This is a genomic window from Bradyrhizobium sp., from assembly GCF_052389815.1.
In the GTDB taxonomy this organism is placed as follows: domain Bacteria; phylum Pseudomonadota; class Alphaproteobacteria; order Rhizobiales; family Xanthobacteraceae; genus Bradyrhizobium.
This window is the reverse complement of the sequence record NZ_JBQTHN010000102.1, coordinates 1-57,671: the sequence shown is the minus strand read 5'-3', so window position 1 is coordinate 57,671 and position 57,671 is coordinate 1. Positions and strand designations below refer to the sequence as shown.

Here is a 57,671-nt window from a genome sequence, read left to right as displayed (position 1 = left end):
CGATAGAGCCCGTCATGGCCGGTCCCACTTTGATCCCCGCAGGCGACTTCCGCTCCACTTACGCGGAGGACACCACGATCTTCCCGACCACAACCAGCCGCAATATGGCGATCCTGGGTGTGGTGCTGATCTGCTTTGCGCCTTACGTGTTCAGCGGCTATTGGCTGAGCATCCTGATCCAGATCGGCATCTTCTCGATCGCCGCGCTAGGCCTCAACATCCTGGTCGGCTTCACCGGCCAGATCTCGATCGGTCATGCCGCCTTCTTCCTGTTCGGCGCCTTCACCTCGGCCTACATCAACAACAACTTCCATATCCCGGTTTTCTTCGCCATTCCGCTCGCCGGCGTCGTCACCGCCATGGTCGGACTGATCTTCGGCGTGCCGGCCGCGCGGCTGAAGGGACTTTATCTCGTCATCGCGACGCTCGCGGCGCAGTACATCCTGCTCGACTTCTTCTCTCGCGCGGAATGGTTCTCCGGCGGCACGGTGCCGGCGAGCGCCAATCCGTTCTCGATCTTCGGCTACACGCTGCACGGCGACCGGCAATACTTCTACGTGGTGCTTGCCTATGTCGTGGTCAGCTTCGTTCTGGTGACCAACCTGATGCGCACGCGCGACGGCCGTGCGCTGGTCGCCGTGCGCGACCATTATCTGTCCGCGGAGATCATGGGCATCAACCTCACCAAATACCGCACGCTGTCGTTCGGGCTTGCCGCCTTCTTCGCCGGTGTCGCCGGCGCGCTCTATGCACATTACCAGCTCGTGGTCTCGCAGGAAGGTTTCGGCATCGAGCGCTCGGTGCTGTTCCTCGCCATGGTCATCATCGGCGGGACCGGCTCCGTGATGGGCACGCTGATGGGGACAGCCTTCGTCGTACTGGTGCCGGAATCGATGGAATGGCTCAGCCACTGGCTGAAAGGCGGCGCGATCGACAAGGCGCTGTCACTCAACACCAACATCACATTCCTGCGCGAGATCGCGATCGGCCTGATCATTATCGGCTTTCTGATGTTCGAGCCGGACGGGCTGGCGCATCGCTGGCGGCAGGTGAAGGCGTACTGGAAACTCTACCCGTTCTCGCATTGAGAGCGGACGCAACTACAACCGGGTGTCAAACAAACAACAGGAGGAAACCACAAATGACGATTAAATCGCTCTTGAGCACGGTGTCACTGGCGCTGCTGGTCGGCGGCGTTTCGGCCAACGCCCAGGCCCAGATCGCGGTCGGACAACTCGCCGACTATTCCGGCCCGACGTCCGACGTCGGAACATCTTATGGGCAGGCGGTGGCCGACACCTTTGCCTGGATCAACAAGAACAGCGGCGTCGGCGGCAAGCAGGTCGCCCTCGACACCAACGACTACGGCTATCAAGTGCCGCGCGCGATCGCGCTCTACAAGAAATGGTCGGCGCCGGACGGCAAGGTCGCCGCCATTATGGGCTGGGGCACCGCCGACACCGAAGCGCTGACCGGCTTCGTCGCCAATGACAAGATCCCCTACATCTCGGCTTCCTACGCGGCAGCGCTGACCGATCCGGGCGGCGCAAGCGGCAAAGCGAAGCCGGCGCCCTACAATTTCTTCTACGGCCCGAGCTACTCCGACGCGATGCGCGCCCTGGTCACGTGGGCCGCAGAGGACTGGAAAGCCAAGGGCAAGAGCGGCAAGCCAAAATTCGTCCATATGGGCGCCAATCATCCCTACCCGAACGCACCGAAGGCGGCAGGAGAGGCGCTGGCCACCGAGCTCGGCTTCGAGGTGCTGCCGCCGATCGTGTTCGCGCTCACGCCCGGCGACTACTCGGCGCAGTGCCTCAGCCTGAAGAGCTCCGGCGCCAACTACGCCTATCTCGGCAATACTGCCGCCTCCAACATCTCGGTGCTGAAGGCCTGCAAGGCAGCCGGCGTCGACGTACAGTTCCTCGGCAATGTCTGGGGCATGGACGAGAACGCTGCCAAGACCGCGGCGGACGCGGCCAATGGCGTGGTGTTCCCGCTGCGCACCTCGGTGACCTGGGGCGGCAATGCGCCGGGCATGAAGACGGTGATGGAAATCTCGAAGATGTCCGATCCGAGCGGAAAGGCGTATCGCGCCGTGCACTACATCGCCGGCGTCTGCAGTGCGCTATACACCAGAGAAGCGCTCGACTGGGCCGCCAAGAACGGCGGCGCCACCGGCGCGAACGTCGCCAAAGGCTTCTACCAGAAGAAGGACTGGGTACCCGCCGGAATGGAGGGGGTCTGCAATGCCTCGACCTGGACCGACAAGGACCACCGCGGCACGCTCAAGGTCGATCTCTACCGCCTGAGGGTGGCGGCCGCGACCGACGGCGATCTCAGCGACCTCATGAGCAAGGGCACCATCAAGCTCGAAAAGGTCAAGACCATCGACCTGCCGCGCAAGCCGGAATGGCTCGGCTGGTGAGCTGACGGGTTGCTGCCTAGCGGCAGCCCCGCAGGAAAATGTCATCCCCCGCGAAAAGCGGGGGATCCAGTGCGCCGCGGCCTCCCGGTTGGGCTCTGTCGTCTCTGGAATACTGGTCACCCGCATCCGCGGGTGACGACAGCTTGGTGAAACAACATGACCCAAACCGTCGAAGCCATCCGCCCTGCTCCCGCCGCTGCTGCGGCCGCCCCTTTGCTGTCCGTGAACAACATCGAGGTGGTCTATGACGACGTGATCCTGGTGCTGCGCGGCCTCAGCCTCGAGGTACCCAAGGGCGCTATCGTGGCGCTGCTGGGCGCCAACGGCGCGGGCAAGTCGACAACGCTGAAGGCGATCTCCGGCCTGCTCAAGACTGAGGACGGCGAGGTCACCCGCGGCGACATCCTGTTCGACGGTGAGCGCATCAACGGCATCGATCCCGACAAGATCGTTCGCCGCGGCATTTTCCAGGTGATGGAGGGCCGGCGCATCATCGCCGACATGACCTCGCTTGAGAATCTGCGTCTCGGCGCCTTCACCCGCAGCGACCGCGAGGTCGATGCCGACATCGACATGGTATTCAAATATTTCCCGCGCCTGAAGGAGCGAACCGGGCTGGCCGGCTATCTCTCCGGCGGCGAGCAGCAGATGCTGGCGATCGGCCGTGCGCTGATGGCGCGGCCGAAGATGATCCTGATGGACGAGCCGTCGATGGGCCTATCGCCGCTACTGGTGAAGGAGGTGTTCTCCATCATCCGCGACATCAACCGCGATCTCGGTGTCACCATCCTCCTGGTGGAGCAGAACGCCCGCGCCGCGCTGTCGGTGGCGAGCCATGGCTATATCATGGAACAGGGCAAGGTGGTGCTGGACGGCTCCGCGGACGAGCTGCGCGACAACGAAGACGTCAAGGAATTCTACCTCGGCGGCGCAGGCGACCAGCGCAAGAGTTTCAAGAACCTGAAGAGCTTCAAGCGACGCAAGCGCTGGCTGTGAGTTCAACCCAGCACTTGTTCCGCCTCCGTCACGGCGCAGAGCACATGATAGAACGAAGACGCCGGAAGGGTTGCGACCAGCGAGGTGCCGTCGCGGTCGAATTGATCGTACCATCCGCCCGCGACGGGATGGCGGAGGTAATGCCGTTCGAGCCGCGCCAGCGCCGCGCGAGCCTTGTCGGCGGCGCCCTCTTCGCCCGACTCGGCCTGCGCGATCCACGCCTTGGCGATTTCGGTTTGCGGCCACAGCCGGCGCGTATGTTGCGTGATGTTGCCAGCGGTATCGCCCAAGTCCGCCAGGCAGCCGGTCGCCGCCTCCTGATAGCGCAGCGCGGTGGCGAGCAACTCGCCGCGCGGACGTCCCGTTGGACAGCCGGTGATGCGCTCGAAGCCTTTCAGCAGCCACGCCCACTCGGCCTGGTGCCCGGGCTCCACCACCACCGGCTCGATCTTCGACCAGTCTTCCTCAAAGTACTCGCCGAGCATCTGCCGCTGCTTGTCGTAGAGATTGGCCATGAACAGGCCGAAGAATTCGCCGGCGCGCTGCTGGAAGGAGAGATCGTGCGTGGCGTCGAACAGTGCGATCATCGCCTCGAACAAATGCATCTGCGGATTCTGCCGCCGAGGCAGCGTCGCCGGAAACCCCTCCGCAAAACCGCCATGCGGCGAGCGCAGCCGAGTGTCGACAAATGACAGCACCGCATCGATTTCCGAACGCACCTGCGCGTCGCGGTCGAGAGAATAGACCGTCGCCAGCGCCAGCAGCACGAAGGCATGATCGTAGGTATCGCGTCTGGGATCGAGCACGGCGCCATCTGCATCGAGCCGATGAACGAAGCCTGGTCGGCCATCGGGCGACTTGGCCTTGCGCAGCAGATGATCGAGCCCTCTCAGCGCGATTTCTTTTCCGTCGGCGTACCAGCCCATCTGGGCGGCCTTGGCGAAGCAATAGATCTGGCGAGCCTGCACCATTGTTCGCCGCGGCGCGAGCCGGTCGGCGCGACCCTCGGCATCCAGGCGATCGACAAAGCCGCCCGTCGTACGGTCCCAGCCTTCTCCCGACCACAGCGGCAGGGAGCGCTCGATGATGAAGGATTTCAGCTCGGCGACGATGTCGCCGGCATCTGCGGCCGCGGACGGACTACCCATTGCTATTCCCGACACCACCCCCGGCACCACTGAGGTCCGTGTGATACCATGCCAACGCCGAACCGCAATCGGCCGGAGCCTGCCATGACCGAGCATTACGACACCCTGGAAACCCGCGATCCCGCCAGCCGCGAGGCGGACCTGTTCGCCCGGCTGCCGGGCGTCCTGCGCAAGGCCATGGAGGCGCCCGCCTATGCCGGGCGGCTCGGGGATATCGACCCCGCCCAAATCGACAACCGGGCCGCCCTGGCGCGCCTGCCGGTACTGCGCAAGTCGGACCTCCCCGCCCTGCATAGGGCTACCCCGCCCTTTGGCGGCTTCGTGCCGGCCTCGCCTGGCTCGTTTGCCCGGTTGTTCACCTCGCCCGGCCCGATCTTCGAGCCGGAGGGCGCCCAGGCCGATCCCTGGCGCGGCGCCCGGGCCCTGCATGCCGTAGGTTTCCGCCCCGGCGATATCGTGCTCAACACCTTCAGCTATCATCTCACCCCCGGCGGCTTCATCTTCGATGCTTCCGCGCGGGCGCTGGGCTGCGCCGTGATCCCCGCCGGCCCCGGCAATACCGAAGCGCAGTTCGAACTGATCGAAGCCTATCGGCCGGTCGGCTACAGCGGCACGCCGGACTTCCTGAAGATCCTGCTTGACGCCGCCTCAAGCGCCGGCCGCGACGTCTCATCGATCAAGCGCGCGCTGGTCTCCGGCGCGGCATTCCCGAAATCGTTGCAGGGGGAGATCAAGTCGCGAGGCGTGGACGCCTACCAGGCCTTCGGCACCGCCGACCTCGGCCTGATCGCCTTCGAGACGCCGGCCCGCGAGGGCATGACGGTCAACGAAGGCCTCATCATGGAAATCGTGAAACCCGGCACCGGCGATCCCGTTGCCGAGGGCGACGTCGGCGAGATCGTCGTCACCTCGCTCGATCCGCATCACCCATGGATCAGGCTCGCGATCGGCGACCTCACCGCCGCGCTGCCGGGCAAGAGCCCATGCGGCCGCACCAACATGCGCATCAGGGGCTGGATGGGCCGCGCCGACCAGACGACGAAGGTCAAGGGCATGTTCGTCCGGCCCGAGCAGGTCGCCGAAATCGCCAAGCGCCATCCCGAGCTCGGGCGACTGCGCCTCGTCGTCAGCCGCGCCGGCGAGAGCGACGTGATGACGCTGCGGGCGGAATGCGCCTCCCCCAGCGACGCGCTGCGCGATCAGCTCACTTCGACGCTGCGCACGATCGCCAAGCTCGGCGGCAATGTCGAACTGGTGAGCGCGGGCTCGCTGCCGAACGACGGCAAGGTCATCGCGGACGAGCGCTAACTTGGAACGCAGGCGAGCGGAAATCAGAAAGGCCGCTCGCAGCTCTCCGCCGAGGGATCAGGCGTTCCGCGAGAGGCCGGCAGCCGATTGATCGCACCGACAGCCAGTACAAATGCACATTACGTGCATGGCGCTGAACTGCGTTGCAAAGCCCGGCGATTCCGGCCATAAGCCGGAACACGCACGAGATTTGCATGCTGTTGCTGCTTGGATGTGCTACTGGACAGACTAGCCTGGATGCTGGCATAGATGCGGCAATCCCAGGTTGCCACTTCTCAGAGAATACATGACGGCTAACACATCCCACGAGTCGAGCGATCTTGAGTGGCTGTTTCAGAAGGTCGAGATCGTTCGATCCGCTTGGAAGCTGGTTCTTGTCAGCTTCCTGACGTTGAGCATTCTTGGCTGCGGAGCGCTATTTGTCACAATGCGGCCGGCCTACACCTCGCAAATGGTGCTGCCTTTAACGCCACACCTGCAGGCGCTCATCTACACCGATGCGATACAGGGTCCTGTTGTTCGGAAAATCCGTTCAACTGGCGAGACCGACATGACCGAAGAACGTCAGCGGCTTGCAGCGCGGCTGGTCGTTTCTGAGCTCACGAAGGGATCAGGCTTGTTCTCGATCTCGGTGAAGGATCCTTCGCCGCAAGGCGCGCAGGCAATTCTGGATCATATCCTCGCCCAGATCGTAGACGTATCGAAACCTTCTGGAACGAACCTTGCGAATGCCCAGCAACAGTTGGAGTCTTACAAGCGCGCCTTGATCGAGATGAAAGGGCTCGCGGCCACCCTTAAAGAAAATGCCTCCCGGGCCAAGGGCGGCAGCGAAGGCGAGTCGTATGCCCGATCATTCGCGCTCCTGGTCTCCGATATTGCGGCCAAGGAACAAAGAATCTTTGAGCTTCAAAGCTATCTGGCAGGGTTCAGGATCGAAGATGTCGCAGTTCCGCCGACTCTTGTGTCTCGGACATCGATCTGGCCTTCTCGTGAACTTGCAGTGATCTTGCTGGCCAGCCTGGTTCTGCCGATATCATTCGTTTTGTTGTCCGATCGCTGGCGTAAGCGGCTCAGATCGAAAGACAGTGCTTCGAATTTACCGCGCTCCGCTTAGCGCATACCGAAGACGAACGGCGGCGTGCTCCACCCGCGCTCGAACGAACCTCTGTTCAAGCTCTCACTATGTTCGGCGCACCTTCGGCGAACCTTCCCCTGCAATCAACCAACAACCGGGCGTTCGTTCTTATCAGGTCGTAGTCGAACCGGTCGTGATCTGTCGCAAGCACGACGCAGTCGAAAGACGAAATGGACTCTTCCGTGAGCGCTACGCTTGACAGCGAAAAGCGATGTGCGCGCATTACCGGAAATGCGGGTATGTGTGGATCGGCATATGAAATCTGCGCTCCAAGGTCTCGAAGCCGCTCCATGATCACCACTGAAGGCGATTCACGCGAGTCATCTACATTCTTCTTGTAAGCGAGACCAAGGATCAGGATCCGGCTGCCACTGACTGCTTTCTTGCGTGAGTTCAGGCCGTCCACAATCTTCGAGACGACGTAATCAGGCATGGACGAATTGACCTCACCGGCGAGTTCGATGAACCGGGTGTGTACACCGAACTCGCGGGCCTTCCAGGTCAGGTAGAATGGGTCGATCGGAATGCAATGTCCGCCGATCCCCGGACCGGGATAATAGGGGACGAAGCCAAACGGCTTCGTGGCGGCCGCGCGTATGACTTCGTGAAGGTCGATATTCATCCGATCAGCGACCACCTTCATCTCATTGACGAGCCCAATGTTAACGGCCCGATGAATATTCTCCAAAAGCTTTGTAAGTTCAGCCGCCCGGGTGGAGCTTACTGGGACGATTGTGTCGACGACCTTGTCGTAGAGGGCGATCCCTGCCTGCAAACATTCCTTGGTGCAGCCACCGCAGACCTTCGGAATGGTCTGCGTCGAGAACATCGGATTTCCAGGATCCTCGCGCTCAGGAGAAAACACGAGAAAGATGTCCTTTCCCACAACGAACCCGAGGGCTTCGATACGCGGCTTCAACTCCTCGTCTGTCGTTCCAGGATATGTCGTGCTCTCCAGGGACAGCACCATTCCCGGGTGCAAATACGGTGCGACGGACTCAATGGTACCTACAACAAAACTCAGATCAGGTTCGCGATGCCTGCCCAATGGTGTTGGGACGCAGAAAATGAGCGCGTCGACCTCCTTGACGCGGGAAAGATCGCTAGTCGGCTGCAGACTGCTGCCTACAAACCTCGCGATCTTATCGGACCCGATATGTTCAATGTACGATTTCCCTTCCAGAAGAGCGGATACCTTCGACTGATCGACGTCAAACCCGATAACGCGATACCCGACCTCGCAATACCGAAGCACCAGCGGAAGACCAACGTAACCAAGGCCGACAATTCCAATGGTTGCCGTCTTGTTGGATAGTTTATCGATGAGCTTCGATTGCGTGATGGTCACTTCAACCTTCCCTGGTCCTTCATTCTGCAAAGCTTGAACGTTGCACGCTTTTCGTGGATATCGGACGGCAACCAGCCCGAATCTTCGTGTAGGGGTTTGACGATCCGAACCGAAATCGCGGCTGCCTAGTTGCAGCCGGGGTGAACAGTACTTTGCCGGTGACGATCTCCGGCCAGCTCCGCCAGCTCCTGCTCCAGTCTTGAGACAAGTCGATCCCGGTTGAACTCTCGCGCGGCGTATGCTCGTCCGCGCGCGCCCATAGCAGCACGTTCCGACAGCGGAGTATTCAGCAAGCGCACCACTTGACTCGCCAGTGCGCTTCCATCGCCCGCCGGCGAGGTGAATCCGGCTTCGGCCTCGGCGATGACCCGAGCACCCTCGCCGTCCAGCATCGCAAGAATTGGCACTCCTGCCGCAAGATAGCTTTGCACTTTTCCTGGGATGGTCTTGCTGAAGATGGCATCCGGCTTGAGCGAGACCAGGAGCGCATCGGCCGCACTGAACAGCGGCGGCATCAATTCGATCGGACGCCGCTCCAGCAAGGTAACCACTGCTCCTAGCCCTCGCGCCATGACCTCTTTCTCGACAAACGGCTTCGCTCGCCCGTCGCCGACGATGATCCAGCGAATATCCGTCCTGTCGCGCAGGGTTTGGATGGCCGACAAGATGGAAGGAAAATCCTGCGCCTCGCCAATGTTGCCCGCAAACAGAATCTTGAACTTGCCGTCCTTTGAACCCGCCCCAGGTACAGAAGGCGATGGGTCGACCGGACTGTCAAATACCTGTTCTGCCCAACCAGGAAAGTAGCCCACTTTGGCCGGGTCCCCACCATGTCGAAGGACATCGGAAATGAATGCCTGCGACTGAACGAGAATTCGATCGGATCGCTTGTAGATGAACGATACCAATCGGCCAACCCAACCAAGGATCAGCTTCGAACGAACTGCGCCGACAGCCGACAACGTGTCCGGCCACAGATCGAGTATCCAGAGGGCCACGGGAGCGTTCTTCAAACGACCGATCAGGAGCGCGGGCAGGGCTGCTGTTATCGGCGAAACCAGGAACACAAAAATCGCATCGACTTTCGCATTGCGCAGCTTCCATGGCCCGACGATTGAACCGAGCAAGACGAAACTCAGATAGTTGAGCGCAAGCTGCAGGCGGCTGCGTCCTCGGGAGAGGATCGGAACGCGAACGATCGTGGCGCCTCCATGATCCAGGAAGGCTCGCGGATCTTGCCGGTATTCCGGAAATACCTCACCCGCTGGGTAGTTAGGCACGCCGGTGAGAACCGTCACCTCATGACCGCGAGCCAACAGATCGGTGGCAAGCTCGTTGATGCGAAAATTCTCTGGCCAGAAATACTGGCTAATTATCAGGATGCGCAAGAGCCGGCCTCAGTCGTACTTGCGCCACACTACGCGATTGACGTAGTCGGTGTAGCTGTGAACAATCCGGACGACCTTTTCCGAAACATTCGGAACCGAATAGTCGCCGACCAGATTCAGAGCCCTGACGGACCCTCGCGGCTGCCGGTCCAGCACCGCCAACGCCTGTCGAACCCGTTCAACGTCAAGACCGACCATCATCACCGCGGCCTCTTCCATGCCTTCGGGCCTCTCATGGGCCTCGCGCAGATTGAGAGCAGGAAAATTCAGGATCGACGATTCTTCACTGATCGTGCCACTATCCGAAACCACCGCACGCGCCGAGATCTGCAGTTTCACGTAGTCGCTGAAACCGAGAGGCTTGAGCAGCCTAACCTGAGCGTGAAATCTCGTGCCGTCCTCTTCGATACGCTTGCGCGTGCGCGGATGGGCCGACACGATCACCGGCTGATTACTGTCCTCTGCGATGCAGTTCAACACGGCCACCAGTTTCGCAAACGTGCGCGGCGCCTCTATGTTCTCCTCCCGATGGGCGCTGACGACGAAGAACGCCTCCGGCGTCAGCCCCAACCGCGAAACGATATCAGATGCATCGATTTTCGGGCGGTAGTGGGCAAGCACCTCGAACATCGGGCTGCCCGTCTTGATTATCATGTCCGGGGGGAGTCCCTCCCGGAGAAGGTACTCGCGCGCAATCGAGCTGTAGGTCAGGTTTATATCGGCCGTATGATCCACGATGCGCCGGTTTATTTCCTCAGGGACCCGCTGGTCGAAGCAACGGTTGCCTGCCTCCATGTGGAATGTCGGGATCTTGCGCCGCTTGGCGGGAATCACGGCAAGGCAACTATTGGTGTCGCCGAGCACCAGGAGCGCATCGGGCCGTACCTCCTCAAACAGGCGATCGACCTTTGCGATTACATTTCCGATCGTCTGCGCCGGCCCCTCGCCCGCGCAGTCCAGGAACCGGTCCGGACGTCGAATGGACAGATCCTCGAAAAAGATGGCATTCAGCTCGTAATCATAGTTCTGGCCGGTATGAGCAAGGACATGATCGCAATGCTGATCCAGCCGCGCGATCACACGCGACAGGCGGATGATCTCGGGCCGCGTTCCGACGACCGTGACGACCTTCAATTTCTTCACGGTACCACCTTCATGGCGATCGTATCCGGTCGCGCGCGATCGAATACCTCGTTCGCCCACAGCATGACGATCAGCTCGTCGCTGCCGATATTGGAGATGTCATGCGCCCAACCCGGAACGGTCTCGACAATAGTCGCCTCACCGCCACGAACCTCGATGTCATGAAGTTCGCCGGTTTCGATATGCCTGAACCGAAACCGTGCGGTACCTTGAATGACGACGAACTTTTCGGTCTTGCTGTGATGATAGTGTTCGCCGCGGGTGATGCCGGGCCCTGCGGTAAGATACGAAAACTGGCCACAGTCCGGCGTCTTCAAGACTTCCACAAAGCTGCCGCGCGGATCGCGGAACTGCGGCACGTTGTACGAGAAAGCTGACACCGGCAAGTAGCTGACATATGTCGCGTAAAGCGCTCTGCCGAGCCCGACGCCAGCGACCGGACAGAGCAACGTCGACCTGCTTTCGAAGAAGCTGCGAATCGTATCCGCAACCTCGCCGACCGTCGTTTCATAGACGGGCCCGGCCTCGGCGTAACCTGACGCGGGAGAGGCCGCGGTCAAACAGCGCAGGAAGGCGTCGGCCACGTCATCAATATGGATCAGGCGGAGCTTCGCCGCCGCGTCGTTGATAGTGATGGGCAAGCCGCGAGCGACGTTATGGCAGAACGTTGCGACCACCGAGTTGTAGTTGGGTCGGGCCCATTTCCCGAAGACATTGCTGAGACGAAAGATGAAGAGCGATGCACCCGTCGCTTGACCGTACCGCAATAACGCCGCCTCTGCGGCCAATTTGCTCTGACCGTAGGGATTGTCCTCGGTCGCCTGGATCGACGAGGCAAATGCCACCGGCGTTCGGCGGCCGGAGGCAACAAGTGCCGCGCAAAGACGCTCGGTAAAATTGCGGTTGCCCTCGATCAATTCGTCGCTTGTCTTGGGCCGATTGATGCCCGCCAGGTGAAAGACAAAATCGGCATCGGCAAGGCCGGCGCTGAGATCGGAGGGCGACGATGCGCGAGTAATGCAGACAATGTCCTGATGGCCGGCTTCACGCAAACGCACTCGCAGATTCGCACCTAAGAAGCCGTTCGCTCCGGTAATCAGGATGCGCATGGGACCTAATCGTCCAGGATCGCTGGTTCACCGCGAACAATACGCTGCATGAATTCCAGTCGCAGCAACAAGTTCTTCATCGCGGGCACATCGAGCTGCTGCGTGCTTTCGGAATTGTAGTCGTGGCCGGTACTGATCCGCCGCTCCCCCTCGTCAACAAACTTCGAGTAATTGAGGTCGCGGCCATCCGGAGGAATCCGATAGTAGCTGCCCCGGTCTTCGGCATGGCTCATTTCTTCACGGCTAAGCAGCGTTTCGTACAGCTTTTCACCATGCCGAGTGCCGATCTCGAGAACTGGATGATCGGGTCGCCCCATGATTTCAAGTAATGCCCGCGCCAGAACCGATACAGTCGCGGCCGGCGCCTTCTGCACGAAGATGTCTCCGTTGTTCCCGTGTGTGAACGCGTACAACACAAGCTCTACCGACTCATCTAGCGTCATCATGAAGCGGGTCATCGCAGGATCGGTGATGGTGATCGGTTTGCCTGCGGCGACCTGCTCCACAAAAAGCGGGATAACCGATCCGCGCGAAGCCATCACGTTGCCGTAGCGCGTTCCGCAGATCACGGTGCCCGAAAGATTGCGGGACACCGCGACCATGACCTTCTCCATCATCGCCTTGGACATGCCCATGGCATTGACAGGATAGACAGCCTTGTCGGTACTCAAGCAGACAATCCGCCTGACGTTGGCGGCAACCGCAGCCTCCAGCACATTCTCCGTCCCGAGAACATTGGTACGGACCGCTTCCATCGGATAGAATTCGCAGGAAGGCACCTGCTTCAGTGCGGCGGCATGAAAGCAGTAGTCCACTCCGCGCATGGCCGCGGCGACGCTGCGCGGCTCGCGCACATCGCCGATGTAGAACTTCAGCTTCGGATCCGTATAGACCTTGCGCAAATCATCTTGTTTTTTTTCGTCGCGGCTGAAAATCCTTATCTCGCGCAGGTCGGACGTGAGAAATCGCTTCAGCACCGCCTTTCCGAAAGAGCCGGTTCCCCCCGTTATCAAAAGAACGCGGTCGTCAAACATGAAGATTTCCGAATACCCTGTACATCTGGCTGCTCCATACTCGCTTTCAGCGCCGCCGACCGGCCCATCTACGCGAGTCTATCAGCTATTTCCTAGCTCAAGCGGACAAAAACAGCTCGTCCTTTTTTTGGGGGGCAGGATAGTTAATCAAGACCGCCCGGTAGGCCCCCTTGAAAACGAAAAGGCTGCCAACCGCCGCACCGACGACGCCGCATGAATCTACCAGGGCCTTGATGTCCGCAAGCGAGCCGGCGCCTCCGAGCAGCGTTATCGGAAGCCCGACTGCCTGCCGCACGGTCTTGGCCAATGCCAGATCGTACCCCCTCATCATGCCGTCTCGGTCGATGGAGTTGACGACGATTTCACCGGCCCCCAGCGCTTCGGCCTGTTGGGCAACATCGATCACCGTACGGCCGGAGGTACGCGTGCCATTGTGGGTCCACGCCATACTCTGACCGGTTCTAGGGTCCAGCCGCGCATCAACTACCACGACGACGCTCTGTCCCCCGATTTCCCGAGCCGATTGCGAAATCAGATCAGGCGTTTCAATGGCCGCAGAGCTGATCGCAACCTTCTCGACGCCGAGACCGACGATTCGTCGCGCCTGCTCTGCTGTCTTGACACCTCCACCGTAGCAGAGCGGCATTCGACATTCGGCCGCCAGGCGCGCGACCATCTTGAAGTCCGGTTCGGCGTTATGAGTGGTCGCATCGATATCGAACACGGCAAGCTCGTCCGCCTCCTTTTCATTGAATATCCTGACGGCGTTGATTGGGTCGCCGACATATTTTGGGTCCTTGAATGCGACGGTCTTCACCAGGCCACCGTTCTGAACAAGGAGGCAGGGTATGACGCGCGGGCGGAGCATCTTCAGAGTCCTGCAAAGTTTCTCAACAGGCGATCGCCAAAACGATGGCTCTTTTCGGGATGGAATTGCACGCCGTAGATATTGGAGGATTGCACCGCGCATGCAAAGTCAGAGCCGTAGTTGCAAACGGCAAGCACATCCTCCTTGCGATCGCAACTCATGAAATACGAATGGAGAAAATAGAACCGCGCATCGGCCTCAAGTTCGGCGAATAGCGGGTTCGGTGACAATGGCTTGACGTCGTTCCAGCCCATGTGGGGCACCGACATGCTCTTGGTACCCTCGTGCGACTTGAACGACCGGACTTCCGCATCGATCCAACCCAGTCCCGGCAGTTCTCCCTCCTCGCTCGAGCGGGCCAGCATCTGCATGCCAACGCAAACTCCGATCAGCGGCACCTTGTCCTGAAGCACCATTTCATCAAGAGCCTCGCGCATTCTGGATTGCTGCAAAAGGCGCATGGCGTGATCGAAATGTCCTACCCCCGGGAGAATCAGCTTCGATGCCTGCTTCAAGTCATCGACGGTCTTGGCAATCGATACCTTGATATTGGCCTTGCCGTAGACGGTCGCAAACGCCGCGATGTTGCCGAGGCCGTAGTCGACGATCGTAATCATCGCACGATCATTTTTTGTACACCCAGCCCGCGCAGAACCCGGGTTCCGAGTTCAATCAGCGGCATGCTGGATTTGTAGTCTCGATAACTCTTGTTCGGTCCCTTCATCAACTCCTGCAACTCCGCGACCGCCAGATCAAGTTTGGTCGCAACATACTCGAACTCGTGCGCCACCGTGTCTGCATCGTACGCAGGCTTGGCAATCCGCAGCAACGCATCATCGCGTGTCATTTGACCGGTAAGTACCAGACTTGAAAAATGTGCGCGGCGCTTGTCGTAACCGAATTTAACCGGAAGCCAATAGCCTTCATAGAAGCGCGTAAACCGCGACTCGTAGTGCTTGTGAGCGTATCTTTGCCAGCCGAATCGATCAGCCAGCTCCTGCATCGCCGCTTCCTTGAAGTAAGGAAAGTTGTTGAGCGGCTTGATAATCCGCATTCCCTTCACCAAACGATAGTAGAGCTTGTGAGTGAAAATGTCGGTCAGCGGGAAGGTCTTGAGAGCGCGGGTTCCGAACTGGCGGTGAATGTCCTTCAGCTGCCGCAAATCCGTGGCGTGATAGTGCCATTCTAGCGGCTCCCGCACGCATTCGGTCGAATAGTTTGCGCCGGTAATGACGTACTTGAATCCGCTTCTTGCGGCGAAATTATATAGTCCGGCAAAGAAGGCGTGGTCCTGCGGTGTATCCAGGTGAGGCACCTGGGCCTTGAAGAACGCGAGCTGAAGATCCCGCATCTCCCGCCAGTCGATGACTTCGGTGTGCAGGTCAAGTCCGAGGCTGTCCACCAACTTCTCAATGTTGTTGACCGACTGCTGCGAATTCCAGCCCGCATCGACGTGAAAGATCAGAGGGCGCAAGCCCAGCTTCTCCTTCGCCAGCAAGGCGACATACGAGCTGTCGATGCCACCGCTGACACCGATAATGCAGTCGTGATCGCGGTGCTTGCCCTCCTTGCGGATCATCTCGGCAACCGCCTGGATTTCGCGCTGGCCGCGCTCATCCGTATGCCAGTTCGGGAGGATGTTTTGATGATAGTTGTTGCAGTAGTCGCACCAGCCGCGGCCATCGAAGGTGATGTTCGAGTCCGACGTATCCATGATGCAGTTCGTGCAAATCTGATACGCACGCTTCGAAGTATTTTTCATATTCAGCCGATTTCGATCAATCGAGGACAAGGGTGCTCTCAGGAGCGAGTGTGGTTGTCTTGAACGACGCGTTTGTAAATCGCCAGCAGCTTCCTGGCGTTCGTATCGGGGCAGAAGTTCCGTTCGGCGAGTTCTCGTGCGTTGGCTCCCATCCGACGCACGTCGTCGGGGTGGTCGGCAAAGTGCATGATCGCCTCGGCCAGCTTTTGCGGATTGCGCCCGGGAATGGCGAGGCCGGTCTCACCGTGGACCAGTGTGTCGGGGAGCGGATTTTCGACTGCGACAATGGAAGGGACGGAGAAGAATGCGGCTTCGAATACCGGCCGCCCGGGCGCGTCGTAATGTGACGGGAAGGCGATTACGTCAATACGCTCATAGACGCGCTGAATGTCGATGGTTGGGCCCATCAGATGGAAGATGTCGGCTAATCCCTCTTCGCCCACCCGCTTACCGAGTTCCTCCTGCACGTTCTGCGCAAGTCCGGCCGCCGCAAGGATTCTGGCCTTGAGGCCTCGATCCACGATCGTGACTCCACCGACAACCACATACTCAACATCGCGGCCGGCAGCACGAACCAGCTTCGCGGCTTCCAGAAGATCAAACAGCCCCTTCGAATGATGAAGGTTGCCGACAAAGCCAATCTTCAGCGACTTCGGTCTCAGTGCGTCCAACTTCGATTGCATCCCCAGGTCCGGCCGCGCGGATTTCGCTGGCGTGAAGGAGTTTTGAATGACGTCTACATTCAACGATGGCGGCAATGTCGCCCTGGTGGTTTCGTTGATTGCGATGACCGCCGCTGCGTATTTCTTCAGCAGTTGAGTCAGCCAGCGGCACCTTGCAGATCGTTCATCCATCCGCGCAGGCGACCGAACGTGCACGACAAGCGCAACGCCAAACAGCCAACGTGCGATCAAGCCGGGAATGATGCACAATACTTCATTGATGTGAATGACATCGATAGCCTTCCAGCGCATTCGCGCGCGCAGCAACGCGACGATGGTGAAAGGCAGATAGAAGATCTCCCTGATCAAGATCAGCCAACGGACGCCTCGATAGTAGCTGTAGCGCGTATTGTCGAACTTGGTCAGCCCACGCGTTACGATTATGTCCCTGGCGACCTGAGAATAGAAGCCGAGCGCCGTGCCCTGCACCGCAACGAAGTACGGATCGATTTCGCCTGCAGACAAAGGTCGCACTACCTCGAAAAGGCTGCGCGACGCGCCGCCGAGCGGGCCATCACTATCTAGATACAATACTCGCATGGCTTTCACATTTGGCTTTCCACATCATCGGGCCGACAGACGGCCCGATGGATTGGCTCAGTTTCCGGAGACCTGCGGTCGCTCCAGCTTCTTGCCTGGAATGTATTGCAGCATGTCCACGAGTCCCGCTCGCCGGGAAAGGTCAGCCCCGTTCAGGACGTAGACGTCTCCGGTATGTGGGCATTGCCATTCGCCGGATCCGGACAGCGGGAGATCCACCCTATCCCCGAAGGCGCTGACCCATCCCACGTGGCGGGTGCGAGAAATGCCAGATCGAGCTGTACGCACCAATCCTGGCGCCGGTGTCGACTACAGCGCTGGGATGGACGAAGATCGTCGAGTTTTCCATTGTCATTTGTGCCTACGACATCCAAAGGTATTGTGCGCAGCTCGCTTTCACATAGCTTTGGTATATCGCCGGATCGGCGGCGTCGAGGAAACGACGACCGCTGCTCCGGCGCGGATGAAGGCGGTGGATTGCACCATTCTTGCCTTGCTCCCTGCTCCGCGTCATTCGTCATTTGCCCGCGAAACCGGCTGAACCCCTGGTCACCATTAGCAGCAACAAAACAAACATGCCGTCGGTCGAATGAAAGATGCCGCCCCAGTTCACCATGAGAAAGAATACGGCGGGAAAGCAGGCGCAAGCCCAGCGATCGTCCTTTCGAGCGGATGCTCGCAACAGGCGCACCAAATAGAGGGTAAAGAGCACGCCGGGAATGCCATAACTCGCCAGCAGCCTCGTCGGCAGCGATTCCGATCCTGTCGTAGTCTGCGGGGGACCCATGGCCTCGAGTACGGACTGATAAAATTCGGCTGAGCCCCACCCCATCCATGCCGGACTCGAAAGGAAAAGCTGCAAATGTGTGGCCCATAGCCAAGGTCTGTATAACTGGAACAATATATCGTCTATGGACAGATTGGTCTTCCCACGAAGAAAGAGAATCGACACTACGCGGTTATCTTGCAGTGCACCGAGCAGGTCTGCGGACCAAAAGACAGCGAGAGGAACGCCAAATGCAACGATGAGGGCGATCCAGAACACCTGGTTGGGCCGCACTTCCTGATCCCTGCAAAAATAGCGGTACAGTGCCGCATAGATCAGCAAAGCAACAAGCGCGCCTCGCACGAGCGAGAACGCGAGGAAATAACTCGCAATCGCAAAAACGATTGGATGCTGACGGAAGCCGGCCTTGGTGCGGGTAAGCACGAGCACCATGACGAGAGAAAGTGCTCCCGTATACGCGATATTCGGAAAGAAGGATATGCGCCAGAGCCCATAGCCGGGATCGGAGAAACCAGGGACAATTCCGTATCGATTGAATTCCGTAAAAAGCGAAACCAGCAGACCAACAGAAACCAGGACCAGATAGAGGCGTGTTAGATCGTGGACACTTATCCGCGCGCGAGGCGAGGAAATCCAGGCCATCCCCAAAACGAGCGCGCAGAGCTGGGCTGTCGCCCGGGCATCACCCATGAAAAAATGCCAGCCACCCGCCAAAAGCAAAAACCACAGCAGCAGGCTCGCCCGCCCCAACAAGGTGGCGACAATCGCCCTTAGATCGAGCAAGGGAAGCAGTACGGCAGGCGCGACGACTAGCCAGTACTGCAACGACCCGTGCTGAAAGCTGTCGAGTTGCCCGAGTGACATCGTGACGAGAAGCGAAAGCGCCACGAAGCCAATCATTGCAGTATGCCGCTGCGAGCCCTGATTGGCAGCGATCTCGGCCGCGGCAACGGCCTGCTGGCTTATGAGCGAACTTTCAGTGATGGACACTACGTAAGTTCCGCTTCAGCAAGCGTTGACAAGGTGCTCGGCAGCAACGCCGCAAGGTTATCAACATAACCGGGAGAAGAAAACCGGTTGGCCCGTGCGAGATCGGGCGCATCGGGACTTGCTGCGATCTCCCACACTTTTGACTGAGTGCAAGCGAGGAAAAACATCTTGTCGTCGACTGTGTTAGTCAGCAGCTCGTGGCCAGCAAGCGGGATAATCATGCTTCTAACGCCGATCGAGGCAGCATCGAAATGACAAGCGGACGCTATGGTCAAATGCAAATCGCCGTCGGCCAGCAGTTCGAATATGTTCGGCTGCTCTGCGCCGGATATGACCCTGATCCGCGCATGCTTTTTCAAACGTTCAAACTCGTGCGGGTTGCGATCGTAGACCGGGTGAAGCTTGATCGACAACCGCCATTCGAGCGAAGCAGGCGCGCACCTTGCAAGTTCGTCGATCCAATCGACAAGCCTTGACGTATCCAGCCCCTGCGACGTCAACACCAGATGAACCCCGCTCCGCTCACGCGCGCTATTGCGCCTGGCTCGCGCCCAATCGATCATTGCATCGCCGACCGCGACGACGTGGTCTCGTCCCTGGCGGGTCGATGCCAATTGTTCGCTCCAGTAGACACCTCGCGTTGCCAACACATCCGGAAGGACTAGTTCGACCGTAGATCCCTCAACCCACAGCGGGATGGCGTCAGGTTGACTGGCGTCGAACACACCGTGCTGAAGTTCGATGAACCGAATACCTCGGCGGTGAGCTGCCAAACAAAGTCCGTATTCCCCGGTGTCAGAGACCAGAATCGCATTTGGCTTGCTTCGGGCCAACAGCATGTCATATAGGCGCGCCTGCCAGACCACCGTCGATATACGCATCAATAGCCAGCTTGGAGATACGGCGACCTGCAGTTCGGCCTGAAGCAGCTCTGCAACACGCCTGCAGAATGACATCGCATCGGCTGGAAACAATCGGCCAAGCACACGCCCCCAGAATGTAAATACGACCGGATCGAGATCGGCGGGTCTCCAGGCAGCAGTGGCCTGCGCCTCAAAATCAGGGCTGTTGATCTCCACGAGCTTGAGGGAGGAATAACCCCTCCGGAGCAAGCGATCGAAATACACGTCCTCGTATTGAGTACCTCGCGCCACCCTAAGCCCGGAACGGCACGTTTTGACCAACAGGTCTCTCCGGCTTTCAAAGACGATAAGTCTCGCAAGGTCGAGGGTGCCTCGCACCGCCTCAAGGAGGCGAACGTAGGCCGGCCTGCTCGGCTTCGACAGTGGCAGTTCGGCGACGAGCCAGTAGATCGGATTCCGCAAGACCCGCCAAGCCGACCAGCCGTCTATCCTGAACGAGAAGAGATCATGCTTGCGCTCAAGCTCAAACAGCTTCTCAAGCCTTCTAGACCGTTCTTCGCCGCTGATCATGAGACGGGCGCAAGTCCGTAAATCTTGGCGCAGAGCTCCATTGAGCGCATTGCATCATCGAGTGTTGCAAGACCGGCCTTGCGCCCTTCGAGAACTGCAATCAGCTGTTCCGCCTGATACCGCAATCCGGGCTTGTACTCCGTATCCGCCGACTCCAGTTCAATTTCCGTAAGACGTCGCTCGCCCTGCCTTTGGATCGCGAGCCTTTCAACCGGACGCATTTCGAGACGAACCTTGCGATTGGTTACGGTCACTGACCATGGTCCAGGCGCGTTCCAGACAGCCTGGTAGACTCCTACGTCGCCGCTTGAGAATCGAATCGTAGCTGCAACGAAACGCGGCGACTCCGGCGTCCAGGGAGCGCCGTGCTCGATCGATACGATGTCGCCACGGGCCATGAAGCTGAAGTAATCGATAAGGTGGATGGAATTGGCGTACATCCAGTTGCGAACAACTTCTTCCGGTTGCCCGGCTGCACGCGCGGCGTCCTGATCCTCCTGATCGAGCACGGAAATCAGCCGGGGGCCATCATCAGCCGTCAGCTCCCGGAGGGCCTGCCTTGCGGCCGAATACGATCGGCGATTGAGAGCAACGAACGCGCGAGTACCGGCGCGACGGCTTTCCTGCAAGATCTGCCTGGCGACTTGCAAATTCACGCCGACCGGCTTTTCAAGCAAGCAGACCCATGGAAACCTGAAGCTTTCCGTACATACGTCCGGCATTGAGAGTTCATTGACAGTGACGACAACCGCGTCGGCCTGCGTATCCGCAAACATCTCCGAAATGCTTTGATAGACAGGCATGCCGTGGGCGTGAGCCAACACATCGGCGCGCTGGCGCGTCCGCCCGCAGACCCCTACGAGTTCAACGCCGTCGATAGAACTTAGCGCCTTGGCATGTTCCTGCGCCATATAGCCGGCGCCAACGATCGCGACCTTCCACTTCTTCATTTTCGACACGTGATTTCCGTTGCTTAGGCCCATTTGAATTGATGGGTGCTTGGCAAGCTCTGATCATCGACGCGGACTGCGTTGCCCCCATTTTCATGCGAAACGTGGGCCGCCACGCAGCAGGCCAGGGCGTGAAGCCCCGCTTCCCCATCAGGGTAAGACTGACCGTCAAGAAGCGCCGACCAAAGCGCTTTGGTCGGTCCAACCACATCCGCCGGCGCAATATTCTCGACATAGATGTTCGACGGCATGCCGTACCGGGTCGTCGGAAGGTCGCGAAACTCGGCCTTGCGGGAGACGACCCGCATTGCTCCGTTCAATTCGTCGACAAAGATTTGGCCATTGCGGCATGTATAGATCACGCTGACCCCGCTGCCGGCATTGACGGAAAAGTCGAGATACATCGACACGCCGTCAGCGGTACGTGCGAGAATTCTTCCCGAACGATCTTCAAACTGTGCCCCGCGCGGATTTGCGAGCTTCGTATCTTCAAACCACGCGTTGACCGCGTGGACGGAGAGCCCGCTGACATAACGGAACATCTCGAAATAGTGACTACCATTCATCGCCAGACCGAAGTTCGAGGCGGCGACGAGCACGCTCGCAAGCGGTCCAAGCGCTTCGGAGCCAATCAGCGACTTAACACGCGTATACTGCTCCATGAATCGCATCTGATGATTGATCGCGAGGACCGCGCCGGCGCGCCTGCATGTCTCCAGCATTTCCTGGGCGTCGCGCAACGATGTTGCCATCGGTTTCTCGCAAAGGATATAGCGAACGCCTGCCTCGGCAGCGGCAAGAACCAGCGGCGCGTGTGATGGAGCCGTCGTGGCGATCACCAGCGCCTCCGGGCGCACGCTGCGCAACATCTCCACACCATCGGAAAAGCACGCCGAAGCACCAATGCCATGGCCGTCCTGTGCGGCAGCTCGAGCTTTCTGGTCGGTATCCGCCGCGCCAACAACGATCATCCCGAGGCTGGTTACGGCCTCCAAATGCCGCGTGCCCATGCGGCCAAGCCCAATGACGGCGGCACGCAGGCCGGCCGGAGAATTTGCAGTCATACCGCAGGCGATCCTATGGGTTGAGCGGGTTGAGACGCGTTGAACGATGGGCACTCTGCAGCAGAGTACCGACGGCCTTGCGAATCTCGGACCAGGGCAGATCAAAACTATTGAAAGCGGTAACCGCCACGAATAAGGCGAGCAACCCTTGCATCACGGCAAAACCGATCGCGGCCCCCTGAACGCCAAGAAGAGTGACCAGCAACCAGACCGCTAGCGCTCCCACTGCCGCCGCTCCCGAGGTGCACGATGCAAGCAGGCCGGTCCGACCGGCGAAGAAGTAAATGCTGGACATGCAGAAGTACACACCACTCAGGGTTCCGCCTAACACGAACCACGGAATCACAGTCGCTGCGTCCGCATAGCGGGACCCGAGAAATATGCCGCTTGTCCAGTGCAGGATCAGCCCGACGATCGCGCCGACGCAGACAAAGGCAGGCCAAGCAACATACACGGCGCCTACTACGCGGTATTTGCCATTCGCATCGGCGGATCCAAGTTGGGCATAGAGCCACGGATTATAGGCTTTCACGAAGGCGTCTGCCAGGATTGTCATCACCATTCCCAGCTGAGCTCCCGCACCGTAGATCCCGAGCGCTTCTGCGCCGAGTTGCGTCGATACCATCCAGCGATCGACGGTGCCAAGAAATGCACCGGCCAGCACATGAGGAATCAGCGGCACCCCATAGCGAACCTGCTCCGCCAGATATTTTGACCGGAACGACCAGGCCGCGTCACGCGAAAGTGTGAACACGGCGACAGCAACGCTCGCCATGGCGATTGCAGACACCGCAATTCCGCCATTGCGACCCGCAGATTCCCATCCGAAGGACACCACAGCAAGAAGCGACAGACCAACGTTCAGGAGGCTGGCAGACACCTGCAGGATCGCGTTCTTTAGCGGTTGGCTCTGGCTTTGCCAGAGCACCAACCGGCATTGCAGCAAGACGTTGGCCCCCGCCGTCAACGCCGCAACTGCTCCCCAAACCGGCGGCAGGTCGGCTACAAGCGACGGCATCAATTTGACAACGAAGGCAATGATCGGCGCCACAATGGCCGTCGTGACGACGATCAGGCCCAGTGCCATGCCATTGAAGGCCGGGATTTCGTCGCGGGGCTTGTTGAACCACGCAACGCCTACGGCCGAATGCACGCTCAGCCCAGCAAACGGCATGCAGAGAGTAACCAGCAGCGCGAACGCCACGATATGCCCGTAGTCGGCGGGGGTAAGTACCCGTGTGAGCAACGGCAACAGCAAGAACGGCACAGCTGCGGACGCGACGTTAGCTGCCGCATAAATCGCACCAGCGTGGAGAAATCTCATCGATGTTCGCGCATGCCCTATAGCCGAAGAAACGCCGCAAGCATCTGCAGCCCTGCCTTGCCGCTCTTTTCGGGATGAAACTGGGCGCCGAAGATGTTGCCCGACCGTACGGCGGCCGTGATGTGGTGACCGCCATAGTTGCAGTTCGCCAGCAGATCGGCGGGATCATGCGGGACCAGATGAAATGAATGCACCAGATAGACCGGCGTGGCTTCAGGGGTATCCTCGAGAATTGTCGCCGCCCAGTTCTCGCCCGAGACCGGGAATAGCTCACTCCAGCCGATGTGCGGAATCTTATGCAGCCTACCTTCAACCGTTGTGTCCGGAACCTTGATGACCCGGCCGGGTATCAAGCCCAAACCCTCATGCTCGCCGAACTCCTCGCTGGACGTCGCCAGCATTTGCATGCCGAGACAGATGCCCAAAATCGGACGGCCCGTGGCCGCGAACCGAGAAACGACATCGATGAGACCCCGATCGCGCAGCCCCTTCATTCCATCGGCAAATGCACCGACACCCGGCAGAACGATGCGATCGGCGGCCGCGATTTCAGTCTCCGTCGATGACAGCTGAACGTCCGCACCGCAATGCTCCAGCGCACGCCGCACGCTGAAAATATTGCCAATGCCATAATCGATGACGGTGACGCCGGCCTTGCTCACGCTTGTCTCACCTTGAGGCCTTGAGCCCGGGCCGCTTCCCGCAACTGCGGGATCGTCGTGCGGCCATAGTGCAATGCGTCGGCAAATGCCACCGCATCCGCTCCCTGAGACACGACCTCCGCGAGATGGCGTGTCTCCCCGTATCCACCGCTTGCGATGACGGGAACGGATACCGCAGAAGCGATTGCCTTCACCAGCGGCAGATCGAAGCCCTTTCGCGTGCCTTCTCTATCGATCGACGTGATCAATATCTCGCCGGCGCCGAGCTCGACGCCCCGGCGGGCCCAGTCGACGACATCCAGGCCGGAACGTTCCCGCCCGCAATCGGTGTACGCCTCCCAAGTACCCTGCCCCTGAGACTTAGCCTCGATCGACAGCACCATGCACTGCGATCCGAAACGACGCGAAACCTCGGTCACGAGCTCCGGCCGCTTCACGGCCGCCGTGTTGATCGCGACCTTGTCGGCGCCGGCGCGCAGGAGATCGCGCACATCCTCCAAACTCCGGATGCCGCCGCCGACCGTCATTGGCACGAAGACATCATGCGCAGCGCGCCGGACGATCTCGGTCAGATTGTTTCGCCCGTAGAGGCTGGCGACAATGTCGATATAGATGAGTTCGTCCGCTCCCTGCTCATAGTAGCGCCGCGCGTACTCCTGGGGATCGCCCATGACCCGCAATCCCTCGAGGTGAACGGCCTTGACCAGATTGGGCCCTTTGACGTCAAGCCGGGCAAAGAGCCTTACGTTGCTCATCAGCCGGCCATTTGTGCGTCGTCATGCCAGACAGCGTGACGAAGATTCCATACGCCGTTTTCGTGCTTCCACAAATGCGGCGACCGGAACTTGTCCACCGTCGCATGAAACTCGCCCTCACCGAGCGAGATATATTCCAGGAAGTCGTGGAAATACTTCCTGGGAAATTCCTGGTCGAACTTTCGCACCAGCTGCACGCCTTCGTCGCGGGTGATCTTCCCGTTGCGAATTTCCTGCGCAGCATCATACGTCGCCCGGCCGATGCCGAATTTGGCCAGCGTCGTATAATAGTGAAACATGTCGATGCGATCATCGATGCTGCTGTACTTGGAGTAGGTCCCCTCGGTGCGCTCGCTGTTGGCTTGAAATCCGGTGTGCTCGGTGGCGTAATAGTAGCATTCCTGTGGATCCCACTTCAGGTAGTAGCCGAGATAGTGCACCTCGACATTCTTCGCCTCCAGCTCCTCCGCCTTCGGCGGAATGTAGGGCGCGAAGTCATTCAATCTGAACTTCTGTTCCGCGATGATCTCGTTGATCGTCTTTCCGCCAATCACCATCGCGGCCGGATCATCGGCCGAAAAGAATTTGCGATCCATGGACGGCTTGAAGTTTTCATCCCGGCTATTGCCGTACTCCGCCTGGTTCTCGCCATACATCACAAGCGGGACGCCGAACCGAAGCGCCATGAGCGGTCCGATGATCCGTTGTCCGACGATGAAAGGCTGAAACGGGTGAAGCAGGTTCAGGAACGCCTGCTGCGTGAGGTAACGATGCAACCGCCCGTTCGGCGTGAACAGAATGTTGTCGAGACCGCCGGCGTGGATCCAGTTCTCGAAATTCTTCCAGCCGATCTCGGTGTAGCGATGCGGCGCCCATGTCACCGTCAGCGGATTCATCCCGTACTTGTATTTGAGGATATGCGAGGTGTAGGCGCTGTCCTTGCCTCCGCTCCCCGGCACGATGATGTCGTAGCCGCCATCGATCCTGCGGTGCTTGTCGAGCAGGGCGACCAGCTGCGCCTCACGTTTTTCCCAATTGATCTCGTCCGCTTTCGTGTCCTGGTAGCGGCAGGCATCGCAAATGCCGTCACTGTCAAACGAGATCGTATCCTGAACGGACTCGGCGGTCTTTTTGTATTCGACGGTCGAGCTTGGCCGCTGGTTCGAGATGACGCAGCGACGACAGAACATGACGCGCTTTGGCAGCCCGTAGAGCGCCTCGGCATCGCTCCTATCCGGATCGAAGCGGGCCAGGAATTCCGACCTTGAATTCATGTTTCTTTCTCGTCAGCTTTTCTTGGCGGGATTGCGGGCACGCTCGAGGTCCTCGACGCGACCGACATCAAGCCAGGGTTCATGTATGGGATAGACAATGGTGCGCAGGCCGCGCGCTTTTAGGCGGCTGAACAGCGTCGGCATGTCGCAATGATCTCCAGGGGAAAGAGCATCCAGCGCTTCCGGCTCAAGCACGTAGACGCCGGCATTGACGTAGCTGCGGAGAACCGGCTTTTCCTCGAACCCGACGATTTCCATGCCGTTCGTCTCGACAACACCGAACGGGTGTTGCCATTCGTAGCGCTGTACTGCCATCGTCGCCGTGGCAGCATGTCGATAATGAAAATCAAGCAGCTCGCCGTAGCGAATGTCCGTGAGAACGTCGCCATTGGATACCACGAAGGCAGCTTCGGGACGCCCACCAAGAAGACCGATCGCGCCGGCGGTTCCAAGCGGCGACTCCTCGCGCAAATACTCGATCTGGGCATCGAAGCGGCTTCCATCGCCGAAGTGCTCTTCTATCATGTGCCCGAGATAGTGGACCGCCAGCACGAAGCGGCCAAAACCCTCGGCCTTCGCACGCTCGATGATGTGTTCGAGTATCGGCTTGCCGTGGACCTGCAACAGGGGCTTGGGGCAATTCTGGGTCAGGGGATGCAATCGTTCGCCCTTTCCGCCCACCATGAGGACCATGAGGTTTGGTCGCTCTGCCGGGACCATGAGCTCGTCCCAGACGTGCAAGCCGACAACCCGCCTGTTCTCATCCACGACGGGCATCTGGTTCTTCTTGTTGGCTTGCATGATCTGAAGCACGGTTTCGCGAGCCAGATCGCGCGGCGCGACCAACGGAGAACGATAGATAAGCGACTCGACCGGGCTGTTCAGGTCCAGATTGCGCAGCAGCCCGCGGCGGATGTCACCATCGGTCAGTGTACCCAGCAGCGAGCCTTCCTCCGACACGACCAGAGCAATTTGCAAACCGGACTGCTCCAAATTCCGGATGACTTCGACAATTGTGCTGTTCGCCGGCACAAGCGTCTTCTTCCACTGATCGGACGGATTGGTCGGGGGAACTGTCACGTCAGGCCCTTGCCTTGAGCGATTCAGCGATACCAGCCATCGTGAACTTCGCCTTTCAACGTCATCGATTTCCTAAGAAGCTTCTGACCGAGCGGCACGGTTGCGAGTGCCGCCGCGATCTTCTTGCCGGCTCCGCCCAAGTAGTAGGGGTTTTCCGTTTTGTGCGCTATCGCACGGAAGGTCTCGTCATGGAGGCAACGCTGGATAGCGCCGGCCACGGCATCCGTATCATAGCCGGCATCTATCACGTTGGCCCCGCGCAAACGGCCATCCTGGCGTGATCCGATATTGACGGTCGGGCAACCAAAGGCCGGAGTTTCCTTGATGCCGGAGGACGAATTGCCGACGCACGCAACGCGGATCTTCCTGTCGCGCGCCAGCGCCAGCACACCGTGATACATTGATCGGCCGAGCGAAGTGTGAAACTGCAGGTCGGGAAGATTCCTGTTCTTCAGCTCGACCAATGCCTTGATGATGGAACGGCCGCCCGCATCGTTGTTGGGATAGGTCGCAATAACCTGAACACCCCGCTCCGCCAGTTGCGCGAGCGCCTGCAGCGAGGGGCGAACCTGCTGGACCGCCAATTCAAACTCGGTCGTGACCGAGTGCTGCGTGAACAATACGATCGGTTTGGTGATGTCGAGCCCCAGGCGCGCCACGACCTGATCGACGGAGGCAAAGCGCCCCTCGGAGATCAGGTCAATCGCGGGAAATCCAACTGTATGAATGCGCCACGCCTCCTCGCCCATCCCCAGTATCCTGTTGCTGGCCTGTTGGTTCGTGGTGAAGTGCAGGTGGGATAGCTTGGTCATGGCGTGCCGTACCGAATCGTCGAGCGCGCCGCCCTCCGTGAGATCGCCGCCCTCGACGTGCGCCGTCGGAATATTCATCTGGGTCGCGGCGATAACAGCCGCAAAGCCCTCGAAGCGGTCGGCATAAACAACGAACAGATCGGGTGAGAATCTTTGCAGCGCCGTGCTTACCGCCGACACGCCGGAGCCGATCGCCTGTGCGGTCGCGATACGCAGGTCGCCCTTCATGTCGATCTTGACTTCGGCATCGATCCGAAAGCCGTCGGCCTGGATTTCGTCCAGCGTGCGCCCAAAGTTGGAATCAAGGTGCGCACCCGAGACGAGCAGTTGATATTCCAGCTCCGGATGTTCGCTGATCGCCTTGAGGATGGGAAACTGCAGACCATATTCCGCCCGGTTTCCCGTGAACACGGCGATTTTGCGCTTATTCTTTGACAATCTTCACCTCGAAAGAACCTGCAGGAAATAATCCCGCAACGAGCGGGTGCTGGACCAGCCGAGACGCCGCAACGTCTCGGACACCTCCAGAACGTTGACCGATGGCTTTCCGCTGGGGCTGGTTGCGACGATTTCGCGACGCGGCTGGCCGGCCACTTCGAGCGCCAGCTTCGCCACTTGCCCGATCGAGTGGCCTTTACCGGTACCGATGTTGAGGATTCCGCGGACGGTGGCCTTGGTGGCAAGCGCAAAAGCCCGCGCGGCATCGGTCACCGCAAGAAAGTCCCTCACTGGCCTGTCGTCCCTGATGCGCAGCGCCCCATCGCCGGGAATCTGTCTTGCTATGTCCGAAATCACGTTGTTGGGCGACATGCCCGCGCCGTAGAGGTTGGCCAGTCGAAGCACGGTACCGCCGGCATCGAGCACAACCCGCTCATTGGCGATCTTCAAGCGGCTGTACAGGTCATAACCGTGCACCGGATGATCCGTCGCGAACGGCGCGCGACCGTTGTCGCCATACACCACGCCTGAGGATGCATAGATGATTTTGCCAGCCCGGGCGCTCAACCGGCGGATGACGTCGGATTGATCGCAAGACGCCGCATCGACACGGTTCGCAACGGCTCGATCCGGCTCCTCCGCCAGGTGGATCAGCACATCAGCCGAGGGCGTATCGCGATAATCGGCGACCCGATGCATTCCGTTCAAGGCTCTCCTGCAGACACCCATGGCCGGCAGCCCCCCGTGGCTCAGCTCAGCCATGAGGGCGCGGCCCAGGAAACCGCTCGCTCCGGTTACGACGATCTCTCGCAAGTGATCGTCACCAGCGAACGTCGCTCGACGCAAGATGGGTGTCCGCAGCCAGGTCACGCTCGGCGACCTTGCCCAGAATGTCTTCGTACCGTTCGGCCAGCAACTCCCCGGTGCCCGGCCGTTTCACCCAGATATTGTCCTTCGTGTAGGCTTCGCCGGCCCGAATTGGGGCGATCGTCACGACGGTAGCGAAGGCAAAGTCAATCGTCGGCTGTTCTTCCTTGACCGGTCCCTTCGTGCCCCCGCGCTCCACCGCGATGATGCGGCTGCCCTTGATCAGCTCGCTGCACGCCTGCGGGTCCATCGAGCAGGCTATGTCGGGCCCCTTGCGATCCATGCTGTCGGTGAAGTGCCGCTCCAGGACAGACGCACCCAGCGCCACGGCACCAAAACAAGCCAGATTGTCGGTCGTGTGGTCCGACAGTCCAACCACGGACCCGGGAAACGCGTTGGCAAGCTCGACCATCGCTCCAAGGCGCACCAGATGCGGTGGCGTCGGATACAGGTTCGTTGTGTGCATCAGGACGTAAGGTATCCGTGCGGCCTCGAAGATATCGACCGCCTTGGCCACACTCTCGATCGTATTCATTCCCGTACTGAGGACGATGGGCTTGCCGAACCCGGCGATATGCTTGAGCAGCGGATAATTGTTGCATTCGCCCGAGCCGATTTTGAACGCGCAGACATCCATCCGCTGAAGACGGTCCGCCGCGGCGCGCGAAAAGGGCGTGCTCAGGAAGATCATGCCCTTCGATTCGACATATTTCTTGAGCGCTATTTCGTCGTTCTCGCTCAGGGCGCAGCCCGCCATGATTTCATAGATCGACTCCCTGGCATTGCCGGGAATGACATGTTTGGCGGCATGGCTCATCTCGTCATCGACGACATGGGTCTGATGCTTGACCATCTCCACGCCGGCCTTCGCCGCTGCGTCCACCATCTCAAATGCGGTTTTCAGGCTACCACCGTGATTGATGCCGATTTCCGCGATCACCAGCGGCGGGTGTTCAAGGCCGACCTTGCGGCCACCGAGGTTTACGTCTTGCATGATGACCTCCAAGAGATGCCAGGAGTGCCGGTCAGATATTGTAGAGATCAGATTTGTAGCGCGACAGGTTGGCGTCGTTGGCGAACCAGGCTATCGTTTCACCCAACCCCCGGTGCAGACCATCCAGCCCGCCATATTTCGGCTGCCATCCGAGAAGCGCCGCTGCCTTGTCATTGCTGCCCCACAGCCGCTCGACCTCGCTCTTTTCGGGACGCAGCCGCTGCTCCTCCGTTACGATATTGATCTTCGCCCCCATCAGCTCGGCAATGGCCGACGCTATGTCGCCAATCGAAATCTCGAAATTGCTGGCGAGGTTGATGGTTTCGCCGATTGCCTGCTCGGAATTCAGCGCTGCGATGAACCCGGCGACCGTATCGCCGACATAGTTGAAATCGCGGGTGGGACTTGTCGCTCCAAGGGCTATGCTCCGCTTGCCATTGGCAATCTGAGTGATGATCGTTGGGATCACGGCGCGCGCGGATTGCCGGGGCCCATAGGTATTGAAGGGACGAACCACGGCAACCGGCGTCCCAAACGACAGATAGAACGACATTGCGATCTGGTCGGCGCCGATCTTGCTTGCGGAGTAAGGCGACTGACCTTGCAAGGGATGATCTTCCGTGATCGGGACAAACCTTGCGGTGCCGTAGACTTCGCTTGTCGAGGTGTGAACGACCTTCGCTGTCTCCAACTCGCGCGCGGCCTGAATGACGTTCAGCGTACCCTTGATGTTGGTATCCACATACGTGTCGGGCGAGTGATATGAATACGGAATCGCGATGAGCGCCGCGAGGTGGAGCACGGCGTCGCAACCCTGCATCGCGGTCCTGACGCCATGGGGATCACGGATATCGCCGGCAAAGACCTCGAAATGGCCTTTGATGTCGGGCGCGCAATTGTCCAGCCAGCCATAGGAGTTGAAGGAGTTGTAGAGAACGAAGGCCCGAACATCCTTGCCCGCGCGCACCAGCGCTTCGGTCAGGTGGGATCCGATGAAGCCGTCCGCTCCTGTAACTAGTACCTTGCTCACGCCCCTTCCTTCAACAAAAGCTCGGCCAACTTCCAATCGAGCGGAGAGTCCAGGTCGACGGATCGTTCGACCGGCATCACGTATCCGACCGTATCCGCTGCAATAAATGTACGTCGGCTCTGCAGCCATTCTCTCCTTGCAAAGTACAATGCGCCATTGGCGGCATAGACCACCGGAAGATCCTGACGGCACGTAACATGTTTGGTAGCGACGAACGGCTGCAGGTGCTGTTCTGGATCGAGACGGTACATCCAGTAAGGATGCTGGATGGGCTCGGAAACCGATACGACACAGCCCGCCTCTACCCGTTCGGCAAGGCGGATGCAGCCTTCGATATCCTCGACGGTGCGAAGCGGCGAGGTTGGCTGCATCAACAAAACGGCGTCGAATTCGGGAAGGGCTTCGAGTGCGTGCAGTACAGGATCGACCCCGGGGGTATCGTCGCGCGCCAGCTCCGAGGGGCGCACGAAGGGAATCTGCGCGCCATGGCGGCGGGCCACCTCACCGATTTCCTGATCGTCCGTGCTGACCACCACGGATGCCAGAAGCGATGATTTGAGTGCAGTCTCAATGGTCCACGCGATCAGGGGCTTGCCGGCCATGAGCTTGATATTCTTGCGCGGAATGCCTTTCGACCCACCGCGAGCAGGAATCAATCCAAGCACCTTCATACCGTAACCAAACCGCCTCTCAGGCCGTCGTACGCTCATACGAATTTTTCCATGCTACCGCAGTCCGGGTGAATCGGAGATCGCGCTCCCCTCACCCGGCCGTCTCGCGCATGGCGGATCGAAGCGGAACTAGGCCGCTTCGATCACGTTGATATTCATGACCGCCCGGACCTTGCGGCCGAGCAGATCCAGAAGCACGGCGACGCGCTCGCCGTCGCCCATGGAATCGAACATACCGAAGTGATCGGCGAACGCGCCACCGACAACGCGAACTCGCGCTCCCGGCCTGAAGGCGCTGCCCAGCCGTATCAGCCCACGCTCGTCCTCCCGGCTTCGCAGCTCGGCAATGATCTCCTCGGCAAGCGGTGCCGGCCGGTCACCATAACACACCAGCTGCGCAACGCCGAATGTCGAGCGGATCGATCGCCATGGCTGGCTGTCGAGATCGAGCGCAATGAACAGATAGCGTGGGAACAGCGGCGCTGCGACCATATCGACCTTGCCGGCATGGCTGCGCCGCTTGCTGTAGACCGGGAAGTACACCTCAAAGCCTTGGCGGATCAAGTTCGCCATCGCCCTGCGTTCTGAATTCGGTCGGGTTTGAACCACGACCCAGTGACGGGAGACGCGCTTCATGATGGCTTGCCTTGCACGTCCTTCGTGACTCCCAGAAGACGCGGAATGAGAACGCGCTCTTCGCCGAACCGGGCTCTGGCGCGATCCCAGCTGCCGTGGGCATCCTCGAGGTCGGTGATAACAACCGCGTCGAATTTCTTCGCGACCGCGTCGAACGAAGCTGCGACAGGCACGCCGAGAAAATGACCCGGCGCCGATTTGGGATCGACGAGCGCCACGATCTCGATCTGGCTTTCGATCCCGCAGATCAACGCAATTTCGGCAAGGTCCGTGCGCCCGACCAGCACCACGGACTTGAAACCAAGCAGGCGGCCGGTCTCGAACGTGACCAGACAATCGGCCTTCGCCTCGCGAAAGAAGCTGAACGAGGAAGTCAGATAGTCGACCGTGAGACGGGACTTTTCCGCAAAGCCCTGCGGGGTCAAATAATAGGCGTAACGCCGCGCGGGAACGTTTTGGACCTTGACCAGCCCCTTGCTGATACAGCGCTTGAGGTAGGCGTTAACGAGACCGAGGGCGATACCGAGTTCGGCCGCCAGGCGGCGCTGCGACCGCCCGCCATCCTGCTCCACAGACTTCAGTAGCCCGAGGATGATCCCGCTATCCGCCTCCCGATCCTGCAGAGTGTCCGGCACCCGATTAGCCCACCTTAAAGTGCGGTTGGATTACCGCGTTCACACCGTGAACGTCAAGAGTTTTATGTTCATGGGATGAACGACGGGCCGAAAAAGGACGGATAAGCGGCTGTTAATCCGGCATTAACTGACTCGTCGCTGGCAACGGAGGCATGTAGAGGTTTGCATACCGGACAACCGGGGTGAGTTTGGCAGTATGTCACGGGAAATACTGTATCGATTCGGGCAAACTGACACTGCGGCGGGAGCAGCGCGAGGCGGCATCGCCTTGGAGCCAGAGATCGACCGACTCTGCGCGCTCGGCGCCCGGGATACTTCGATCGGCTGGAACTCCAGCCTCACGGTCCTGGACACGGCCCTGAGGTCCGGCCGCGGCAGTGACCCTGTATCCCGGATGCTTGCAACAGGTCGGCTGATAGGCCTCAGCGGCTTCAGCCCGTCATTTCCTTCGCAAGATTACCGAGATGTAAACCGGGGGCCTTCTCTCAGCGAGGACGATATCGTTCGTTCTGAGGATTACTACGCGCGTACTTCAATCACGCAGCAACGCAATCGCACCTCGCATAGGGCCCGCCAAACGTGACGCATCGACGTCGGCTCCTCGACTACTCAATCGCAGCCCTGCTTGCCGCCCTTATGATGTATTCGGGGCTGATCGTGCGCCTGTCCATCGACGACGGTTACAGGGCCGGCGTCCCGCTGGCCAGTTCCAGAACCGATGCGAGCGACAACTATGCCTACTTCGCCTTACTAAAGAGGGGCATCAGGTCTTGCCGTCATCAAGCGGAAGCTGTGACTGAACCCCTGCAGGGCAACCAGATCGCCTGCACATATCTCGGTGGCCTCGCACTCGGAAATGTTCTCTGGACCGTTTCGCAATGGTTGACCCCGTCGAAACGCGTCGCGGTTTCTATTCTGCTCATCCTAAACGCAGCCGCGATGTCACTCGCCTTCCTATGGGCACTCGACGCAATTCTTCGGCGGACATTCTCATTCATCATCGCAACGATACTCGCTGTCACAATACTCCATACGCTCGACAACTTTGCGCTGAGCTTCTATGCGCAGACATTAACTCTGGATTTTCATTCGATCCTTTTGCTTGAGCCAGGGTTCGCGCGGCTGGTTAATCCAAGTCTTTTCTGGGCGCTGGGATTCACGACTATTGCGTTGCTCCTTCATCAGATGCAACGAACGACCGCAACTGGATTCGCAGTTCTTTTCGCCATCGCCGTTGTATGCGGAACGGCCGGTCTCGCCGTCAGCGCGTGCATCCTCATGGGCTTCGGCTTGTTCGTTGGAGCGGACCTGCTGATGACGCGGCGCATCAACTGGCCGGTAATCGGATCGTCAGCCGGACTCGCGATAGGGCTGGCGTTTTCGTATTGGCAGCTACGTCAGTTCTATGCCACCGATTTAGGCAAAGCTTTGCAGCACGGTCAGACCCTCGATCTTCGTCTCAATTGGGCGATGCTGTGGCTGGCCGCCCCAATCGCATTCGGAAAAATCGTTCCCGACGACCCTGCGCGCAACCTCCTGGCCAAGTGCCTGCTGGTCGCGGCTGCGATCATCGGCCTGGTCTGTGAGTCATTCGAACTGGGGAACCGGTTGTGGCTGCGCGGGTCTGCGGCAATCGCGTTTCTTGCCTGCGTTGCGTGGCTTTGGAGGAGAGCAGAGATGCTCTTCCGGAATTGCCCGAATATCGTAGCGGACGTCTCGCTATTTCTTCAGCAACGACCTTGGACCAGAGTATTGGCCTCGATTGTTGTCCTGGCCCTTTTGTCTGCCATGACAGCAATTGCCCGGCCTCCGCAATTGGATAAGGCACGCTGGTTTATCGATCGCGACAAGCTCGAAGCTCTGTCTTGGCTCGCCGAGCAGACCAGGCATGACACGCTGGTCGCATCAACCAGCATCGAGGACAGCTTTCTGATCGAATTCTACACAAGTGGAGCGCCATTTGTACCACTTTACGGGCTCACCATTCTGCCGCGCGAGATGCAACTGCGTCGCTATTTCCACGTCCTCGACCTCATTCGGGAAGGCGCCGACGTCGTTGAAAGACTCGGTTCGGTCCGGAAGAGCGCACTCGATGAGTACAATCAGAGGCTCAAGATCGGGTTTGTCACACCACCGGACCACAGCACTTACGAGTCGCTGGCCTTTTATCATATGCTCCTCTATTACCCCTACAGCCGGGATATACCGGGGATATTCAAGGCGGATGGGGTGGATCCCAATTTCCTCAAACGGCTCGGTGAAATCGACGCCGCGTCCCGATCGCAGGTTGGAGCATTCGATTATTTGATCTTGCGCTCCGACGAGCACCTGAAGGAAATGGCTCCCTTCGAGGTGGCATTTCGGAATGCCAGTTACGTCATCATGCGTTCTCGTCGTTGAGCTGAGTGACAGCCGGCGGCGAGAGCACCAATGAAATCAGGGGCTGCCTTGAAATTTGCTGACAATTTTCTCCGCCGCTACCTGGAAATTGCTCCGGCCGCGCTTGCGCTTGAGCGCGCGATTGAATGTGAAATGCACGTCCGCAATGAATGGCCGGGGCCGATCCTCGACATCGGGTGCGGCGACGGCATTTTCGCTTCAATCCTGTGCTCGGAGCAGATCGACACTGGCATCGATCCGGATAAGGCGGAGTTGGACGCCGCACGCGAAACCCTGGCCTACAGGGAGTTGATCGCATGCCTCGGAAACGACATTCCGAAGCCCGACAAGAGCTTCGCTACAATTATTTCCAACAGCGTGCTCGAGCACATTCCCGACCTCGTTCCGGTTCTCAAGGAAGCCAATCGGCTGCTCGCGGACGATGGGCATTTCCATATAACGATCCCGTCTGACCGGCTCGAACTCGCGACGGCGCCGGCGCGGATGCTTTCCGCGCTTGGCATGCCCTCGTTCGCGAAGCGCTACGGCCGCTTCTACAACCGCTTCTGGAACCATTATCACGCATATGACGACAAGACATGGCGCGCCATGTTCGCGGAAGCCGGTTTCGAAGTCGTTTCGCATCACGCCTATGTTCCGCGCGACCTCTCGACGTTCTATGATGTTCTGACGGTAATCGCGCTGCCGGCCTTCGTGTCGAAGAAGCTTTGTAACCGCTGGGCCATGTGGCCGGCGGCACGGCGACTCTATTCCGGACTAATCACAAGGACCATCCGCGGGCTGATGTCGCACCTGAACCACGGCGAAGGCTGCCTTTTCTTCTACTCCCTGAAAAAGCGAATGCCGTGATGAAAGAAGCACGAAGGCTACGAGGATGACTCACTACGTTCTGTTCAACCGCCAGATCAACAGACGCAGTTTGATGGCCGCCACACTATAGGTCCGGACCATCCTGAACCAGTTGGACTTGCTTTTCCCTGTGCCGCGCAACAAATACGAACTCGGTATCTCGACGATGGAATGGCCCGCATGCTGGGCGAAATGCAGCAGGCGGAAATAATACTCGCCGTAGCCGTAGAATATCTCGTCAACTGGCAGCTTCATGATAAGGTCGCGGCGCGCAGTGAAATAGCCGCCAAGATTGTCCTGCACCTGCGTGCCAATCAGTAACCGCAGGCTCCAGTTGAACAGCATACTGGCGAGATAGTGGTACATGTCCACCATCCGGCCGCCGGCACAGAAACGCGATCCGCTGACGATGTCGTAGACTTCTCCAACATGCAGTAGGCGCGGAATCTCGAGCGGATCGTGCGTGAGATCGCTGTCCATCACGATGATACGAGCCGAATCCGCTTGCTCGATACCGTGGCGGATTGATTTGGCAAATCCGCGATCGTCCGTTCTCAGGATCGCCCTCACATTCGAGTCGCGTTCGGCACGCTTGCGCACGACATCGTAAGTGCCATCCGGACTGCTGTCGTCGACCACGAGAATTCGATAGCGCCAACCTTCAGGAACAGCCGCTTCGATCCGGTCGACAAGCGTCAGTATGTTCCCTGCTTCGTTATAAGTAGGCAGGATGATCGAGACGTCCTTTTCCGCCGCAGCGCTACATGGATTACTCTGATTCATGCGTCATGCGTGCGCTAGGGTGGACAACTGCCGACAGACGTGCTCGATCTCGCTGTTTTGCAGAGTAGCGAAGGTCGGCAAGCTGAGAACCCACCGACCGAGCTCGTCAGCCACCGGGTACGGCTTTTCCTTGAAGTAGGCTATCTCCGATGGCGGCTGAAAGCCGGGGCGCGTTTCTATGCCTTTTTCCGCGAGCGCCAAAGACACTCGGTCTCGGCCCTGCGGGAAGACATCCGGCTTCAAAAGCACGCCCACCGCCCAGATGAGCGGATCGGATTGCAGCGCTTTCTGCTGCATCGCCATGCCAGGTATGCCGCCAAGACGGAGTTCGTACTCAGAAAATACGCGTCGGCGTTCCCGCGTGATCGCGTCGACATGTTCGAACTGCGCGCATCCGAGAGCCGCCTGCAAGTTCGTCATGCGGAAGTTATGGCCAGGTACTTCGTGCCAGTAGTGGCGTTGGCGGCGCAGCCCATGGCTGCGATAGAGCCGCGCGGTTTCAGCGAGCGCGTCGTCATTCGTTGCGACGAGTCCGCCCTCGCCCGTTGTGATCGTCTTCGTAGCGTGAAAGCTGAAGGTATTGATCGCACCGAGCGTCCCCGCCAGTACGCCCGAAATACGCGATCCCAGCGCTTCAGCGGCGTCCTCGATCACCGGGATGCCGCGCTCGCGCCCCAAGGCGATGATCGGTTCCATCTCACAAACATTGCCGTAGCTGTGCACGGCAACAATAGCCCGCGTCTTTGGTGAAAGTACCGCCTTGACATCATCTGCACGCATGCACCAAGTCCGCGGATCAACGTCGCAAAAGACCGGACGTATGCCGAGCTGCAAGGCAATGTTCGCCGCGGCCATAAAGCCGAAGGCCGGCGTCACGATTTCATCCCCTGACTTCAGTCCCAAGGCGAGAAAAGCGAGATGCAGCGCTGCCGTTCCATTGGCAACCGCCAGGACATGCTTGCAGGCTAGATATTCGGCAAGATCGCGCTCGAAGCGCTCAACGAACGGGCCGCCTGAAATCCAGCTTGATCGCAGGGCATCGAGAACATACTGCTCCTCCTTGCCCCAGAAGGTCGGCTTGGCCCACGGAATATCGTGGCTCTGGCAGCTGCTAGGCAAGTGAAAGTTTCCTCTCCAGCATCTGGATCATTTCCCCGACATTCTTGAGATCGGCAATGTCGTCGACGGTGAAGCGGAGGCCAAATTCCTCCTCCACATCCATGATGAGATTGATGTGCGCAAGGGAGTCCCAACCGGGAACGTCCTTTGCTGTCATCTCATCGGTAATGACCAAATCGTCGATCTCGAACACCCGATGGAAGGAGTTTGTTAATTTTCCTCGAACGTCCATCAGTCATTTCCTTTTGAAACGAGAAGCAGTGCGTTGCGCGGAACGCTTTCCTGCGGCGTTCTCGGGTCGTACGCCGCGTCGTCGCGAAACTCGATAACGTTAAATCCAGCCTGCTGCACCTGGTCAACAACCTCCTGTGCCGAGCGGTAGAGGTAGATGTGATCCGCATTCGGCGCGGTGACTGCGGCGGCTATGAGACCCAGACCTCCCGGCGCAAGTATTCGATATAACCCCTTGAGAAAGCTCAAAGGATCCTCCAGGTGCTCCAGAACCTCGATGTTGATCAGAAACGGCGCCTGCTCTTTCGGCGGATCCGCGAGAATGTCCTGCAGCGACGCCTGATAGCGGTTCGACAATCCGAACGCGTCGACCATCTTTCGCGTATGGGATAGCGAGTGGGAACTAAGGTCGAAGCCATGGCCGGTAAGTTCCGGCAGCTCCCGCAGGCATTCGCGCGAATAGAAGCCAGTGCCAACGCCGACGTCGTAGAACTTGGTGCCGCCGTGCTTTCTGACGAGCGGCACGAAGCGCTCTGCAAAGAACAGCTGCTGGAGATAGTGATGACGCCACAAAAAATGCGATAGATAAATCCCCGGCAAGTAGAGGGAATGCATGTACCTTTCGTTCTGATAGACCTCCAGCGAAGCCTGCTCGTAGGTCTTTGCCTCGTACTTCCCGGTCTTGTCAAAGCGCTTTTGCAGCAACATGCCGTCCAGAGCGAAGCGGATATAGCCGCGCGTCGCAGTTCGTAGCCCCTCGACGTTGCCGGCAAAAAAGATGCTTAGATCCTTTTCGAACGCATCAATCCAGGAAGGCCCAAACCGGGCGACCTGCTTTGAAATAATGCCGGCTATGAACGGCGCTTCCGTGGTAAGAACCTCGTCGATTATTCCGACAAAGGGCGTGTCTTTTCGGTCGCCCGCAACGATCATGATAGTCGTACCTTCTTTTCTGAATGCTGCGATGCATTCAGCTTCATCGTCCTCTCGGCGCCGCCGAGCGTCATAGTTGTGTCGATGTAGTATTCGGCCGCGGAATGCCCGGACAGCGCCAGGCTGTAAAGCGTCCCTTCGGGCTCCGGACGGAAATCGTCGTCGGCGACCAACGGATCAAATCCAAGACGCTCAAAGAGCTCTTTGACATAGACGTTCTTTTCGGTCGGAATGAACTCGCCGACGATCCTTTCCGCACCACTGTTCCTCGCGAAGCAAATCATCGCCTCGAACGTTGCATACTCCAGTCCGCGCTCAAAAACGCGACAACTCATGATCCAGTTGTCGATGAACAATGCGTTTCCGCGCAGCTTGAGCACCGCGCCCGCAACGATCCCGTAGTTTGAAAAGCGGTCGGCGAATTTGACCTGAATGACCCAGGAGTCGGACGCACTCCCAAGCTGAGCGACAATGCTTTCGGAATAGCGTTGGGTGCGGGTGTTGAATTGGTTTGTCTTGCCAAACAGCTGCGCGATTCGCGCCAGACCTTCGCTGCCGACGGGCTCGATCCACGCCTTCATCTGCAGTGAACGCAGATAAGCATCGTAATCCGAAAACTGAGATTCCAGTTGCTGCCGTTCGCGATCCTTTGCGTAGGTTTCGGATCTGGCGATGTCTTCCTCGGTCAATTGCTCCCATTCGAACGCAAACGAGAGATCAAGTGCGCGAACGTAGAGGGCCGGGTCGGCGGGCACGTTGATCGTGAGCACCGACGGCTCATATTCATCAACGATCGTTCGCTCGGCCGGATTGTCGTCGAAAAAGACCAGGGATTCCACGCCAATGTTCAAACCATCGGCGATTCTCCGGAGATTAGTGACCTTGTCATCCCAGTTGGCCTGAAAGGCGGCAAAGTCCGAGAGCTTAAGCGGCATTTCCGGCTTCGCCTGGAAGGGGCTACGCGCAATCGCTTCGTCGTTCTTGCTGCAGACGGCGAGCAAAACGCCACGCTCCCTCAGGGCAAGCAGATAGCTCTGGAAATGCACATACGCTTCGCCGATGGGATCGGAAGGATCGATCCTAATGCCGTCGACACCATCATCGCCTACGACGCCGCCCCAGAGGGTATTGTCCAGATCCAGAACAAGGCACTTCTTTATGTTGCCGCGCCCGCAAGCAATGAGACGCGCAAGATAGGCACTGACGAATGGCAGCTCGCGCAGGGAAATTGGCTGCTTGGTCAGGAAATAGCCGGTCTCGTCGAACCACTGCCGGCGCCCGGCGAGTCCGGCAAGCGTGTCCAGATCGATAAGATGGACGTGCTTCGGCCGCTGCGCGACGAGACGATCATTGAGCGCGCGCAAGCAATTACTGCGCGAGAAGGGATATAGCCGCTCCAGATTGCCCAGTGGCCGCTCGAGCGGCTGAACAAACAGCGCATGATACACGCGGCACCCAGGCAGCCTCTTTGCGACAACGTCCCAGATCGTGAGATAGATTTCCGACTGTCGCCTGGCCCATTCATCCACCTCTTGGGCACTGGCGAACATGCGCGGCCAGGTCTTGATGTCGTCGGTCGAAGGCAGCAGCAAGGTTGCGTCGGGACCGGCCCTCCAAATCTCGGCGTTCTGCTGCAGCGTCCCCGACGCGATGGCGTCATATCCGCCGAGATGAATGGACGGCGCGAGCCCCTCGGCATAGAGGAACAGCTTCAGGCTTGAGCACAGGTGCTGCGCTGAAAGGGACGCCAGAATCGAAAGCTTAAGAGGCTTGCGACGCCCCCCAAACTCCTTGGCGAATTCAGGTTCAATCCGCTCGAAACGCGAGGCGAGCGTCAGCAACTCCCGGGAATTCATCTCCCGCAGTCTCGAAATCCGGAGCGACTGCTGGAAAATCGCGATTCGATCGGGTTGTGCCGGCGCTACAGACATTTGATGACACACGTGCCAGTGGCAATTTGGCCGCTTTCCGCTGTGAATTCCAGTTTCATCTGCACGGAGGACACCGCTTCATGGACGCTCGCGACTATAGCCCGCAGCTTGACCACGTCTCCGCGGTAGGCCGGATTTCTGAAGTCGATGCTCTCCCGCAGGATGATGACCTCACTGCTCGGCAGATGCATGCCGACCAGGTTGGAGATGAGCGCACCGAGAAGGTTGCCATACACGATCGGCTCGCGGAAACCATGCTGCCTGGCATACGCCGCGTCACCATGAACGGCATTGGTATCGGCAGATATATGGCAGAATTTCTCGATTACTTCCGCCGACATTAACAGGCTTGTCTCGAAAGCCTCGCCGACCTTGAAGAGTTTAAGTCCTCCGCCCATGCCAATCTCATCTCTTGTCCAGAACCATCGCGGCGCCACGTGCGTTCGAACGATAGACATATATGTTATGAATCAGCAGCCTTGCCGCGACTTCCCAACCCAGCTTCTCGTAGAGACGCATCGCCTTGGGATTTTGCTTAACCCCCTGGGCCAGGTAGATCGATATGCCGCAAGCATGGAAGTGGTCGCGCACGGCGTCAATCAGTTTGATGGCTACCAGCGGCGTCAGGTAGCTGACTTCGGTGTTTGTCACGAAGGTGAGCCATTCCGCCTTGGTTCCGTATCGTTTGAAAGCGATCGGAACAACGAATAGCGACTCCAAAACCCCGAGCAGGAAGCTCGGATGGCGCAACATGAGCCCGGCGACACCGAGAAACTTACTCCGATAGGTATGGCGTATGCTGCTGCGGATCTCGCCTGAATCGGTTGTTGCGGTGACAAACCCGAGAAGCTGACCTTTCCTGTAGATGACGTAGCCGAAGAAGGACTTGCTGCAAACCAGCGCTTCGTAGAGCCCACGGACGTGATCCGGACCCAGTTGTCCATTGAACGACCAAGAAAGCTCCTTGTAGTGGAGACCGGCGACATCAGACGCATGCTCAGCGCACATCGGGAGCAATTCCAGCCCATTGAGCAGATGTTGCCCGCGCTTCTCGCTCTTGTTCGCTTCCGAAGACATCAACCAACGACCTCAAGCTCCGGCAATGGGAACACGAGCTTCAATTCGTTGAATTTGGGATTTTTCTCGAAAAACGGTCGAAAGTGCCACGGCAGTACGAGCGTATAGTCCGGCTTCCGCGCGAACAGCTCGGCCTCGGGTACGATCGGAATGAGGCTGCCGGGAGTGAAGCAGCCAAACTTGTCCGCATTCACCTCCCCGATAAAAGCGATGTTCTTCTCCGTCAAACCGCAATATTGCAGCAGCACGTTGCCCTTGGTGGAAGCGCCGAGACCACACACCAGTGCACCGTCGGTCTGAGCACGATCGAAAAACTTCAAGAGTTCGTTGCGACTCGCTGAAACGCGATCCGCGAAGGCTTTGAAAGGTTCAAGACCTCCGTAACCGGCATGGCGCTCCGAGGCGAGAGGCTCGGCGAGGCCTTGCATCTCCGGCTGCGGCGCTTCGCGGCGCGCCATGGTCACAGAGAAGCTGCCGCCGTTAACGTCATTGAACTCGACGTCGATGATCTTGCCGCCCACCTTGTCGGCCATCCATTTGATGGTCGAGAGCGAATAGTACTCCAGGTGCTCGTGACATACGGTGTCATAGCCGTTGGTCCGGATCATCGCTGGCAGATAGCTCTGCTCGAAGACCCAGATTCCGTCATGCTCGAGGAGGTTGAGGACCTCCGACATGAAGTCGAGTGGCGCTTCCAGATCGTAGAACATCGAGAAAGATGTGACCACGCGCGCGCGGCGAGGCCCGAGCTTCTTGCGCAAGATGTCGAGCGAGAAAAAGTCGGCGATCAATTCGACTTGCGGCGCATAAAACTTACGAAACTTCTCGCCGGTCGGATCGATGCCAACGAGATCGTAAGTGCCGGTCGGGTAGGCACCGAGCGTGGTGCCGTCATTGCTGCCTATATCGACGACAAGATCGCCATCCTGAAGCGGCGCGGCGCGGCGGATCCGTTCGACCTTCTGGTACAGGTGCTGCGTCATGCTCGCGTTCAACCCGGAGCGATAGCCATAATTCGCGCCGTACATCGCGCTCGGTTCATAGGTGCAGGCGAGTTGAACCAGGCCGCAGCTTTCAGCACCCAAGCATTTCACGAGCTGCAATGGCCCGCGCTCGATGGGCTCGTCGCGACGACTCGGAAAAATGCCCGTTAGGGCTTGATCGCCAAGATCCAGAATTCGTACGAGATGGGCGTTCCCGCAGACGCGGCATCGAGAGATCGGGCGGGGCATACTTTGTGTCCAAAATCGTTGCTGGCCCTTTTAGAGGCCCAGTGGAATCAATCCAAGACAAAGTTTCCGCCCCCACAGAAGCCATCAAGGCATTGATATATAATCAGAATTGAAATCGGGGAGTTCGCTCCCCGCGGTTTTTGTGAGTGCCGCAGCCGCGAAGGTGCAGCATGATTTCCTCAGAAATCAAGCTCCACCCCGGCGCACCACGAGCAGGGCGATTCCGATTGGAGGTTACTGGCTCGCGAAATCCAAAGCGATGCTAACAGCTGGAACGGCTCAAAACTGGCGAATGAGTTCAGTCACCGTTCGCTGCTGATCCGCCGTGATCTCCGCGAACATCGGCAGCGACAGGATCCGGTCTTGCACGCGGTGCGCGTTGGGAAACTGTTCCGGGCGGGCCTTGAGCCGGCTGTAGGCGGCGAGGAACGGCAACGCGGTCGGATAGTTGATCGCGGTCTGCACGCCGTTGGCGCTCAGGTGTGCCGCCAGCGCGTCGCGCCGCGGATGCTGGATCGTGTAGAGGTGGTAGACGTGGCTGCGGCCGGCCGCGACGGCGGGCGCCACGACGTCCTCGATCTGGTTGAGGCCGGCGTCGTAGATCCTGGCGGCCTCCTGACGGGCCCTGGTCCAGGCGGCCAGATGCGGCAATTTCGCCGACAGAATCGCCGCCTGCATGCCGTCGAGCCGGCTGTTGATGCCTTCAATGCGATGCTGGTGTTTCACCAACCCGCCATGGCGCGCCAGCATGGTCATGTGCTCGGCCAACGCAGCATCATTGGTCACGACAGCTCCGGCATCGCCCATGGCGCCGAGGTTCTTGCCCGGATAGAACGAGTAGGTGGCGGCTGCTCCGAACGTCCCGACCTGCCGCCCCTTGTAGCAGGCCAGATGAGCCTGCGCGCAATCCTCCACTACCCAAAGCCCGCGCTTGCGCGCGATCGCCATGATCGGGTCCATATCCGCCGGCTGCCCATACAGGTGGACCGGAATGATGCCGACCGTCCGCGGTGTGATAGCGGCCTCGATCGCGGCCGGATCGATCGTAAACGTCGAGCCGTCCGTGTCGCAAAATACGACGGTGGCTCCGGCATGGGTAATCATCGCCGATGTCGATATCCAGGAATGCGCCGTGGTGATCACCTCGTCGCCCGGCTTCACATTCAATGCCTTCATGGCCAGGTACAAGGCATCCGTGCCATTGGCGCACGACACGCAATGCCTGACGTCTACCGCGGCAGCGAATTCCCGCTCGAAGGCATCGACGTAGGGCCCGCGAATGAAGGCGCTGTCACGGATAACGGAAGCAATCGCGCCGTCAACCTCGCTCTTGATGGTCTGGTATTGCAGTTGCAGGTCCGCAAAAGGCACTGGCATCCGTCGCCTTCCTATTCGCTAGCCGGCAGCCGGCGCGCCGGATTACCGGCAAAAGTGCCGGACGTCGTGATATCCCTTGTCACAACCGAACCTGCACCGATGACGACGTCATCGGCTATCCTTACCGGCATGATGGTGGCGTTGGAGCCGATCGACACGCGGTTGCCGATCACAGTCTCACGCCACATTTTCCTGTTTCCGCGGGCCGGGCCCCCGGTCGAAAACGTATCGTTCACGAACATCACCCCATGGCCGACAAAGCAGTCTTCACCGATTGTCACCAGCTCGCAAATGAAGGCGTGTGACTGCACCCGCGTGCGCGCGCCGATCACCACCCCTTTCTGGATCTCGGTGAACGGTCCGACGAAGCAATCGTCGCCAATTGTGCAGCCGTAGAGATTGCACGGCTCGACCATCCTGACCCGCGCGCCGAAGACGACGTCGCGCACGCCTGACTTGTGCACCTCCGGTCGGTTCACGAGGCGATGCCCAGGCGGCTGAGGCGGGGCGCGAAGCGCAACGGCACTTCTGCACCGGTCTCGATGGATTCATACAGCGCGGAGATCAATTCCAGGCTCTTGCGCCCTTCGAGGCCATCGACCAGAGCCGCGCGTTGACCGACCAAGCAATCGATCACGTGCTGGTAGTAGGCCTGGTGGCCGAAGCCGTAGACATTCGGCGGATTGACCGAAAATTTTTCGATCACGTCCCTGTCGGAGGCAAGCTCGTCGACAAACCGCCAGTGCCTGATCTGGTTGACGGCGAATCCCGCGATCTCGACGGTCCCTTTCTCACCCAGGATCGAGAGGGAACCTTCGAGGTCGGTTGGGCGCACAGCGGTCGTCGCCTCGATGATGCCGAGCGCCCCGTTGCGGAACTTGAGGGTCGCAACCGCGGTATCCTCCGTTTCAATATTCACCAGCGCCGTGATAGCACGCGCGTGAACGCTGACGACGTCACCGAAAAACCATTCCAGCATATCGACGTGATGACTCGCCTGGTTGGTCAGCACGCCGCCATCATAGGCCCAGGTGCCCCGCCAGTCGTCCTGGTCGTAATATGCCTGATCGCGACACCAACGCACCCGTACCGTGCCGAGGATCAGACGGCCGAACCGGCCGGCATCGAGAGCCTCGCGCGCCTTGACCACCGGAACGTTGAAGCGGTTCTGCTTGACGACAAACATCTTCACGCCGGCTTCGTCGCAGGCGCGGATCATGTCGTCGGCATCCTGCAGCCGCAGCGCCATCGGCTTCTCGACGACGACATGCTTACCCGCTTTCGCACAGGCGGTGACGTGAGCGGCGTGCATCCCGCTCGGCGTCAACACCGCCACCGCGTCAATATCCTTCCGTGCGAGAAAGTCCTTGATATCGTAATCTGCGGGAATGCCAAATTTTGTGGCGATCGCGTCAGCGCGCGCACGAATCGGGTCGCAAACCGCGACCAGGCAAGCCCCCCCGACATGACTACCGCCCAACAGGTCGGAATGGCGCCTTGCAATGCGCCCACATCCGAGCAAGCCAAATCTAACCATGAAAAATGCCTCTACCCTCCACGGACGGCGACGATGACATTTGAGGGTTGTAGCACTCGACGCCCCACGCGGGATGCCTCAACGTCGTTGACACTTGTCCGGCCTATATTTAGTAAAAGCCCTTGCAAATCAAGGTCGGCGACGACTCCGGCACCCCGCGGCCGGAGCCCGAGATGGCAAGGTCCATCTGCTGGCCGGCATCTCAACCGATCCGCCAAGGATATCTCGCGATATCTCGAGTTCCCGCTTAATCTCAATGCGTCACGAGACCAGGCAGCCAAGCAGTGATTTATTCGACCAGATGAAAGCAATTTTGGGGTCTTCCGGACTCGACCGGCACCACACGGCTAGTCCAGGCATTCCCGACGATCGAGGATTGCAGCGCATTGCCCTGGCGTCCCTGATCGGCCTCTTCATAGTGGCGTGTAGCCTGACTTTCGCGCTTGGTTCGCGCGATTACGGCGTGGCTTACATTTTTTTCGATATTGCTCGTTTGCCCTACGCCATCGCCACCGTGGCTGCTTTTGCGCTGGTTGCCCTGATATTCGTATTTGCTCGGTTCAGCTTCGGCTACTTCGTCGGCTTCTATTGCTATGCGGTGATCCTCGGCTATCTCTGGCTGAACTGCTTCTCGCCGTTCAATTACGATCATTGGCTGGCCGGGGCTTCGGCCGCGATTTCCGCCGTTGCGTTTCTCTTGCCGGCATTGCTGATTACCTCACCGGTCAGGCAGGTCTACACGCTTTCCGAAAAAGCGATGCAGCGGCTGCTCGGCACGATCCTGCTATTTGCCGCGGCCATCGCTGCCATCGGCTCGACCTACAATTTCAGGCTCATTGAGGTTACCGAAATATACACCTACCGCGATCAGCTTCGATTCCCTACAATCATCAATTACGCGACGGCGGCGACGATGAGTGTGCTGCTGCCCTACGCCTTTGCATGCTACGTTGCGCGCAAGCGTTACTGGGGAGCCGCCGCAGCTCTGCTGCTCTCGATATCCTTTTATCCGGTCACACTGACCAAGGTCGCGCTATTCATGCCGGCATGGCTCCTCATGCTGGCTGTTCTCGGCAAGATCTTCGAGACCAGGATAGCGACAATACTTTCCCTGCTGTTGCCGATGCTCGCTGGAGTGATCCTCTTCATCTTGGCACATGACCTATCCTACAGGTATTTCAACATCGTCGGCATGCGCATGATCATTGCCCCATCAAGCGCGATGGATTTCTACAACGAGTACTTTGCAAGGCACGAGCTGACGTATTTTTGCCAGATGTGGATCTTGAAGCCTTTCGTTCCTTGTTCTCTCGAAGTTCCGATATCGGTCGAGATGGCGAACAACTATGGCCTGGGCAACATGAACGCTTCCTTGTTTGCCACCGAGGGAATTGCGTCGGTCGGGCTCCTGTTCGCGCCGGTTTCGGCTTTCTTCTGCGGGCTCGCCGTTGCCATCGGAAACCGCGCTTCCGAAGGCCTGCCACAACACCTGGTTTTTATCTCGGGTGGCGTTCTTCCCCATATCTTCATGAATGTGCCGCTGACTACGGTAATGCTGACCCATGGCGCGGCCTTGCTGTTCCTGCTGTGGTACATTACGCCGCGCGGCTTTTTTTCCGGGCAGAGCCAGGTTCTACCGGCATAGGATCCCAGGCCGTGCGACGGGCCGCTGCCTTGCTCGTTTCCTCATGTTGACCGCCTCAATCCCGGCAAGTACCACTCCGGCGCGGGAGCAAGCTGGTTCTCAGAGGAAGCGAGCGCGCCTGACCGGAAGCAATGGAAGAAGGTTTTGGAAACAGTCAGCGAGAGGCCTCGATGCACACGTCCTGATCACCAGCGGCGCCGGTTTCATCGGTCAGAATCTGGTGCATGCATGGCACGCCGAGAAACCACTGCTTTCGCAGCTTCGTTCAGTCGAAGGTCTGGGTTAGGACGGGCACCCAAACGGATCGACGCATTTCTCTACGGCAGTGACAAAATCCGCCGCAAAGGCCGCCACTCGCTTGTCCAGGCCGGGCAGAAGACTGCGCACCGCCGATGGTTCCGGCGATTGCGAGACCTCCGCGAGAAGTCCGGCCAGCACCTCGGCTTCATCGACCCCGAAATACCTCGCGCCTGTCCCCGCCTGTTCGCGATGCACCGGAATGTTTGACAGGATCATCGGCACCCCGAACGATTTCGCCTCCTCCACCGTCGTGCTCCATCCTTCGAATCGCGACGGGTTGATCAGCGCCATCGAGCTGCGCAGCAGCGCGTAGACGTGCGCCAACGGGATCATCCCCAGGTAGCGAAAATTCGCCTCGATGCCGCGCTCGGCCACCTCGCGCATCAGCTCGCCGAAATAGTCCGACTTGCGTGGCTCCTCAGTACTGCCCGATGCGGCGACCGCGACGTCCACGCCGCGCCGCTTCAGGATGGTCAACGCCTCGATCACCAGCGAGTGATTCTTGTGGCGCCAGAACTGGTTCGGCAGATAGAAGAACCTGCTCGGCAAACCGTACTCGGCGATGACCGCAGCGGCATCCCCGGTCAAAAGTTCGGGCGATGGCTCGGTCGCAAAGCGGGCCACGACCACCGGGTTCGACGCGCCCGGATACGCCGCGCGAAAGTCGGTGAGCGCACTCTCGCTACTCAGCAGGATGCTGCGCCCGGACGCGATCTGCACGCGAAAGCCGAGATCGCGCCGCCATCTTGCGAAAGGTGAGAACAATCCAGGCAGCTTCAGATGCTGGAGGTCGGGAAACCATGCCAGCACCGGGATCGGCAACCGCCAGCCGAAGAAGCGAGCATTCTCGAACACGACATCGATGCGCCTCGCCTTGAACGCATCCGCCGCCCGATGATCGATCCCCGTCACCAGCGCCGCAGCGAGGCCGGCCTGCCGCCCGTCGAACGCCTCAGATTGCACGATCTCGACGCCAGAAACATTCGAGAAAGGCACAAGCTCGGCTGCGGGCTCACTCGTTCCCGCAAACAGCACCGGTACGATCCTGCCCGGGCAATGGCGAGCGAGAGCAGCAAACAGGTTGGCCTGATAGTTATATCCGCCGGCCCATCGCCTGCGCGAGACATAGGTGAAAGCAACGCGTCGCGGCCCGCGCTCAGCCACGGGCGTAATCCCTGAACCATCGCACATAGTCGGCGATGCCCTGCGCGGGAGGAACGCGCCACGCAAATCCCGTTGAGTGGAGCGCAGTATTGTCGGCCAGGAGGCTGAAGGGATCGCCGGCCCTGACATGTCCGGAGAAGCGGACGCTGACATTACCCCAATGTCCAGCCAGCAGGCCTGCAACGTCCGACACGCGCATCGCCTGGCCCGAGCCGCCATTGATCAGCCGGAAGGGTTCCCCTTGCGGCAATTGGGCCAACATCGCCAGCAGCCGGACCACATCCCGCACATCGCACCAGTCGCGGACTTCCTCGCCCGTGCCGCCAAGTGCGAGTTCGTGACCGTTTTCCCGCAGCCGCGAGCAGATGTCCCACAGCAGCTGCTTGCGCAGTCCCGAGCCATAGACCGAGAACAACCGCACCACCGTGCTGCCAATGCGGTAGCTCAGCGCATAGCTCCGGCACAGCTGCTCCATCATCAGCTTATTTTGGCCATAGGGTGACATCGGCGTTAGCGCAGCTTGCTCGGAGATCGGACCCGAATGGCCGGATCCATAGACCGCCGCGCTCGATGCCGCGATCAGCCGGCTTTGTGGGGAATGCACCCGCAGCCATTCCAATAGCCGCGCCGTGCTGGCCACCGTGCGAGAGAAGTCCTCGAGGGGGTGTGCGATCGCCAGGGCGACGCTAGAGCCGCCTGCAAGATGAAAGACCGCCGAGGGCAGCCCATGCGCGGTCGCCAGCGCGTCGAGATTGGTCGCCTCGATCTCGCCATTGATCCAGGACTGCAATCCGAGCCGCTTGCGCTCGGTCTCTTCGAGCGCGCCGTGGCCGATGCCATGCACGGCATGACCGGCGTCCGCCAATTCGCGGGCGAGATGGCCGCCGATGAATCCCTTGGCTCCTGTTACCCAGACGGACATTACGCGGCCTTGTGGGCGATGAAAGAATAGAGCCTTCCCGGCCGGTTGTCGAAATAGGAGGCCAGCGAAAGCAACGCAGCAAAGATGCGGTCGGAGCCAAGCACTATGCGCCAAAACGGACGGCCGAACAGCCTTTGCGAAGCACGGTCGACGACAGCCTCGCGCAGGGTGCCGACCGTGTAAGGAAAGAGATTGATGGGGCTCTGCAGCGGCGAGAGCACCTTGACCTGTCCGAAGCCGGCCTTTCTCAGCGCGCCGAGATAGCGATCGAGCAGAAAAGCGTGCTCGCCACCGTAGAGGTGATGCAGCGGATGATCGTCGAGAAAGGCCTGCAGATCTGCCTGCCTGCTGATCACATGCTCCCGCACCGCGATGAAGATACCGCCTCGGCGCAGCACGCGAAACATTTCGGAGCAAGCGCGATCGAGATCGCTGGTGTGGTGCAGCACGGCTCTCGCGAATACCACGTCGAATTCGTCGTCAGCAAACGGCAGGCGCTCGGACCATTGCTCGACCACATCGATCGGCAGCGCCGCCTCGACCGCAAGCGACCGAATTGCCGCCGAGCCGACGATGGCGCTCGGGTTGGGTTCCAGCGCGGTGACGGAAAATCCCTCGCGGGCGAGCGCGTAGCTTGCAATCCCGCGCCCGGCGCCGACATCGAGCGCCTTGCCGGAGCACCTGCGCAGCAGTGCGGCGATCTCGCGCCACTCGCCGCTCTGGCGATAGCGCTCGGCCGCCGCCAGCAACGGATCGTCGTAATAGGCGTCGAGCACGAGCTGGCGCCGGTCGGGCTGGTTGCGCAGCCAGATCACCGCCGATTCCCAGGTCGCAGGAGAACTATTCGCCATCCACCCGTCGCCAACCTTCAGTTGCACAATTCCTGGAAGCGAGCCCATTGCCGTTCCTTGCTGTAGCGGTCGCGAACCATGGCGTTGCCTGCCGTCGCAATGGCGCTCGCCCAATCCGCGTCCGCGATCAGCCGTTCAACCAACCGCGGAATCTGATCGACCGACGCATAAGTGACCATGGTCTCGCCCTCGGCAAAGCCCTCCGGATAGTGCCCCGCATCCGTTAGCAGAACGGCCCCGCATCCGACTGCCTCGAAGCACCTCATGTTGCCACGATCCTCGCCGGCCATATCGACCGCCCCGTTGAGCACGATACGCGCCGAAGCCATGGCAGCATAGAGTTCCCTTCCATATAGCGGGTCGGCCCGCACACGACGAATTTCCGCAGGGTGGCAGAATGCGCTGAGCAACGGCAAAAAGGGCAATAGATTGGCAAGCCGGGTCAGGCGGGAATCTTCCAGATGAAGCCGCGCGCTGATCCTCGGCACCGACGCAGCCGCCGTGAGCGCTGCAACGCGCGCCCGGTGGTGCCGGGAAAAGCCCCCGACGAACAGCAGATCGACGTTCTCGCGTCGTGCCGCCGCGTAGCCATCCATGACGGGATCATGCGCCGGAATGAAGTAGGCAACCCGGCATCCCTTCTCCCGCCAGCTGTCCAGGATGGAGGGAAAGTTGCAGACAACGAGATCATAACCGGAGAGATCTGCCGAGCCCGATGGCGCCGCCCGCCAGCAGATACTCCTCCTCACACAGCCCGGCAACTGCCGGATGAACGCGCTGCCATAGCTCATCGGGTCGAGATTGTAGAACACCTCGGTTCGATGATGCTCGATCTGCGCCAGCAGGATCTGCTCGAGATCCTTGCCGGCCAGTCCGTTGTCGCGCGCCCATAGCCTCTGCAGCGTCTCGTCATCTCCATTCGTGTAGAAAGCCTCCGCGCTGCCGGCCAGGACCGGCTGCAGGATGTGCGAGGCGGCGTACCGCGTATCGAGAAAGGAGTTCAGGCACTCACCAAAACTGCGATCGCTCGCGCGAGGCCGATGGGCCCGGAAACCGCGCGACAACCCGTTGTTCTGAAACAGCCGCATGACTAGCTGGAGGATTCCAATTTGCGCACGACCCGCGCGGGATTGCCGACGACGACCGAATGCGGCGGCACATCCCGGGTGACGACCGAGCAGGCACCGACCACGGCGCCCTCGCCGATCGTCACGCCTTTCAGGATGCTGACATTGAAGCCGATCCAGGCCTTGTCCCCGATGGCGACCGGGGCATGCGCGACATGCGACCAGTCCTTGCTGCCCTTGCCCCAGTCCAGCACATCGTTCCTGCGATGCGCCCAATCGAGGCTGTGGGAATCGTGATCGGTGATAGTGATTCCCCAAGACATGATCACGTCGTCGCCAATAACGATGCTCCGGTAGCAGACCAGATTGCTTTTTCCGACATAGGTCCGATCCCCGATCTTGATTTCGCCGCCGCGATCCTCAAAGCGGATATTGGCCTGAATGATCGAGTTTTGCCCGATCGACAGGCGATTGCCGGCAGACCGCCGGATGCGCCACCACACCACAGCAGCGCCTTGCCCGGTGCTGACGGCGCCGGACCTCCGGACATTCCAGCCGAGCAGAGCATCGATCCAATTCAGAACTTTACCCATCGGCTCACAATCTCGCCAGCGACCATTTCATGTTCAGATAAGGCCAGATCGCTCCGACCGACTGCCAGTCCCATCCTCTTGCAGCGTTCAATTGTCCGACCTTACGGTCGAGCCTCGCCTCGTCGACGAATTCACTGAAGGCAGGCACTTTCTGATTCAGCAGCGAAGCAATCCAACCCGCGAGCGGCCCGTTCAGCCATTCCGGCATCGGCGAGTTGAAACCGATCTTGCGGCGCCCCATCCGGATGTCTTCCGGCATCCTGCCCTGCATCGCCCGCCGCGCAATCCATTTGGTGTGCGTGTCGGACGACTTGCTGGTCCCAGGCAGCGCCATCGTATAGGTAACCAGCCGCCAGTCCATGAATGGCATCCGCACCTCGATGCCGTGGGCCATCGAGACGCGGTCGAAATTGCGCAGGATGGTCGGCAGCACCGTGCCGTGGAACAAGCGGTAGAGCCGCCGGTTGAGCGCGTCCCATTCCTCCGGCAGCGCGTCGCTCTCGCCGGCCAGTGCAAACCGCGGGGGAATCTGCGAGAGACCCCCACGCAGGAAGTAACATCCCCTGCCCTTCAGCATCATCGCCCGCGAGACGTCCACCCAGTGAGTGAGCGCGACCGAACTCGAGCTCAACCGGGCAAGCGAATTTCGCAGGTAATAGGCGAGTGACTGTCCTTCCTGGCGGTAGGCGCCCATCAACTCGTCGGCTCCATGACCGTCGAGCGAAACCAGCACCCCGCGTTTGGCAAGCTCGCGGTAAACCAGCCAGGCTGCACTCGGCAGCGAAATGTAGACATCGTCGTTGTCGTCGAGGATACGGTCAATTTCCCTGGTTGCGTCGTCGCGACCGATCTCTACGATCGTCGGCGCGACGCCGGCCCATTTGGCTGCTTCTTCTGCCATCGGCCGTTCGTCGTTCGCCGCACCCGAGAATGCAGCCACAAAGGCATGGCGCCAGGCGGTGCTGCCGCGCGGCCCCATTCCCGCCCGCGCATGTTCGGCCATCTCGCAGATCACCGCGGTCGAGTCGAAGCCGCCGGAAAGACAGGTTCCGATCGGAACATCGCTGCGCATCCGCAATGCCACGGCGCTGCGGAACAGTTCGCCGAACTGCTCGACGCGCTCGCCTTCCGTATTCGGTATGACAGGCAAATGATCAACCGTGCACCACCACCGCCCGATCGTGCGCTTCCCCTCGCGCAGCCACATGAAATGCCCGGCCTGCAGGCGGTGAACCTCGCGGTTGAGCGTTCGTTCGCTGCCCTCGACGCTGAAGGCGTCCAGCATCAGCCGCCGCGCCACGTCGACATCGACAGAGGTCTGGATCAATCCGCTGTGCACCAGCGCGCGGTGCTCGGATGCGAAGACAAACCGCTCCGGCGTCAGCGCGTAAAGCAGCGGCTTGATGCCGAAGCGGTCGCGCGCGAGGAACATCTCGCCGCTTTGCGTGTCGTAGATGGCGAGCGCCCACATGCCGTTGAAGCGCAAAAGCATGCCCTCGCGCCAGTTGCGCCACGCCGCCAGGATAACTTCAGTATCGGACTCGGACTGGAATCTCTCGCCGACGGCCTCGAGTTCCCTTCTGAGCTCGAGGAAATTGTAGATCTCTCCGTTGTAAACGATGACGTGGCGCCCGTCGGCTGATGCCATCGGCTGGTACCCGCCCGGGCCGGGATCGATGATGGCAAGGCGGCGGTGGCCGAGTGCGACGTTGCACTCCGTGCTGAACCAATAGCCGGCGCCGTTGGGCCCACGATGCGCGATCCGATCCGTGAGATTGCGGATTTCGCTCTGTTCGACGGGCGGGCCACGGAGGTTAACTATCCCGGCAATTCCACACATGATGATGTCAACTGCTCAGGAGGAAACCGGATGACAGAATGGCAAATTCCGGCTTGCCGCGGTCTGGAAAGGTCGGCGGATGTCAACCGGGCCCGCGGATGGCAAGGCCCACCCCCGATCCAAGAGGTATTTGGAGGACGGCAAACTTCGTGTCAAGTCGCCGGAATCGTTGTCTAATTTTGAATGACCGCTTCCACCCGCGCCCGCATGCCTGCGCGCAGCAGGGGTAACGCAGCAAGCCCCGTCACCGCGAGCCAGAGGGCGCATTCCACGACGAAATGCGCTAGTCCCTCCCCCGGCACGGCCGAGCGGATCAACGTGCCGAGCAGCCATCCCGCGGGCATCACGACCGCGACGATCAGCGCCAGCAGGAGGATGTGCCGTAGCGGGTTCGCGAGCGTCTGGCGCAGCACGGTCAGGCCCAACCATCCGAATTGCACCAAGAGGTCGCTCGCGACGATGGCGATCGCCATGCCCACGGGCCCGAGTTGCGGCGTGAGCAGCAGCGACAGCAACAGGAACACCGCGAGTTGCACCGCCTTGACGCGCGCCAATAGCTCGCCGCGATTGCTGCAGTAGCTATAGCCGAGCGCCAGCAGCGCCGGCGCGGCGATCCCGGTCCCGACCAGCAGCACAAAGGTCAGGCGGGCATCATAGGGAATGGCGTTCTTGGTCCACAGCGCGAAAAAATCGGACCAGAACGCCAGCAGTCCGGACACCAGCGTGCTCGTCAGCACAGTCAGGAGTACGGACCCGCGCGCGTATAGCGATCGCAGCCGCGCCGTGTCGCCGACGGCATAGTCATGGCCGAGTTCGATGGCGAGCGGCTGCGTCAACTGCGTGCACACGGCGCGCAACAACCCCGCCACCACGCGCGTGACCCCCCATTGCGCGACGGCCACCCGGTCGAACACGAGGGCGCTGACCAGCAGAACCGACAGGTTCTGCAGCGCAACTTCGGTGCTGCTGGCAATCGCAAACGGAAATGCCGAGCGATACTGGCCGACCGCCCAGCGCCAGGACCAGGCGGCCCGCCGGCGCGCCGAACGGAGGAACGGAAAGCAGCGCGGAGCGTCGATAGCCAGGAGATAGGCGGCAAGCACGACCTGCGGCGCGACATAAGCGATCGCGATCATTACGAGATCACCGCTTGTCACGATCGCCGCGACCTGCCCGACCTGAGCAATCGCTTGGGCGGCGCAGGGCAGCCAGACCCCGCGGCCGTAAAGCCCTCGTGCCCGGTAGACCGCGGCCGCGACGTTGGCGGGCAGCACTGCAAGCATCCCCGCCACCATCACCGCCAGCGCCGCGTCGAACTGCGGCACCTCCTGGAACCCGAGCAGGCGCGAGGGTGGGAAAATCGCGATCGCAGCTAGGATCGCCGCGATCAGCAGACCTGCCGCGACGAAATAGAGCCTGAGCATCGCGGCATAGTAGCGCGCCGTCCGTCCATCCGGATCGACGCTGGACTTGAATGACAGAAAGCGGTTCAGCGAGCGCGAATGAAGGCCTGCATCTGCGATGCTGAGAAGACTGCCCGCCGCGTAGAGCGCAAGCCAAGCGGCGAGGAATACGCTTGAGGTGAAATGCAGGAAGACCGGAACGAGACCGACCTGCTGTGTGATCCCCAGCGCCAGTTGCGTAAGATTTGCGCCCCATCCATCGAACAGCCTCCGCGCGCGGCTTCCTCTCATTGCCACACCTGTTCGAAAGCGCCTGCAACTTGCGCAAACCGGATCACATCCCTACCCCTGCCTGATGGTAGGCGGCTAGCATCCGGGCGAAGGATTGTCGATGACCGGAAAGCACGTACGACTGGAGCGCTACTAGTCGGCAGGCGCCGGTCAAGCCGCCAGCGGAACTCAGTGAAAGAGGAATTGGTCGAATTGAGTGGCAAGCACTTTTTGCACAGTACTGTCGGATCCAGGAGCAGGCAAATGTCCAAGCGCGCCATCGATCATTGATTGGCTGTCGTTAGCAGGCGAACTGGCAAGCAAATCGTCTGCCATTTCGTCGTTCAGTACATGCAGATTCGGCGTCTGCACGCCGGAGTCTATGAAGAACGCCGCCGCGCCGATCGGCTGCTGGTTGACGGTCCCCGCTGCCAAATCCGTAGCGAACCCAAAGATATCGTCGCTGGCGTTGCCGGCAAAGGGGAAGTTTACGGGTGGGAACGCGGTTTCGATTGTCGTCGATGCCCCCGACACGGTCACCGTCGCAAATGCAGTTGCGGAGAAAGCCCCGTTGCTGTCGACCGTCTGGAACGCGATGGTGTCGGTACCGCCGGCCAGGAACGCCCACTGACTGAGCTGGCTGACCGGAATCGGACCGTACGCCAGGTTGTCGTTTTGCACGACGCCGTTTTTTGTCAGGTGTCCACCGCCCGCCGAGCGGTCGCTGACCCAGACATGCGTCACGGAATCCCCGCTGTCGGGATCGGTCAGCCCGGTGAACAGCGTGCTCAGTGCCACCGAGGTGCCCGATGCAACGCT

General features: G+C 59.8%; 53 protein-coding genes. 8 read left to right on the top strand and 45 right to left on the bottom strand.

What is annotated here, in order from left to right; genetic code table 11:
• Positions 1-14 precede the first annotated feature (14 nt).
• The 3 genes from ACT4OC_RS18375 to ACT4OC_RS18365 all read left to right on the top strand — a co-directional run bounded on the left by ACT4OC_RS18375 (position 15) and on the right by ACT4OC_RS18365 (position 3,421).
• Complete coding sequence (locus ACT4OC_RS18375) at positions 15-1,088, top strand: branched-chain amino acid ABC transporter permease (protein ID WP_444840442.1); 1,074 nt, start codon at positions 15-17, stop codon at positions 1,086-1,088.
• Positions 1,089-1,141: 53 nt separating this feature from the next.
• Positions 1,142-2,425, top strand: coding sequence for an ABC transporter substrate-binding protein (locus tag ACT4OC_RS18370; protein WP_444840441.1), 1,284 nt, complete (start codon positions 1,142-1,144; stop codon positions 2,423-2,425).
• A gap of 156 nt (positions 2,426-2,581) precedes the next feature.
• On the top strand, positions 2,582-3,421 hold the full coding sequence (locus ACT4OC_RS18365; RefSeq protein WP_444840440.1) for an ABC transporter ATP-binding protein: 840 nt from the start codon (positions 2,582-2,584) through the stop codon (positions 3,419-3,421).
• Between the two features lie 2 nt (positions 3,422-3,423).
• On the opposite strand, the gene ACT4OC_RS18360 is transcribed toward ACT4OC_RS18365, so the two are convergent.
• Positions 3,424-4,569, bottom strand: coding sequence for an AGE family epimerase/isomerase (locus ACT4OC_RS18360; protein WP_444840439.1), 1,146 nt, complete (start codon positions 4,567-4,569; stop codon positions 3,424-3,426).
• Positions 4,570-4,653: 84 nt separating this feature from the next.
• Between ACT4OC_RS18360 and ACT4OC_RS18355 the strand changes: the two genes are divergently transcribed.
• Both ACT4OC_RS18355 and ACT4OC_RS18350 read left to right on the top strand, forming a co-directional pair.
• Positions 4,654-5,877 carry a phenylacetate--CoA ligase family protein gene (locus ACT4OC_RS18355; RefSeq protein ID WP_444840438.1) on the top strand — a complete coding sequence of 408 codons (1,224 nt, stop codon included), beginning with the start codon at positions 4,654-4,656 and terminating at the stop codon, positions 5,875-5,877.
• Positions 5,878-6,163: 286 nt separating this feature from the next.
• Positions 6,164-6,991, top strand: coding sequence for a hypothetical protein (locus ACT4OC_RS18350; protein WP_444840437.1), 828 nt, complete (start codon positions 6,164-6,166; stop codon positions 6,989-6,991).
• A 55-nt stretch (positions 6,992-7,046) separates the two neighbouring features.
• Here ACT4OC_RS18350 and ACT4OC_RS18345 read toward each other — a convergent pair whose 3' ends face one another.
• The 25 genes from ACT4OC_RS18345 to ACT4OC_RS18225 all read right to left on the bottom strand — a co-directional run bounded on the left by ACT4OC_RS18345 (position 7,047) and on the right by ACT4OC_RS18225 (position 33,328).
• Entirely contained in the window at positions 7,047-8,354 is a 1,308-nt protein-coding gene (locus tag ACT4OC_RS18345) for a nucleotide sugar dehydrogenase (RefSeq protein ID WP_444840469.1), read from the bottom strand.
• Between the two features lie 131 nt (positions 8,355-8,485).
• Positions 8,486-9,748: a glycosyltransferase family 4 protein gene (locus tag ACT4OC_RS18340; RefSeq protein WP_444840436.1), complete on the bottom strand. Its 1,263-nt coding sequence runs from the start codon at positions 9,746-9,748 to the stop codon at positions 8,486-8,488.
• Positions 9,749-9,757: 9 nt separating this feature from the next.
• On the bottom strand, positions 9,758-10,891 hold the full coding sequence (gene wecB / locus ACT4OC_RS18335) for a non-hydrolyzing UDP-N-acetylglucosamine 2-epimerase (protein WP_444840435.1): 1,134 nt from the start codon (positions 10,889-10,891) through the stop codon (positions 9,758-9,760).
• Complete coding sequence (wbjC, locus tag ACT4OC_RS18330) at positions 10,888-12,000, bottom strand: UDP-2-acetamido-2,6-beta-L-arabino-hexul-4-ose reductase (protein WP_444840434.1); 1,113 nt, start codon at positions 11,998-12,000, stop codon at positions 10,888-10,890. The genes wecB and wbjC overlap by 4 nt, the downstream gene beginning before the upstream one ends.
• A gap of 5 nt (positions 12,001-12,005) precedes the next feature.
• Positions 12,006-13,034, bottom strand: a complete 1,029-nt coding sequence (locus tag ACT4OC_RS18325; protein ID WP_444840433.1) for a polysaccharide biosynthesis protein — start codon at positions 13,032-13,034, stop codon at positions 12,006-12,008.
• A gap of 97 nt (positions 13,035-13,131) precedes the next feature.
• Positions 13,132-13,902 carry an AglZ/HisF2 family acetamidino modification protein gene (locus ACT4OC_RS18320; RefSeq protein ID WP_444840432.1) on the bottom strand — a complete coding sequence of 257 codons (771 nt, stop codon included), beginning with the start codon at positions 13,900-13,902 and terminating at the stop codon, positions 13,132-13,134.
• A gap of 2 nt (positions 13,903-13,904) precedes the next feature.
• Positions 13,905-14,519 (bottom strand): imidazole glycerol phosphate synthase subunit HisH, encoded by a 615-nt coding sequence (gene hisH, locus ACT4OC_RS18315; RefSeq protein WP_444840431.1) that lies wholly within the window; start codon positions 14,517-14,519, stop codon positions 13,905-13,907.
• Entirely contained in the window at positions 14,516-15,664 is a 1,149-nt protein-coding gene (locus ACT4OC_RS18310) for an N-acetyl sugar amidotransferase (protein ID WP_444840468.1), read from the bottom strand. The genes hisH (ACT4OC_RS18315) and ACT4OC_RS18310 overlap by 4 nt, the downstream gene beginning before the upstream one ends.
• 38 nt (positions 15,665-15,702) lie before the next feature.
• Positions 15,703-16,926, bottom strand: coding sequence for a glycosyltransferase family 4 protein (locus tag ACT4OC_RS18305; RefSeq protein ID WP_444840467.1), 1,224 nt, complete (start codon positions 16,924-16,926; stop codon positions 15,703-15,705).
• Between the two features lie 517 nt (positions 16,927-17,443).
• On the bottom strand, positions 17,444-18,703 hold the full coding sequence (locus ACT4OC_RS18300; protein WP_444840430.1) for a hypothetical protein: 1,260 nt from the start codon (positions 18,701-18,703) through the stop codon (positions 17,444-17,446).
• The gene (locus tag ACT4OC_RS18295) at positions 18,703-20,136 is read right to left on the bottom strand and encodes a hypothetical protein (RefSeq protein ID WP_444840429.1); all 1,434 of its coding nucleotides are present in this window, start codon (positions 20,134-20,136) and stop codon (positions 18,703-18,705) included. Before ACT4OC_RS18295 ends, ACT4OC_RS18300 begins: the two co-directional genes overlap by 1 nt.
• On the bottom strand, positions 20,133-21,086 hold the full coding sequence (locus ACT4OC_RS18290) for a Gfo/Idh/MocA family protein (protein WP_444840466.1): 954 nt from the start codon (positions 21,084-21,086) through the stop codon (positions 20,133-20,135). The genes ACT4OC_RS18295 and ACT4OC_RS18290 overlap by 4 nt, the downstream gene beginning before the upstream one ends.
• A gap of 23 nt (positions 21,087-21,109) precedes the next feature.
• Entirely contained in the window at positions 21,110-22,150 is a 1,041-nt protein-coding gene (locus tag ACT4OC_RS18285; protein WP_444840428.1) for a Gfo/Idh/MocA family protein, read from the bottom strand.
• 13 nt (positions 22,151-22,163) lie between these two features.
• Positions 22,164-23,474: a lipopolysaccharide biosynthesis protein gene (locus ACT4OC_RS18280; protein ID WP_444840427.1), complete on the bottom strand. Its 1,311-nt coding sequence runs from the start codon at positions 23,472-23,474 to the stop codon at positions 22,164-22,166.
• Positions 23,475-23,491: 17 nt separating this feature from the next.
• Positions 23,492-24,136: an imidazole glycerol phosphate synthase subunit HisH gene (gene hisH / locus ACT4OC_RS18275; protein ID WP_444840426.1), complete on the bottom strand. Its 645-nt coding sequence runs from the start codon at positions 24,134-24,136 to the stop codon at positions 23,492-23,494.
• Entirely contained in the window at positions 24,133-24,891 is a 759-nt protein-coding gene (hisF, locus tag ACT4OC_RS18270) for an imidazole glycerol phosphate synthase subunit HisF (RefSeq protein ID WP_444840425.1), read from the bottom strand. The genes hisH (ACT4OC_RS18275) and hisF overlap by 4 nt, the downstream gene beginning before the upstream one ends.
• A complete protein-coding gene (locus ACT4OC_RS18265) occupies positions 24,891-26,165 on the bottom strand; it encodes an N-acetyl sugar amidotransferase (protein ID WP_444840424.1) in 1,275 nt (424 codons plus the stop codon). Before ACT4OC_RS18265 ends, hisF begins: the two co-directional genes overlap by 1 nt.
• Positions 26,166-26,177: 12 nt before the next feature.
• Positions 26,178-27,245, bottom strand: a complete 1,068-nt coding sequence (locus ACT4OC_RS18260) for a nucleotidyltransferase family protein (RefSeq protein ID WP_444840423.1) — start codon at positions 27,243-27,245, stop codon at positions 26,178-26,180.
• Positions 27,246-27,268: 23 nt separating this feature from the next.
• Positions 27,269-28,495 carry a UDP-N-acetylglucosamine 2-epimerase gene (gene neuC / locus ACT4OC_RS18255; RefSeq protein ID WP_444840422.1) on the bottom strand — a complete coding sequence of 409 codons (1,227 nt, stop codon included), beginning with the start codon at positions 28,493-28,495 and terminating at the stop codon, positions 27,269-27,271.
• Between the two features lie 3 nt (positions 28,496-28,498).
• Positions 28,499-29,365: an NAD-dependent epimerase/dehydratase family protein gene (locus tag ACT4OC_RS18250; RefSeq protein WP_444840421.1), complete on the bottom strand. Its 867-nt coding sequence runs from the start codon at positions 29,363-29,365 to the stop codon at positions 28,499-28,501.
• Positions 29,316-30,356 (bottom strand): N-acetylneuraminate synthase family protein, encoded by a 1,041-nt coding sequence (locus ACT4OC_RS18245; RefSeq protein ID WP_444840420.1) that lies wholly within the window; start codon positions 30,354-30,356, stop codon positions 29,316-29,318. The genes ACT4OC_RS18250 and ACT4OC_RS18245 overlap by 50 nt, the downstream gene beginning before the upstream one ends.
• 31 nt (positions 30,357-30,387) lie before the next feature.
• The gene (locus ACT4OC_RS18240) at positions 30,388-31,386 is read right to left on the bottom strand and encodes an NAD-dependent 4,6-dehydratase LegB (protein WP_444840465.1); all 999 of its coding nucleotides are present in this window, start codon (positions 31,384-31,386) and stop codon (positions 30,388-30,390) included.
• On the bottom strand, positions 31,383-32,057 hold the full coding sequence (locus ACT4OC_RS18235; protein WP_444840419.1) for an acylneuraminate cytidylyltransferase family protein: 675 nt from the start codon (positions 32,055-32,057) through the stop codon (positions 31,383-31,385). The genes ACT4OC_RS18240 and ACT4OC_RS18235 overlap by 4 nt, the downstream gene beginning before the upstream one ends.
• Before the next feature lie 129 nt (positions 32,058-32,186).
• On the bottom strand, positions 32,187-32,693 hold the full coding sequence (locus ACT4OC_RS18230; protein WP_444840418.1) for a transcriptional activator RfaH: 507 nt from the start codon (positions 32,691-32,693) through the stop codon (positions 32,187-32,189).
• Positions 32,690-33,328 carry a winged helix-turn-helix transcriptional regulator gene (locus ACT4OC_RS18225; protein WP_444840417.1) on the bottom strand — a complete coding sequence of 213 codons (639 nt, stop codon included), beginning with the start codon at positions 33,326-33,328 and terminating at the stop codon, positions 32,690-32,692. The genes ACT4OC_RS18230 and ACT4OC_RS18225 overlap by 4 nt, the downstream gene beginning before the upstream one ends.
• 579 nt (positions 33,329-33,907) lie before the next feature.
• Here ACT4OC_RS18225 and ACT4OC_RS18220 point away from each other — a divergent pair.
• Together ACT4OC_RS18220 and ACT4OC_RS18215 are read left to right on the top strand one after the other, a co-directional pair.
• Positions 33,908-35,728 (top strand): hypothetical protein, encoded by a 1,821-nt coding sequence (locus tag ACT4OC_RS18220; RefSeq protein ID WP_444840416.1) that lies wholly within the window; start codon positions 33,908-33,910, stop codon positions 35,726-35,728.
• A gap of 30 nt (positions 35,729-35,758) precedes the next feature.
• Positions 35,759-36,577, top strand: a complete 819-nt coding sequence (locus tag ACT4OC_RS18215) for a class I SAM-dependent methyltransferase (protein WP_444840415.1) — start codon at positions 35,759-35,761, stop codon at positions 36,575-36,577.
• Between the two features lie 33 nt (positions 36,578-36,610).
• Here ACT4OC_RS18215 and ACT4OC_RS18210 read toward each other — a convergent pair whose 3' ends face one another.
• The 11 genes from ACT4OC_RS18210 to ACT4OC_RS18160 form a co-directional block, all read right to left on the bottom strand.
• On the bottom strand, positions 36,611-37,360 hold the full coding sequence (locus ACT4OC_RS18210) for a glycosyltransferase (protein ID WP_444840414.1): 750 nt from the start codon (positions 37,358-37,360) through the stop codon (positions 36,611-36,613).
• 3 nt (positions 37,361-37,363) lie between these two features.
• Positions 37,364-38,479 (bottom strand): DegT/DnrJ/EryC1/StrS family aminotransferase, encoded by a 1,116-nt coding sequence (locus tag ACT4OC_RS18205; protein ID WP_444840413.1) that lies wholly within the window; start codon positions 38,477-38,479, stop codon positions 37,364-37,366.
• Positions 38,472-38,711 carry an acyl carrier protein gene (locus tag ACT4OC_RS18200; protein ID WP_444840412.1) on the bottom strand — a complete coding sequence of 80 codons (240 nt, stop codon included), beginning with the start codon at positions 38,709-38,711 and terminating at the stop codon, positions 38,472-38,474. The genes ACT4OC_RS18205 and ACT4OC_RS18200 overlap by 8 nt, the downstream gene beginning before the upstream one ends.
• A complete protein-coding gene (locus ACT4OC_RS18195; protein ID WP_444840411.1) occupies positions 38,711-39,643 on the bottom strand; it encodes a class I SAM-dependent methyltransferase in 933 nt (310 codons plus the stop codon). The genes ACT4OC_RS18200 and ACT4OC_RS18195 overlap by 1 nt, the downstream gene beginning before the upstream one ends.
• A complete protein-coding gene (locus tag ACT4OC_RS18190; RefSeq protein ID WP_444840410.1) occupies positions 39,640-41,499 on the bottom strand; it encodes an HAD-IIIC family phosphatase in 1,860 nt (619 codons plus the stop codon). Before ACT4OC_RS18190 ends, ACT4OC_RS18195 begins: the two co-directional genes overlap by 4 nt.
• A gap of 65 nt (positions 41,500-41,564) precedes the next feature.
• Positions 41,565-41,972 carry a MaoC/PaaZ C-terminal domain-containing protein gene (locus ACT4OC_RS18185; RefSeq protein ID WP_444840409.1) on the bottom strand — a complete coding sequence of 136 codons (408 nt, stop codon included), beginning with the start codon at positions 41,970-41,972 and terminating at the stop codon, positions 41,565-41,567.
• A 7-nt stretch (positions 41,973-41,979) separates the two neighbouring features.
• A complete protein-coding gene (locus tag ACT4OC_RS18180; RefSeq protein WP_444840408.1) occupies positions 41,980-42,651 on the bottom strand; it encodes a hypothetical protein in 672 nt (223 codons plus the stop codon).
• Positions 42,651-43,883 carry a class I SAM-dependent methyltransferase gene (locus tag ACT4OC_RS18175; RefSeq protein ID WP_444840407.1) on the bottom strand — a complete coding sequence of 411 codons (1,233 nt, stop codon included), beginning with the start codon at positions 43,881-43,883 and terminating at the stop codon, positions 42,651-42,653. The genes ACT4OC_RS18180 and ACT4OC_RS18175 overlap by 1 nt, the downstream gene beginning before the upstream one ends.
• Before the next feature lie 279 nt (positions 43,884-44,162).
• Entirely contained in the window at positions 44,163-45,260 is a 1,098-nt protein-coding gene (locus tag ACT4OC_RS18170) for a DegT/DnrJ/EryC1/StrS family aminotransferase (protein WP_444840406.1), read from the bottom strand.
• Between the two features lie 11 nt (positions 45,261-45,271).
• Entirely contained in the window at positions 45,272-45,676 is a 405-nt protein-coding gene (locus ACT4OC_RS18165; RefSeq protein ID WP_444840464.1) for an acyltransferase, read from the bottom strand.
• Between the two features lie 59 nt (positions 45,677-45,735).
• Positions 45,736-46,797 carry a Gfo/Idh/MocA family protein gene (locus tag ACT4OC_RS18160; RefSeq protein ID WP_444840405.1) on the bottom strand — a complete coding sequence of 354 codons (1,062 nt, stop codon included), beginning with the start codon at positions 46,795-46,797 and terminating at the stop codon, positions 45,736-45,738.
• Between the two features lie 256 nt (positions 46,798-47,053).
• On the opposite strand from ACT4OC_RS18160, the gene ACT4OC_RS18155 reads away from it, so the two are divergent.
• The gene (locus ACT4OC_RS18155) at positions 47,054-48,442 is read left to right on the top strand and encodes a hypothetical protein (RefSeq protein ID WP_444840404.1); all 1,389 of its coding nucleotides are present in this window, start codon (positions 47,054-47,056) and stop codon (positions 48,440-48,442) included.
• Positions 48,443-48,724: 282 nt separating this feature from the next.
• Here ACT4OC_RS18155 and ACT4OC_RS18150 read toward each other — a convergent pair whose 3' ends face one another.
• The 8 genes from ACT4OC_RS18150 to ACT4OC_RS18115 form a co-directional block, all read right to left on the bottom strand.
• The gene (locus tag ACT4OC_RS18150; protein ID WP_444840403.1) at positions 48,725-49,972 is read right to left on the bottom strand and encodes a glycosyltransferase family 4 protein; all 1,248 of its coding nucleotides are present in this window, start codon (positions 49,970-49,972) and stop codon (positions 48,725-48,727) included.
• Positions 49,899-50,828, bottom strand: a complete 930-nt coding sequence (locus tag ACT4OC_RS18145) for an NAD-dependent epimerase/dehydratase family protein (protein ID WP_444840402.1) — start codon at positions 50,826-50,828, stop codon at positions 49,899-49,901. The genes ACT4OC_RS18150 and ACT4OC_RS18145 overlap by 74 nt, the downstream gene beginning before the upstream one ends.
• Positions 50,828-51,679, bottom strand: coding sequence for a class I SAM-dependent methyltransferase (locus ACT4OC_RS18140; protein WP_444840401.1), 852 nt, complete (start codon positions 51,677-51,679; stop codon positions 50,828-50,830). Before ACT4OC_RS18140 ends, ACT4OC_RS18145 begins: the two co-directional genes overlap by 1 nt.
• A gap of 17 nt (positions 51,680-51,696) precedes the next feature.
• Complete coding sequence (locus ACT4OC_RS18135) at positions 51,697-52,767, bottom strand: glycosyltransferase family protein (protein WP_444840400.1); 1,071 nt, start codon at positions 52,765-52,767, stop codon at positions 51,697-51,699.
• Positions 52,768-52,769: 2 nt separating this feature from the next.
• On the bottom strand, positions 52,770-53,339 hold the full coding sequence (locus tag ACT4OC_RS18130) for an acyltransferase (protein ID WP_444840399.1): 570 nt from the start codon (positions 53,337-53,339) through the stop codon (positions 52,770-52,772).
• 4 nt (positions 53,340-53,343) lie between these two features.
• A complete protein-coding gene (asnB, locus tag ACT4OC_RS18125) occupies positions 53,344-55,179 on the bottom strand; it encodes an asparagine synthase (glutamine-hydrolyzing) (protein ID WP_444840398.1) in 1,836 nt (611 codons plus the stop codon).
• Positions 55,180-55,352: 173 nt separating this feature from the next.
• The gene (locus ACT4OC_RS18120; protein ID WP_444840397.1) at positions 55,353-56,603 is read right to left on the bottom strand and encodes a hypothetical protein; all 1,251 of its coding nucleotides are present in this window, start codon (positions 56,601-56,603) and stop codon (positions 55,353-55,355) included.
• Between the two features lie 438 nt (positions 56,604-57,041).
• A partial coding sequence (locus ACT4OC_RS18115; protein WP_444840396.1) for a hypothetical protein occupies positions 57,042-57,671 on the bottom strand: 630 nt, incomplete at its 5' end.

Excerpts from the sequence above, each read along its gene's own strand:
- ACT4OC_RS18175 (WP_444840407.1), bottom strand. The coding sequence starts at position 43,883 with ATGCCCCGCCCGATCTCTCGATGCCGCGTCTGCGGGAACGCCCATCTC.
- ACT4OC_RS18360 (WP_444840439.1), bottom strand. The coding sequence starts at position 4,569 with ATGGGTAGTCCGTCCGCGGCCGCAGATGCCGGCGACATCGTCGCCGAG.
- ACT4OC_RS18165 (WP_444840464.1), bottom strand. The coding sequence starts at position 45,676 with ATGGTCGAGCCGTGCAATCTCTACGGCTGCACAATTGGCGACGATTGC.
- ACT4OC_RS18320 (WP_444840432.1), bottom strand. The coding sequence starts at position 13,902 with ATGCTCCGCCCGCGCGTCATACCCTGCCTCCTTGTTCAGAACGGTGGC.
- ACT4OC_RS18350 (WP_444840437.1), top strand. The coding sequence starts at position 6,164 with ATGACGGCTAACACATCCCACGAGTCGAGCGATCTTGAGTGGCTGTTT.
- ACT4OC_RS18375 (WP_444840442.1), top strand. The coding sequence starts at position 15 with ATGGCCGGTCCCACTTTGATCCCCGCAGGCGACTTCCGCTCCACTTAC.
- wbjC (WP_444840434.1), bottom strand. The coding sequence starts at position 12,000 with ATGCGCATCCTGATTACCGGAGCGAACGGCTTCTTAGGTGCGAATCTG.
- ACT4OC_RS18370 (WP_444840441.1), top strand. The coding sequence starts at position 1,142 with ATGACGATTAAATCGCTCTTGAGCACGGTGTCACTGGCGCTGCTGGTC.
- asnB (WP_444840398.1), bottom strand. The coding sequence starts at position 55,179 with ATGTGTGGAATTGCCGGGATAGTTAACCTCCGTGGCCCGCCCGTCGAA.
- ACT4OC_RS18295 (WP_444840429.1), bottom strand. The coding sequence starts at position 20,136 with ATGATCAGCGGCGAAGAACGGTCTAGAAGGCTTGAGAAGCTGTTTGAG.
- ACT4OC_RS18215 (WP_444840415.1), top strand. The coding sequence starts at position 35,759 with ATGAAATCAGGGGCTGCCTTGAAATTTGCTGACAATTTTCTCCGCCGC.
- ACT4OC_RS18135 (WP_444840400.1), bottom strand. The coding sequence starts at position 52,767 with ATGCGGCTGTTTCAGAACAACGGGTTGTCGCGCGGTTTCCGGGCCCAT.
- ACT4OC_RS18280 (WP_444840427.1), bottom strand. The coding sequence starts at position 23,474 with ATGAGATTTCTCCACGCTGGTGCGATTTATGCGGCAGCTAACGTCGCG.
- ACT4OC_RS18170 (WP_444840406.1), bottom strand. The coding sequence starts at position 45,260 with ATGCCAGTGCCTTTTGCGGACCTGCAACTGCAATACCAGACCATCAAG.
- ACT4OC_RS18285 (WP_444840428.1), bottom strand. The coding sequence starts at position 22,150 with ATGACTGCAAATTCTCCGGCCGGCCTGCGTGCCGCCGTCATTGGGCTT.
- ACT4OC_RS18235 (WP_444840419.1), bottom strand. The coding sequence starts at position 32,057 with ATGAAGGTGCTTGGATTGATTCCTGCTCGCGGTGGGTCGAAAGGCATT.
- ACT4OC_RS18290 (WP_444840466.1), bottom strand. The coding sequence starts at position 21,086 with ATGAAGAAGTGGAAGGTCGCGATCGTTGGCGCCGGCTATATGGCGCAG.
- ACT4OC_RS18305 (WP_444840467.1), bottom strand. The coding sequence starts at position 16,926 with ATGCGAGTATTGTATCTAGATAGTGATGGCCCGCTCGGCGGCGCGTCG.
- ACT4OC_RS18365 (WP_444840440.1), top strand. The coding sequence starts at position 2,582 with ATGACCCAAACCGTCGAAGCCATCCGCCCTGCTCCCGCCGCTGCTGCG.
- ACT4OC_RS18265 (WP_444840424.1), bottom strand. The coding sequence starts at position 26,165 with ATGAATTCAAGGTCGGAATTCCTGGCCCGCTTCGATCCGGATAGGAGC.
- ACT4OC_RS18160 (WP_444840405.1), bottom strand. The coding sequence starts at position 46,797 with ATGGTTAGATTTGGCTTGCTCGGATGTGGGCGCATTGCAAGGCGCCAT.
- ACT4OC_RS18200 (WP_444840412.1), bottom strand. The coding sequence starts at position 38,711 with ATGGACGTTCGAGGAAAATTAACAAACTCCTTCCATCGGGTGTTCGAG.
- ACT4OC_RS18145 (WP_444840402.1), bottom strand. The coding sequence starts at position 50,828 with ATGTCCGTCTGGGTAACAGGAGCCAAGGGATTCATCGGCGGCCATCTC.
- ACT4OC_RS18190 (WP_444840410.1), bottom strand. The coding sequence starts at position 41,499 with ATGAATTCCCGGGAGTTGCTGACGCTCGCCTCGCGTTTCGAGCGGATT.
- hisF (WP_444840425.1), bottom strand. The coding sequence starts at position 24,891 with ATGAGCAACGTAAGGCTCTTTGCCCGGCTTGACGTCAAAGGGCCCAAT.
- ACT4OC_RS18120 (WP_444840397.1), bottom strand. The coding sequence starts at position 56,603 with ATGCTCAGGCTCTATTTCGTCGCGGCAGGTCTGCTGATCGCGGCGATC.
- ACT4OC_RS18245 (WP_444840420.1), bottom strand. The coding sequence starts at position 30,356 with ATGCAAGACGTAAACCTCGGTGGCCGCAAGGTCGGCCTTGAACACCCG.
- ACT4OC_RS18310 (WP_444840468.1), bottom strand. The coding sequence starts at position 15,664 with ATGAAAAATACTTCGAAGCGTGCGTATCAGATTTGCACGAACTGCATC.
- ACT4OC_RS18185 (WP_444840409.1), bottom strand. The coding sequence starts at position 41,972 with ATGGGCGGAGGACTTAAACTCTTCAAGGTCGGCGAGGCTTTCGAGACA.
- ACT4OC_RS18180 (WP_444840408.1), bottom strand. The coding sequence starts at position 42,651 with ATGTCTTCGGAAGCGAACAAGAGCGAGAAGCGCGGGCAACATCTGCTC.
- hisH (WP_444840431.1), bottom strand. The coding sequence starts at position 14,519 with ATGATTACGATCGTCGACTACGGCCTCGGCAACATCGCGGCGTTTGCG.
- ACT4OC_RS18195 (WP_444840411.1), bottom strand. The coding sequence starts at position 39,643 with ATGATCGTTGCGGGCGACCGAAAAGACACGCCCTTTGTCGGAATAATC.
- ACT4OC_RS18355 (WP_444840438.1), top strand. The coding sequence starts at position 4,654 with ATGACCGAGCATTACGACACCCTGGAAACCCGCGATCCCGCCAGCCGC.
- ACT4OC_RS18325 (WP_444840433.1), bottom strand. The coding sequence starts at position 13,034 with ATGTTTGACGACCGCGTTCTTTTGATAACGGGGGGAACCGGCTCTTTC.
- ACT4OC_RS18140 (WP_444840401.1), bottom strand. The coding sequence starts at position 51,679 with ATGGCGAATAGTTCTCCTGCGACCTGGGAATCGGCGGTGATCTGGCTG.
- ACT4OC_RS18210 (WP_444840414.1), bottom strand. The coding sequence starts at position 37,360 with ATGAATCAGAGTAATCCATGTAGCGCTGCGGCGGAAAAGGACGTCTCG.
- ACT4OC_RS18130 (WP_444840399.1), bottom strand. The coding sequence starts at position 53,339 with ATGGGTAAAGTTCTGAATTGGATCGATGCTCTGCTCGGCTGGAATGTC.
- ACT4OC_RS18230 (WP_444840418.1), bottom strand. The coding sequence starts at position 32,693 with ATGAAGCGCGTCTCCCGTCACTGGGTCGTGGTTCAAACCCGACCGAAT.
- ACT4OC_RS18155 (WP_444840404.1), top strand. The coding sequence starts at position 47,054 with ATGCGTCACGAGACCAGGCAGCCAAGCAGTGATTTATTCGACCAGATG.